The organism is Vallitalea okinawensis (assembly GCF_002964605.1).
GTDB classification, from domain to species: Bacteria; Bacillota; Clostridia; order Lachnospirales; family PQDH01; genus Vallitalea_A; species Vallitalea_A okinawensis.
Map to the genome: position 1 here is coordinate 1 of NZ_PQDH01000018.1, position 56420 is coordinate 56420.

The following is a 56420-nucleotide window of genomic DNA, read 5'->3' on the forward strand; positions in this document are numbered from 1 at the left end:
GATTCTAGAAACGTAGGATCTTGATATACCTAATTCTTGTGCTACTTCACGTTGGGTTTTCTCTACACCATTTTTTAAACCATAGCGCATTTCTAAAACCATTTGCTCCCTTGCTTTCAATACCTCTTTCATCTTTTCGTAAAGCTGTCTTATTTTCATCTTTATATCCACTTGATCTAATACAGATTCATTATCATATTTCAGAATATCATTTAAAGTAATGGCATTTCCTTCTTTATCAATACCTATTGGTTCTTGTAAAGAGACTTCGTTTTTTTGTTTCTTGTCGCTTCTTAGCATCATTAAAAGTTCATTTTCAATACATCTAGCTGCATAAGTAGCTAGTCTCGTCCCTTTATCTACATTATAGGTAGAGATGGCTTTAATGAGACCAATCGTTCCAATTGATATTAAATCATCCATATCTTTATTAACATTATTGTATTTTTTTACGATATGTGCAACAAGTCTTAGATTTCTTTCAATTAGAATATTCTTTGCTTCTTCATCTCCATCTTTATAACGTTCTAGATAGTGACGTTCTTCATCAGCAGATAAAGGTTTAGGAAATACCTGATTCCCTGAAATATAAAATATTGCAAAAATATATTGAATAATATAAAGCCACAAAAATAAAGCACCCCCAAAATAGCTCATATATAATCTTATGATTACTTTGATAAAAAAGTGCTTTTCCTTCAAAATTGACTTTGTACTATTTCTTTAAGAAAGAAGGACATGAAAAAAGGGATTCAAATATACTGAATCCCTTAAGTATTATAGTTAGTGAATGGTTGCGTTATTATCTTTGTTGATACAACGAATGATATCCAAGACTTCTACTTCTTCTTCAATTTTCAGTCGAAGAATTTGTTTCGGATGAGGTGCACTTTCAACTTCATTCCCCTCTTCATCCCATAAATTATCTACTTTCATGGTAATAATAGAACCTTTTTTAGGCATTATCTCGATGGTATCACCAACAGAAAACTTATTTCGTTGCTGAATAGTTGCCATCTTCGTTTCTTTATCATAATCTAAGACCATTGCAGTAAAATTATAATTTCGAATATAGGTATTACGATCATAGATTTGCTCTTCATGACCAGGCTTCCTATGAAAGAACCCCGTTGTATAATCCCTATAACTGCATTTCTGAAGTTCTGACATATAGTAATCCTTCTTACTTTCATATAAGCTTGGATCCTTTAAATAATCATCTATAGCTTCACGATAAGTTCGTGTTACTGTAGCCACATAAAAAGGTGTTTTCATTCGTCCTTCAATTTTAAAGCTATAGATACCAGAATCAATAAGCTCTGGAATGTACATAATCATACATAAATCCTTCGAATTATAGATATAAGTACCATGGTCATCTTCAATAATGGGGAAGTACTCACCAGGTCTTTTCTCTTCAACAAGATGGTAACGCCAACGGCATGGATGTGTACATGCACCTTTGTTAGCATCTTTAGCCGTCATAACATTACTTAATAGGCATCTTCCTGAATAAGAAATACACATAGCCCCATGAACAAATGCTTCGATATCTAATGTATCTGGTGTTTTTTCACTGATTTCTTTAATCTCATCAAAAGAAAGTTCTCTTGCTGCTACTACACGTTTAACACCTTGTTCATGCCAAAAATTAAAAGTTTTATAATTGGTATTATTAGCCTGTGTGCTTAAGTGAATCTCCATTTTAGGTACAACAGCTTTTGCAGTAGCAAATACGCCTGGGTCTGCTACTATAATAGCATCTGCCCCTACTTCTTCAAGCTTAAGTAGGTATTCTTCTAACCCTATTAAATCTTCATTATGTGGAATCATATTCACAGTAATAAACACACGTTTTCCATACTTATGAGCATATTCAATTCCTTCAATCAATTGTTCTTCAGTAAAATTTCTTGCTTTAGCACGTAGTCCAAAACGCATACCACCACAATAAACTGCATCAGCTCCATAAGCTACTGCTACTTTAAGTGCTTCTAGACTACCAGCTGGCGCTAATAGTTCAATTCTATTTTTCATGATCATTATCTCCTTTTATAGTATAGGAAAGTACTACGTTTTGCTTATAAAAGTAATAAGGCATCGAACCTCATTATCTTTGATACATATCGTTACACGAAATGATCAAGCAAGGAACCATACTTTCCTGCACACACTTGAAACGTGTCATTAACTTTTCTTGTAACAGATTGCGACGCCATCACCTATTGGTAATAAACTTGATTTATAGTCCTCATCATATAGCATATCCCATAAAAAATTTCGCATCCTCTTATGAATCGTTCTTTGGCGTCTTGGTATACTGTATCGATTTTTCGCAACCATACCTTTATGAAGAACGTTATCTGCCATAATTATGCCTTGTTCTGCAATTAACTTCTTACTGTATTCAAAGAAGAGATGATATTGTCCTTTAGCTGCATCAATAAAAATGAAATCATAAGGCCCTTCAAGTTGTGGTAGAATATCTTCAGCAGAACCTTCATGAATACGAATACATTGCTCGCGTCCTGCCTTTTTTATATTTTCTTCTGCCCGTACTAGCATCTTTGGGTTACGTTCAATCGTATCAATCTTTCCACTATCAGCTAAATATTGACTCATCACTATGGCTGAGTATCCGATTGCAGTACCAATTTCTAAAATTCGCTTGGGACGTTTGATTTCTAAAACTGTTGTTAAAAAGGATTTTACTTCCAATGGAATAATCGGAACGTCTGTTTCCTCAGCTTCAACTTCTAATTCTCTAATCAATCCTTCATCTTTCGGTTCCATTTCCCATAAAAATTCTCTTATATAGTCATGTGTAATATTACTATTCAATATTAAAATCTCCTTAATGATAACTCTTCTTTTCAAAACAAAGAGACTATCTACATAGTCTCTGTTTGCTCATTTTGTGTTTACTGATTTGCAAGGTGTTCTTCATAAGTCTTAGAAAAATGATGTTCACCGGTTGCTTCATCAATTAATACGAAGTAATAGTAATCTGTATCATCTGGGAACAATGCTGCTTCAATTGAAGAACTTCCTGGATTAGCGATAGGTCCAAAAGGCAACCCAGCATTGATATAGGTATTATATGGTGAATCAAACTTTGTCTCTTCGATGGTCAATTGCGTTACTGCTTCACCAATTCTCCCTTGAGCATAGAGTACTGTTGAACACATGCCAAGTGGCATATCTATTTCTTCACGATTATATATTACACTGGACATGAGGGCTCTTTCACTATCTAGTTTAGCTTCTTTCTCAATGACCGAAGCTATCGTAACGATCTCATCTAAACTGTATCCCGATTCCTCTACTTTAGCATAATAATCATCAATAAAAACTTTATCAAACTGAGCTAACATTGTGTTGACAATATCTTTTGCTGTTGCATCTAATGCGACAAAGTAGGTCTCTGGAAATAAATAACCTTCTAATGCTATTCCCTCTTCGCGATCTACTGGTATATACTCAATAAATTTATAATCATAATCTAGAGAATCTGCTTCAGCTAAAAACTCTTCAGCAGTACATATTTCTTTCTCTTCAAGCATATCAGCAATTTGATATACTGAATAACCTTCAGGTATAGTAATCTTAAACTGCTCTGCTTGGGCACCTTCTGTAGCAAGCATGGTCATTATATCTTCTTCATTCATTGTTGTATTAATGATATAACTACCATATTTGAACTGACCATCAAAACCATCAAGTTTTGCACTTAGAGTAAACATAAATGAGTTATCAATAATACCTTCAATTTCTAGTATATCAGCTATGTCAGACGTTGTAGCACCTGCCGGAATTTTAACAAGTACATCCTTAGGCTCTTTATCTGAATTATCTTCCTGGTCTGTTAGATTAAACCCAAAATTAAAAGCTGTCTGTGCAACGAACAATACGACTAAAACAATTGCTCCAGTTAAAACAATTTTACTTACAAATTTTATTAAACTTTTTAAAGTTTTATTAACCATAAAGTCACCTCTGTATTCTACTGCTATAAAAACACTATATAATGAATCTATTCTTTTAGTTTTTAAATTAAACTACCATGCTTTTCTTACTTAGAGTACTATATTCACTCGATTATGACAAACTTCTAAACAGTTAGTACTGCAACTTATATAAGTATACATTTTTTTGTACAATACTGCAAGGGGTAAACAAAGAAAAAGACCCGAGTGTACTCGAGTCTTGCACGGTCTTCATTAACAAACATTAAACTTCCATTATTATTGGTAAAATCATTGGACTTCTCTTCGTTTGTTGCCATAAGAATTCTTTCAGCGTATCCTTGACAACACTCTTGATGGCAGCCCACTCCACCATATTTTTCTCTTCGCATTGAATTAATGCATCCTGTACTACTTTTCTTGCATCTTCCATTAAGTTACCGGATTCTCTTACATAAACAAAACCTCTAGAAATGATGTCCGGACCAGCTAATACTTGACCTGTTCGACGTTGTAATGTTACAACTACAACTAAGAGGCCATCTTGAGATAAATGTTTACGATCGCGTAATACAATATTACCTACATCGCCAACACCTAAACCATCTACTAGTACTTGGTCAGCTGAGACATTTCCAACTATCCGCCCACTACGATTATCTAACTCTAAGACATTTCCAGTTGACATGATAAATATATTTCTTGGATTCATTCCAAGGTTCTTAGCAAGCTCAGCATGTTTTCTTAAATGTCTATATTCTCCGTGAACAGGTATAAAGTATTTAGGTTTGACTAAACTGTGGATAAGTTTAAGCTCTTCTTGACAAGCATGACCAGATACATGAGTATCTTGAAAGATAACTTCAGCACCTTTTCTAAAAAGATCATTAATTACACGAGACACGGTCTTCTCATTTCCTGGTATAGGCGTTGAACTAAAGATAACCTTATCCCCTGGTTTAATATCTACTTGACGATGATCAGATGAAGCCATTCTTGATAAAGCTGCCATAGGTTCACCTTGACTACCGGTCGTAATAATGACTAAATCTTCATCATTATATTTACTAATCTCACTTATATCAATCATTGTTTTATCTGGAACCTTCAAGTATCCAAGTTCTGTTGCAGTATTCACAACATTAACCATACTTCTTCCAACAACTGCAACTTTTCTTTTATATTTTCTTGCAGCGTTTATAATCTGTTGAACACGATCTACATTCGAAGCAAAAGTTGCAACCATTATACGATGATTTTTTGACTCTGCAAAAATATCATCAAATACTTTACCAACTGTCTTCTCAGACATTGTAAACCCAGGTCTCTCTGCATTTGTACTATCAGCAAGCAATGCTAGTACACCCTTCTTTCCAAGCTCCGCAAATCTCTGTAAGTCTATCATTTCTCCGTGAATAGGTGTATAATCAACTTTAAAGTCACCAGTATGAACGATCGTACCCGCTGGTGATGTTAAAGCTATCGCCACTGCATCTGCGATACTATGATTAGTACGAATAAACTCTGCTTTAAATGCCCCGAGCTGAACAGTCTGTCCAGGAACGATAACATTTAGATTATGTTTTTTAATACCATGTTCTTTTAGTTTATTTTCAACTAATCCTAGCGTCAGTTTTGTTCCGTACACTGGTACATTGAATTGTTTTAATAGATAAGGAAGAGCACCAATGTGATCTTCATGACCATGAGTTAAAACAACTCCTTTAATTTTATCTACATTCTTCTTTAAATAAGTAAAATCGGGTATTACTAGATCTACTCCTAGCATTTCATCTTCTGGAAACGCTATACCACAATCAAGAATTACAATTTGATGATTGTATTCAAATAATGTTATATTTTTTCCAATTTGGTCTAATCCACCTATTGGAATTATTTTTAGCTTAGATCTTTTGTATGCCATTTTACACCTCCGTATTAAATTGTCAATGTCCGTTTAATGAAAAACCGTTCTTTATAAAAGTGTTTTAACACAATTATTTACAAATTTAATGATTCAAACAATCTTCACATACACCATAAAACTTCAGTTTATGATCTGTGATTTTAAAATTAAATAGATCTTCAATTTTTGTTTCGAGTGGATCTAACAAATCTTCAGCAACTTCAATAACTTTACCACACTCTTCACAAATTAAATGGTGATGATGATGATCTTCATCTTCTAATCCTAATTCATAACGACAACATCCATCATCAAGGTTTAATTTTCTAACTAATTTAAGACTCTCTAATAACTGAACTGTACGATAAACAGTTGCTAAACCAATTTCTGGACATCTTTCCTTAACAAGTTCATAAATCTCTTCTGTTGTTAAATGTTCCCCTTTATGGTCCTGCATAATCTCTAAAACAGCTCTTCTTTGAGTAGTTAATTTAAATCCTTTTTCTTTTAATAATCCTTTAAACTCTATACCGTTTAGTGACATATTGACTTCCCCCAATCAGGTTTTAACTTTTCATCGGGTTTTAACTTGAATTGTAATCTATATGAATAAATTAGCCTGAATACTAATTCTGGTAATATACTATTTTAATTCATGCGGTAACTAACTAGTTCTAATAGCAATTTATAGAAACCATGACATTACCTAGTGTATTATAAGATTCAATATATTTTCAGAAATCCTAATTTTACTTCTCTATTAGAAAATACTTATTATCCATTTAGCTTTTTCTATTATATTAAAGTCGAATTGATTTGTCAATGTTATCGGTGTTGTAAAATTCGCAAAATCCATAAAAAGAGCATTAAATTATAGAGACGTTGTATTTACAACGCTCTTAATTAGTCTTCCTTCAAATAATCTAAATCATACTCATCTGCGTTTTCTCTAAATAACTCCAACACCATCATGTATTCTTGTTCATCATCAATAAGATCGTAAATCAGATCATCATCTTCTTCACCGATCTGTCTTAATATAACGCCTTCTGCCTCTTCATCATCTTCTAATCCAGCTTCAATAACGAGTAAATACTTATGTCCACCATATTCAATTTGATCATATACTTCAAAATCCACTGTTTCATTTGTTTCTTCAAGTTTAAACTGTATAATACGTTCGTCCATTTGAACACCTCTTTAAATTGAATCTAAATAACCTTGTAAAATATATACTGCAGCCATTTTATCAATAACTTTTTTTTGCTTTTTTCTACTAATGTCAGCTTCTAAAAGACTCCTTCTAGCTGCCATTGTACTCAATCGTTCATCCCAAAGAATGATTTGAATATCTAACTCTTTTTCTAATCTTTTTTTGAAGTTTTGGGTTTTTTCAGCCCTTGGACCTAATGTATTATTCATATTTTTAGGTAATCCTAATACAATTTTTTCCACTTTATATTCATCTACAATTTCAATTACTCTCTTAATGGAAGCCTTTAGGTTTTCAGGTTCTTTTCTATGAATAGTCTCAACCCCTTGAGCCGTCCAACCCATCATATCACTTACTGCTACACCAACTGTTTTGTCTCCAAAGTCTAATCCTAAGATTCTCATAGGTTCTCCTTATTTTAAGCTATTACTCTCAACAAAGTTTCTAACAAGTTCTTCTAAAATCTCATCTCTTTCAAGTTTACTAATCATTGTACGAGCATTATTATGACTTGTTATATAAGTTGGATCTCCAGATAAAATGTAACCAACTATTTGGTTAACAGGATTATACCCTTTTTCAACAAGAGCACTGTAAACGTCACTTATGATCTGAGAAACTTCGCGTTCTTCCTCATTTGCAACCTTAAAATACTGTGTATTGTATTTATCCATAACATCACTCTCCTAATAAATAATATCCATTTCCATCTTGTTTTATTGCCTTTAGAGTAATATTGATAATTTTATTTTTTATATCGTCCTCTTTGGACTGCAATTTTACTCGCATATAATTATCAGTATACCCCATATAAAGCCCTTCTTCTTCAACTTGTTCAATAAGTACATCTTTTGATGTACCTAGGAAACTTTGCAAATAGGCTTTTGACATTGATTTTCCAAGGAAAATCATTTTACTACTACGTTCCTCTTTTACATTACCATTAATTTGATCATTTCTAGCAGCGGCTTTAGTACCTTCTCGAGGTGAGTATTTAAAGACATGAATCTCACTAAACTCTACCCGTTGAACAAAATTATAAGATTCTAAAAAATCCTCTTCACTCTCACCAGGGAACCCTACTATAATATCCGTTGTCAATGCAATATTACCCAAGTGTTTTCTTAATATTTCTACCCCATTGTAATATTGTTCATTGGAATATTTCCTATTCATTTCTTCTAGCGTTTTATTACATCCACTCTGAAGAGAAAGATGATAATGAGGACATAACTTATCCAACGCTTTAATACCTTTAACAAATTCTTCAGTTATCATTGTAGGTTCAAGAGATCCTAATCGTATCCGTTCCAGACCATCGATATCATTTACTAATTTAATTATATCGAATAAGTTGATGTTTTTCAAATCTTTCCCATAACTCGCTAAGTGAATTCCTGTTAATACAACTTCCTTATAACCATTAGCGACCAATTGTTTAATTTCCTCTACAATGGCATCAGGCTGTCTGCTTCTAATTGGTCCACGAGTAAATGGTATAATGCAGTAGGAACAAAATTGATTACAACCGTCTTGAATCTTAATATATGAACGGGTTTTACCATAATTGTGATGTACCTTTAGTTCCTCGTAAGTCTTAACCCGTTTAATATCTTTTACATTTTTTATAAGTTCATTTTCCCTTTGGAAATCATTAATCATTTCTATAATCTGATTACGCTCGTCTGTACCAATGATTAAATTAACTCCTTCTAATCCAGCTACTTGATCTGGTTCATTCTGCACATAACATCCTACAACAATGACAAGTGCATTTTCATTCTTCTTTTTTGCTCTAGAAATAATTTGACGTGACTTTTTTGCAGCCACATTCGTTACGGTACAAGTATTTATAACATATATATCAGCTTTTTCATTAAATTCTTTTATCTCATACTCATGATCTATAAATAACTCTTTTAAAGCTTCTGTCTCATATTGGTTAACTTTACAGCCTAAAGTATGAAAAGCTACACTTTTCATTTTTTTATGCCACCTCTTATCAAGTTTTTATTCTTCAGTAAAGGATTCTCAATTATTATTTCTGATCTTTTATCATATGCCTAAAGTTTATACAAATTTTACTTTCTTTAAACTTTAGGTCTATAAATGATTTAGTAACAAAAAGTACATATAAGTCTATTATAGACGAACTCTTGTTTAAATACAATAAGCTCTAATTAATATTTATGCTGATTTATAATTTTTGTTAAACACCAAATTATTAAATTTCAATATTTTAGTAATTTTATTTATTGACATTAGCCAGCAATATGCTTAAACTATATTATAGCAGGAATACTAGCTTAGGAATTCTTATTGAATTGCCTCACGAAAGGAGAATGACAATGAAATCTGTGGAAATTACTTTAAACTCAATTGATAAAGTTAAATCCTTTGTAAACATTATCAGCAAATACGATACTGATTTCGATTTAGTTTCTGGAAGATATGTAATCGATGCTAAATCCATTATGGGTATTTTTAGCTTAGATTTAAGTAAACCAATTCGCTTAGATATTCATGATAACGAGGAAGCAGATGCTGTTATTAGAGATATCAAAGCATATGTTGTAGATTAATCGATCTAAGATTTAAGAAAATGGGCACATGACTTTTTAAGTCATGTGCTTTACTTATTTCACAACCTTGTTCTTATTCTAATGCTTCTTTTATAAGCGAATAACCTCGGTATCCTCAATAGCTTTTATAATCATTTCTTCCATGTTCTCAAGTTTACGTTCAGAGCGCTCAATGACATGTAATTTAGGTTTTGTTACTGGATGCTTGGCTACAAAAATGGTACAACAATCCTCATAAGGTAAGATCGATGTTTCATATGTTCCTATTTTTTCAGATATATCTACAATATCTTGTTTGTCAAAACCAATAAGTGGTCTAAATACAGGCAAATCCTTCACAGCTGCATTGGTACATGTTAAACTTTGGATCGTTTGACTTGCAACCTGACCAATGCTTTCGCCTGTAATCAGTCCAATTGCTCCACGCTTTTTGGCTATACGTTCAGCGATATCCATCATTATTCGTCTCATTATGATCGTTAATTGATCGTGAGGACATTTATCATAGATATCTAATTGAATGTCCGTAAATGGAACGATATGCAGCGTCATCCCCCCTGTATACTTAGCTACAATTTTTCCTAAGTCAATTACTTTTTGCTTAGCACGGTCAGTAGTATAAGGGTGACTATGATAATAAACTGCCTCTAATGAAACACCTCTTTTGGCAATCATCCATCCTGCTACAGGGCTATCGATACCGCCAGATAACATCAACATAGCTTTCCCATTAGATCCTACAGGCATACCACCTAGTCCTGGTATGATTTTAGAGAATAAATAGGTCTTATTACGAAGCTCTATCCTTAATCTAACTTCAGGCTGATGCACATCTACCTTTAAGTTGTTCATATTCTTTAAGAGATCTGCACCAACTTCCCTAGCAATCTCCATGGAATTCATAGGATATCTCTTATCAGCTCGTCTCACTTCAACCTTAAAAGTAACGTTCTTATCCCCATAATTTTCTTTCATATAGGTTAATGCTGCATCTTTAATGGCTTCAAAATCGTTTGTATCAAGTACTGTAACCGGACAAATACCAACGATTCCAAAGACCCGTCCTAATGTTTCTAGTACTACCTCTGTATCAACTTCATCTTTTGCTTCTACAAACAAGCGACCTTGTTCTTTTTTAACATCGAATTCACCAATATCCTTTAAAGCATAACGTATGCAATCAACTAATGCGTTTTCGAATTGGCCTCTATTTTTTCCTTTAATGGCTATCTCACCGTACTTAATTAAGAAAGCTTGATTCATTTAATTCTTCCTCCTATGTATATTGAACTACATTATATTTTTCACAAAGAAGTTCAATATATTTACCTTAGTATCTTTCTATTGCTCTATCTGTCCCTTATTTTCGAGTAAACATTCTAAGTCTTGGAATGAGTGCTTTTAAAGTGACAATAACTTTATCAGCTTCTTCCTTAGTATTAAATTTTGAAAAACTAAAACGAATAGTTTCATCAATCTCTTTTCTTCCTAAACCAATACCAGCTAAAGTAGGACTTTTTTCTTCAGGACGATTAGATGAACATGCTGAACCAGTTGAAACATAAATATTGTCACTCTCTAGAGAATGTAAAAGAACTTCTCCTCTAACATCATCAAAACGAATACTTAGTATGTGAGGCGCACCATCCTTAACTGAGGGGCCATTTAAATGAGCTCCTTCAATTTGATCTATCAATTGATCATAGAAATAAGTCTTAATAGCCTTCATGTGCTCCATATTTTCCTGAATCTGATTCATTGCTTCAACTGTAGCTTGCCCTAATCCAGCAATACCTGAAACATTCTCAGTACCCGAACGCATCCCCCTTTGATGTCCACCACCATGAAATAAGGATACTAAACGTACCTTTTTATCCATGTAGAGCGCACCAGCACCCTTGGGTCCGTGAAACTTATGACCACTTAAACTAAGTAAGTCAATCATAGATTTCTTTGGGTTAATCTTCAACTTGCCAAAGCTTTGAATGGCATCTACATGAAATAAAGTATTAGCATTTTTTTCCTTTATACATAATCCAATTTCATTTAGGTTCTGAATAGCTCCAATTTCATTATTTACATGCATGATAGTAACTAGCACTGTATCCTCTCTAATGGCGTCTCTTAACTCTTCTATATTAATCTGACCTGTCTCATTGATGCTTAAATAAGTGATTTCATAATCATAATTTTCTCTAAGATAAGTTATAGGACTAGCAACAGACTTATGCTCCATTTTTGTTGCAATAATGTGCTTACCACGACGCTTATAGGCTTCAGCTACCCCTTTAATGGCTAGATTATTGGATTCTGTTCCACCAGAGGTAAAATAGATAGTACTATGTTCGACACCTAAAGCTTTACTTATATTCTCTGCAGCTTCTTTTATATAGTCTTCCGCTTTCATGCCTTTATGATGTAACGAAGATGGATTTCCATAATCTTCAGTTAAAGTTCTCACCATAGCTTTAATGACACCATCCGAAGGTTTTGTTGTAGCACCGTTATCAAAATATATCTCTGACATTGTATCACCTCATACCACATTTTCTTTTCTAACTAGTACAAAAGTGGCTAACGCCACAATTAAACTGGAGATAGGAAAGTATGGTTCCTTACGAGCAAAACGCAATACTTTCCTATACCACAAGAAAAGGTAGGAAACTCCTACCTATCTATATAAATTACAATCAATCATCCCAATAACTATTACAGATTCTACATTTCATCAAAAGCGTACATGATGACAGATGTTAATGCTAGCCCAGCAGTCTCAGTACGTAAAATTCTTTTGCCCAAAGAGATAGAACGAAAACCTTGCTCTATAGCTTCTTTTACTTCGACCTCAGTCAGACCGCCTTCCGGCCCAATCAATATGCCAATATGTCGAACATCTCTATGTGCCTCTAGTACACTCTTCAAACTGTTTTTTTCATTCTCATAAGCCATTAAATTAAGCTGATTTGCTTGACTCAACTTAATAGCCTCTTGATAACTAACTGGTGATTTTATTACTGGAATAATACCACGGCGGCTTTGTTTAGCAGCAGCTTCACTTATTTTGTTCCACCGATCTACTTTCTTTTGTTCCTTCTTTTTATCTTTTAATTGAACGATGACACGCTCCATCATCACAGGGACAATCTCATGTACTCCTAGTTCCACAGCTTTTTGAATAATTAATTCCATCTTATCCTTTTTAGGCAATCCTTGATATAAGGTTACTTTTAACTGAGGTTCATTAACAGAATCTATGATCTGTCGAACTGCAATTTTAATGGATGTATTACTGATTATGTCTATTGTACCTTCATAATCTTTTCCAGTACCATCGCATAATGTTAAATCGTCTCCTACAGATATTCGTAGAACATTTTTTATATGATTAACATCATCACCGATAATTTCAATACTCCCCTGACTTACTTGATCAGGATTTATGAAAAAACGCGCCATAATATCACACTTTCTTTGTATAGACTAAAGCAGCCCATTCACCCTTTGTTTTCTCTTCTACAGGTATTAAGCCAACTTTAGCTAAAGCTTCTTTTACATCAGCCATTCTATCTAATATAATTCCTGAAGCTATAAATGTTCCATTCGTCTTAAGAAACTGTGGAATGACATCAGCTACACCAATTATAACATCAGCTATAATGTTTGCAACAATGATATCTGCTTCACCTTCAATGACATCAAGTAAATTGCCTTCGCTAATTGATACATAAGTAGAAACATTATTATGCATAACATTATCCTTCGCAACTCGAACAGCATTAGGGTCGATGTCTACACCAACCACATCCTTTACGCCTAGTTTAGCTGCACATATACCTAGAATTCCACTTCCACAACCAATATCTAATAATCGATCCGTTTCTTTTTTATAATTCTCAATAAGTTCCACACACATAGATGTTGTTTCATGGGTTCCTGTACCAAAGGCCATTCCTGGATCAATCTCAATAAGAATATCATTCTCCTTCAACTCATCAAAGGTCTCCCATGTTGGCTTAATGACAATGTGCTTACCAAGTCTAAAAGGTTTGTAATACTTCTTCCAATTATTGGCCCATTGCTCTTCTTTAACGCCTTTTACTTCAATCGTTCCTTTTCCTATCGGTAAATATGCAGACACTGACTCAAGTCGCTTTGAGATTTCTGATAGGTAGTTATCCATGTCTTCTTCCTCTGAAATATAGCATTTAATAATAACTTCTTCAGGATTATCACTTTGTACAAGGCTATCATCTACATAATCCCAAGCAGATTGATCTTTATCAGAAAAGAGAATATCTTTTGGATCAATAATCTCTACTCCTTTAATCCCTAGCTCCATTAATTCATAGTTGATGGCTTCCACAGCTTCTGTTACAGTTGTGATTCTGATTTGGTTCCAATTCATTAGTAGCTCTCCTTATTAGCCATGAATAGCATCATCAAAAGCATCTTTTACTTTATCAAAAAAAGTTTTCCTTTGTTGATGAACTTCATCGCCACTGATCTCTGCAAATTTTTTCAAATAGTCAACTTGTTCATTATTTAACTTCGTTGGTACTTCTACCTTCACTGTTACATACTGATCCCCACGATAGTTTTGATTTCGTAGATGTGGGATACCTTTACCTTTTAATCTGAAACGTGTATGGGTCTGAGTTCCTTCTTTAATAGAATACTTCACTGCTCCATCTAGTGTTGGTACTTCTAGTTCTGCACCTAACGCTGCTTGTACAAAGGTAATAGGAATCGTGCAATGAACGTCATATCCTTGTCTTTCAAACAATTGATGTGGTTTCACATAAACTGTTATAAGCAGATCTCCGCGTGGACCACCTAGTTCACCAGGTTCACCTTTACCTTGAAGGCGTATACTCTGACCATGATCAATACCTGCCGGTATATCCACTTCGATTTTTTTCTTATTCTTAACTTTCCCTGAACCATGACAAGTATTACATGGATCACTGATAATTTTTCCTCGACCGTGGCAGACACTACAAGTTCTTACTTGAGTCATAGCTCCAAATAAAGTGTTTTGTTGGATTCGCTCTTGCCCAGTACCATGACAACGAGAACACGTATCTGGCTTTGTACCTGGCTTAGCTCCTGAACCTTGGCAGGTTTCACAATCCTCTGTGATCATCACTTCGATAACTTTTGAAGTGCCAAAAGCAGCTTCATCAAATTCTATTTGAACTGATGTTCGAACGTCTCCACCACGACGCGGTCCATTTCTTCTTCCTCGATTACCGCCCATACCAAAGAAATCACCAAAAATATCACCGAATATATCACCCATGTCAAAATCATAGGTTCCACCTGCTCCACCATTACTAAATGCAGCATGACCAAATTGGTCGTATTTTGCTCTTTTATCAGCATTACTTAAAACATCATAAGCTTCAGAGGCTTCTTTAAACTTATGCTCTGCATCTTCATCATCTGGATTCATATCTGGATGGTACTGTTTTGCTAACTTACGATAAGCTTTTTTTAACTCTGCTTCCGTCGCATTCTTATCGACATCTAATACCTCATAATAATCTCTTTTTTGCTCCACTTACTCATTCACCACCGTTATTATTTATAGTTATTTCATAGGGAATAAAATCACCTGATTATTTTGTGTCTAAGTATTTCTTTTTCTATGCTTTCAAAGAAGCCAAAGATATGATCTTTGGCTTCTGTATTATTCCATCTATTTATTTTACACTTCTTTGAAGTCTGCGTCAACTACATCATCATCATTTCCTTGCTGTGGACCTTGGTTAGGATCTCCTTGGAAACCCGCTCCATCAAATCCAGCACCTTCTGGAGCACCTTGCTGTTGATATAATTTAGTTGATAACTCTTGGAAAAGTTGCATAAGCTTTTCTTTTTCAGCATTAATGTTATCAATATCCGCATCTGTCATAGTCTCAGGTGTAGTCTTTTCAAGAATATCTTTTAAGTTTTTCATTGATGCTTCAACGTTCGCCTTTTCGTTGTCATCAATCTTATCACCTAAATCTTTAAGTGTTTTCTCTAATTGGAATACAAGTGAATCTGCTTCATTTCTTGTATCAATAGCTGCTTTACGTTTTTCATCTGCTTCAGCAAATTGCTCAGCTTCTTTTACAGCTTTATCAATTTCATCGTCAGATAGATTAGTAGAAGCAGTAATAGTAATTTTTTGCTCTTTACCAGTTCCTAAGTCTTTAGCAGCAACATTAACAATACCATTAGCATCGATATCAAATGTTACTTCAACTTGAGGAATACCTCTTTGTGCTGGTGGAATACCATCTAATCTAAATCTTCCAAGGGTTTTATTATCTTTAGCCATTGGTCTTTCACCTTGTACAACGTGTATATCAACGGCTGTTTGATTGTCTTCTGCAGTAGAGAAAACTTGACTCTTCTTCGTTGGAATCGTCGTATTTCTTTCAATAAGATGAGTTGCTACACCACCAAGTGTTTCAATACCAAGTGATAATGGTGTTACATCAAGTAATAAGATATCGCCAGCACCTGCATCACCAGCTAATTTACCACCTTGTATAGCAGCACCAATAGCTACACATTCATCAGGGTTAATACCTTTGAAAGCATCTTTTCCAGTAATTTTCTTAACCGCATCTTGAACAGCTGGGATTCTAGTTGAACCACCAACTAATAAAATTTTGTCAAGCTCAGAAGCTTCTAAGCCAGCATCACTTAATGCCGCACGAACAGGTCCCATAGTTCTTTCAACTAGATCTGCAGTTAATTCATCAAATTTAGCTCTTGAAAGCGTAACATCTAAATGTTTTGGTCCTTCAGCTGTAGCAGTGATAAAAGGTAAATTAATATTTGTTGTTGTCACTGTTGATACTTCTTTTTTAGCTTTTTCAGCAGCTTCTTTTAAACGTTGCATTGCCATTTTATCTTGGCTCAAATCAACGCCTTCTGTTCTTTTGAATTCATCTACTAAGAAGCGGATAACACGATCATCAAAATCGTCACCACCAAGACGGTTATCACCGCTAGTCGCTAATACTTCGATAACCCCTTCACCAATCTCGATAAGAGATACGTCGAATGTACCACCACCAAGGTCATATACCATGATTGTTTGCTCATGCTCATTATCTAAACCATATGCCAAAGCTGCAGCTGTTGGCTCATTAATGATTCTTTTTACATCTAAACCAGCAATTTTACCAGCATCTTTTGTAGCTTGTCTTTGGCTGTCAGAGAAGTACGCAGGTACTGTAATAACAGCTTCTGTAACATCTTCACCTAAATAATCTTCAGCATCTTTTTTTAGTTTTTGCAATGTCATAGCTGAAATTTCTTGAGGTGTATATTTTTTATCGTCGATTGTAACTTTAAAATCTGTACCCATATGTCTTTTAATAGAGATAATCGTTTTATCTGGGTTTGTAATTGCTTGACGCTTTGCAGGTTCACCTACTAATCTTTCATCTGTTTTTGAAAAAGCCACTACGGATGGTGTAGTTCTAGCACCTTCTGAGTTAGCAATAACTACAGGCTTTCCACCTTCCATAACAGATACACATGAGTTCGTTGTTCCCAAGTCTATTCCAATAATTTTTCCCATTTCGCATCCTCCTAAACTTATATAAACGGGCTGAATACCCTTCTATTATTAAATTAATTTGCTACCTTTACCATACTATATCTAAGTACTGATTCCTTATACATATAGCCTCTTTGAAACTCTTCAACAACTTCATTATCACCAAATTGCTCATCTTCAACGTGTGTTACTGCACTGTGATAATTAGGATCAAACTCATTACCAACTGCTTCAATAGCTTTTACACCTAACTCTTCAAGAACAGAAGTAAATTGCTTATAGATCATATCAATGCCTTTAACAAAGGAATCTTCTTTTTGATCTTCTTCCAGAGTACCAAGGGCTCTTTCAAAGTTATCCACTATTTGTAATATTGGTTCTAAGGCATCCTTTGCACCACTTTCATACATTGAAGACTTTTCCTTGACAGTTCTTTTTCTAAAGTTTTCAAATTCAGCCATAGTTCTTTGTAAGCGATCAAGATAGTCAGTAGCTTCCTCTTCTTTAGACTTTAACTGTTCTTCTAAATCAGTCACCGCAGTATCAGAAACTTCTTCATTTGTCTCTTGATCAACTTCTTCAATCACTTCTTCTAATATTTCTTCACTGCATTCTTTTTCATTGTGGTTCATGTAGTAAACCGCCTTTCTATTACCTAAATCCTCGCTTTTAGCTAACATATCTAGGATCTAGGTATGTTTACTGGTTATTCACGTTTATGAAAATACTTAATATTCAACAAGGGATCTACTTGTCTAACCAAATATTCTAATGTGGATACAACTTTACCATAATCCATTCGTGTAGGACCAATAATACCTATAGCACCTACTGTCTCACCACCTAATTTATACGTCGTGGTAATAATACTACATTCCTTGAGCTCTTTCATACTATTTTCTCCACCAATGGTGATATTTATAACCTCATTACGATTTTCAAAATCAGTATTATTCAACATTGTTAGTACGGTATCTTTTTGCTCTAATAAATGAATAAGGTTTTTAGCTTTAATAATATCATTAAACTCAGGAAAGTTAAGTATGTTTGTAGTTCCACTTGTATAAATATCAAAATCTTCGCTATGCTGTAAAGTTTCTGAAACAGCATCAAGAACATTATTGAGAATCTCTCCATGAATACCCATTTCTCTCTTAATCGTTTGTATGAGAGGTAGATTAATATCTTCAATAGTTAATCCTTGTAAATAGGCATTTAGAAGATTGGTTAAGGTTGTTAATTGATTATCTTGAATCGGATTGTTGATATTAATAACATGATTCTTTACGATATTTCCATCAGTGACAATGACCAAAACAATGGATTTCTCATCCAATGGGATGAGTTGCATATGTTTTAGCTTAATTTTTTTGTATTGTGGCGTGGTGACGATGGAGGTATAATTGGTCATTACCGCTAATAAATCCGAAATTTCTTTTAATAGAAAATCTAAGCGCCCAACACGCTCCAGTAGAATTTTTTGCATGATATATACCTGTTCATCACTTAATGCAGGATGTTGCATTAAATGATCCACATATAATCGATACCCTTTATCAGAAGGCACTCTTCCAGCTGAAGTATGGGGCTGTACAATAAATCCTAAATCTTCTAAATCAGACATCTCATTACGAATTGTTGCGGAACTAACACCTAAATCATATTTTCTTGAAATAGTTCTTGATCCTACAGGCTCTGCAGTATCTAGGTAATTCTTAATAATAGCTTGTAAGATCCTTATCTTTCTGTCATTTAGTTCCATCCAATCACCTCTTTGTTAGCACTCCTCTCTATCGAGTGCTAACACTCATGTTTTAAAAATATCACTTGACTATTAATTTGTCAAGTGATTTTTGTATAAAGTATAAAAAAATTTATATTTAAGCTTTTTTTCTTGCATATCTACTTAACTTCAATCAACTATACTGTCACAATTCTATTCGTATTTCTTTTAGATTTATTCTTTTTACCCATTATTATTCATCAATCAAAAACTTACTAAATACTCTATTGGCTAAATCCATCCCTCTACGAGTTAATAAGAGTGAATTTTTCACTTCTTGTATGAGACCTTCCTTTAATAGATCATCTATTTGCTTACCATATACTTGATCTATTAGAATACCAAACCTCTTCTCAAAATCTGCTATAGCTATACCGTCCATTTTCCTTAATCCAAGAAACATAAATTCTTCCATCATTTCTTTAGTAGTAAGCGTAAAGATATTCTCTTTGTGAAACTGTCCCTGTTTTGCCTTTTGAATATACACTTCTAAGTCTTTAGTATGTTCATAACGCTGACCTTTGTAATAGGAATGAGATGCTAATCCTAATCCAACATAGGGTTTTAGATCCCAATAAACTAAATTATGTCTACAAGCATAACCTGGTTTTGAAAAATTGGATATCTCATAATGCTCATAATCATAATCTTTTAACATCTGAAGGCATGAATCGTACATATCCCTCTCACTTTGTTCATCTGGTAGATGTAACTGATTATTATGATACAAACCATAAAAAGGCGTTCCTTCTTCAATAATTAACCCATAAGAGGAAATATGTTCTGGTTTCATATGAGCTATTTGACTAAGCCCATTAATATAACCCTTCGTCGTTTGATCAGGAAGGCCAAACATCATATCTATGTTGATGTTCTTAATCCCGACCTTTCTCAAGCTTTCATAGTTCTGTTTAAATTCCTCAAAAGTATGAATTCGTCCTATCTTCTTTAATAAGTCATTCTCCGTTGATTGAAGACCCATACTTATACGATTGATGATTCCATTGCCAATAACATCTATTTTATCCTGATCCAGCGTTCCCGGGTTAGCTTCCATTGTAATCTCTGCATCTTTTGCAATTGAAAAAGATTTCTTCAGCCAACTTTGAATAGTATCCAGCTGATTCACAGATAAAATTGAAGGCGTTCCACCACCTATAAAGATGGTATCTATAATGCATTGCTGTAAACTTTCTCCAACTTGCTCTATTTCTAGACAAAGTGCATCTACATAATCTTGATAGAAAGCATTCTTTTTTGGATAAGAAGCAAAGTCACAGTAATAACATTTTGATTCACAAAAAGGTATATGGAGGTATAAACTAACTTTGTTCATTAGCTATCTAGTTTAAGGACACTCATGAATGCTGACTGCGGTACTTCTACATTACCAACTTGTCGCATTCTCTTCTTACCTTCTTTTTGCTTTTCAAGAAGTTTTCTTTTACGACTTATGTCACCACCATAACATTTTGCTAATACATCTTTTCTTAAAGCTTTCACAGTTTCTCTAGCAATAACCTTATTACCAACAGCAGCCTGGATAGGTATTTCAAATAGTTGACGAGGTATTTCTTGTTTCAATTTCTCAGCCATTTTTCTTCCGCGATCATAAGCCTTTTCTTCATGTACAATGAAGGATAATGCATCAACTACTTCCCTGTTAATAAGTATATCAAGTTTCACTAATTGGGATTCTTGATAACCTATGAGTTCATAATCAAAAGAAGCATAACCTCTTGTACGAGATTTTAAGGCATCAAAGAAATCATAAATAATCTCATTTAGCGGTAAGTTATAATGAACTAGCGCTCTTGTATCTTCAATATAGTCAATACTTAAGTATTGCCCTCTACGGTCTTGACATAACTCCATGATAGTCCCTATATACTCTGTAGGAGACATAATCTCTGCTTTAACCATAGGTTCTTCCATTAGCTTAATCTCTGATGGATCAGGCATGTCAGTAGGATTAGACATATCAATAATGGAACCATCACTCCTATGAATTTTATAAATAACACTAGGTGCTGTTGTAACAATATCTAAATTAAACTCTCTTTCAATTCTTTCTTGAATAATTTCCATATGCAGTAATCCTAAGAAACCACATCTAAAACCAAACCCTAAAGCAATAGATGTTTCAGGTTCAAACTGTAAAGACGCATCATTCAATTTTAACTTTTCTAATGCATCACGAAGATCACCGTACTTTGAACCATCAGCTGGATACATACCACAATAAACCATAGGGTTAACATCCTTATAACCTGGTAACTGTTCTGTAGCTGGATTTTCTACAGAAGTAACCGTATCACCTACTCTAGTATCTTGTACATTTTTAATACTTGCTGTAACATAACCAACACTTCCAGACTTCAATTCATCTGTTGGCATAAATCGACCAGCACCAAAGTAACCTACTTCAACAACTTCAAAATCCTTTTCAGTTGCCATCATACGGATTTTCATACCTTTTTTTATATGACCATCCTTAACACGACAAAATACAATAACGCCTTTATAAGGGTCATATACAGAGTCAAAAATAAGAGCTTTTAATGGATCATCGTCATTCCCCTCTGGTGATGGTACCATTTTTACAATCTGCTCCAGTACATCTTCGATGTTTAATCCTTCTTTTGCTGAGATTAAAGGTGCGTCTTCAGCATCCAAGCCAATTATATCTTCAATTTCATGCTTAACTCTTTCTGGATCAGCTGAAGGTAAATCAATCTTATTAATAACTGGTACAACCTCCAAATCGTGTTCTAAAGCTAAATACACATTGGCTAAGGTTTGTGCTTCAATACCTTGCGCTGCATCGACTACAAGAATAGCGCCTTCACAAGCTGCTAAACTTCTAGAAACTTCATAGTTAAAATCAACGTGCCCTGGTGTGTCTATAAGGTTAAAGATATACTCTTCACCATCTTTTGCTTGATACACTAGACGTACAGCTTGGGCTTTAATGGTTATACCTCTTTCACGTTCTAAGTCCATATTATCTAATACTTGCTCTTGCATTTCTCGTTCTGTCAATAAACCAGTTTTTTGAATAATACGATCTGCTAATGTTGATTTACCATGATCTATATGAGCGATAATGCTAAAATTTCTAATGTTTTTTTGATTACTCATTAAGGAATCCTCCATTTGCTGCTTATTTGTTCACTAACTAAAACTTCGCACCTTGAATAGAATTATTCACAGTTAACATGCAAAGTTCAAGTTCACTTATCAAAAGTGGAAAAGCTGTCATTCACAACCTTCCCACTTCATAATCATTACTTTTCATTCTACCAAAAAAATTCTTAGATTTAAAGCCTAAATTAAAAAAATTGTTGACTTACACTTATATCTAACTAATTTGATTATAAATCCATCTTAAATTTTGCTTGTTTTTACGTAAAGATTGATTGAAGATTGAATAGCTTATGATCTTAATAACAATCTTTTCATCAATCTCATGAATTAGAATGGCAATCTTTTCTCCACAAGTACATAAGCCACAATTTGTTTTGGCAACTATTTTGCCAATTTCATGATCACTATATATTATTTCACAATTTTTCATTTTTGATAAGTTATATTGACATAAATTATAAGCCTCTTCTTTGCTATGTTCTTCCTTAACAATTGTTCTTGTAAGTTTTTTCTTTATTTTTCTAAATTCTACATAGGTACTTACTTCATTATATTTTTTTATTACAACATAAGTATACAAAATACCTATAAGTAAGGCTATACTCACTCCTAAACCTAATTGATGCTGAAATGCTATTTTTTTCATGACTAATAAATTAAATATGTAAAAAGAAATAGTATTGAAGAATGCTAAAAAAACTATATTGGGTACTGCAACTCTTATAAAATGTTTCAATCCTTATTCACTCCTTACTTTAAGACCGATAAACTTTCTACTCAATGACAGCTATTGCAAAAAAGCCTCCTTTTATTATTTCGTCAGATTTACAACAAAAATCTATTATTTTTTACATCCTTATATATTATAGATACCTTATATACGGATTTTGTTCCTTTTTGTTGGATTTTTATAATGGCTGTTAGCTTTTTCCTTCTATTGATATCATGTATCTTCCGGACTTGTCCTATCATATATATATATTGAACTATCGTGTTCAGCTTTTCTCCTACTAAACCTTTGAGGAGGTACCATATGAACAATCATTTAATTGTATTATGTAACCCCAAAGAAAACAGTTTTAGCCAATCCATATGTGATGAAATCATCACTACATGTAATAAAAAAAATATTCAATGCCAAGTAAGAGATCTTTATGATCTTGATTTTGATCCTATATTAACTGAAGATGACTTGGAAAGATTAGATTCAAAGGATTATTCATTTGATATAGCAATGGAACATTCTTTCATAAAATGGGCAGATATCATCACATTTATCTATCCTATATGGTGGGCTGGCATGCCTTCACTTATGAAAGGCTACATCGATAGAATTATTTGTAAAAACTTTGCTTATTGCTATACCCCTGAAGGGATTAAAGGCTTACTAACAAATAAGAAAATAATCATCTTTAACCCATTTGGAAATACTTTAGCTCATTATCAATCTACTGATATGCTAAAGGCTTTTACTAGAACCATTGATGAAGGTATTTTTCAATTCTGTGGTGCTAAAGTATTAGCTCATGAGTACTTTGAAAATATTCATCGAGTAGATGAAGAAATTAGAAAAAACTATTTAGAGAAGGTTAATACAACCATTCAGACATTATTATAGGGATGATCAATAATCATCCCTTTTACCTAAATCATCCACAATAATTCATTCATGCCATGCACCGCTTTTGCTCCTCTAATCATTTACTATTTCAAATAAACCCATGTGCAATCCTAAACTATACGAACACTTATAAATCCAAAATTAGCTCATATCTTCAATGTTTATCATGAGCAATTCGGGTTATCTTTACTGTCCAGATAAAACATCATAAAGTATCTTAGCTAATGGTTCCACGGCATTCTTTGCTTCTTCAACCGTATTATTCTGTGCTCCTACCTCAACCAATAGCGATAAAGGCTTCAAATATGTACTGTAGCGGTATGGTTTGATGTATATTTTTCTTGTTAGACTAGGCGATATTGTTGGATAAAGTTCCATACTTTTCATCTGCATTTGTAAACTGAAGGCCATATTATCTTTTAGGTTTTCATTAGGTAAGCTTGTAATAGCTCTTGTGACACCATCTTGATCTTTTCGCTTAGATAAGCCATTCACAAACATTAATTGAGCTGTAGGCTTACCATCAACCTCTGTTAACAAATGATACTGTTCTGGAATACCATCTCTGTGGAGATCTAAAACTACCTCAACTGACGGGTATTGTTCCAATAATATAGGCATCTGCTGATCTACACGGTCATAAGAGTTTCCACTATCAAATTCACCATTTTTCATATCGTATTGAGTTTTATTATGAATGACGTTGATACCGTACTCATTTCTTAAAATATTAGCCAATTCTTCACCGACTCCTACAATCGTATCGCTTTCTTCCCCTGGTCGACTATCTATAAATGCTTCTTGTGAATGAGTATGCATAATCATTATCTTGGGGTCCTTAGAATGTACATCAATAGTAGTATCTTTAGATAAAAAATAATCTACATCAAAATCATCAATAGTAACATCTAATTTGGGCTCTATACTGTAAAAGTTCTTTAGTAAGAAATCAATGTCATGAAGCTGCTCTTCAGTATAAGCAAAGGGGTCTATATGAACCATATCTTCTTCTTGTATATTAACGATCTCGTCTTGCTTGATACTACTATCATAATATTGAGGATTGTCCTCATAGTTGGTTGCTGCACTGCCCCCTATAACCGGCACCACTTCATTATTATAGCCTTGCTGCAGTGCATATTGTTTTTCGATATAACCGATAAATGGAATGGTTGATGTCAACATGGACGGTGCGTTACTAAAATTAAAATCATATAACATTTCTGTCATCACATCGAATAAACCCAAGTTATTTTGATCACTCTTAGCTTGCTGAAATCCAGGTATGGTGCTTTCAATTGCTATTTTATATAATGATAAATTAGCATTACTACCATGATAAATCATGGGTTCCTCTACTTGTATATTTAGTGTTACAATCATACTTTGAAGTAGTTTAATTAATATTGCAGTAACTAAAATGATTAGAACTAATTTTTGGATAATAGCATTTTGATTTTTTCCTTTTCGTATGTAGTTTACTCTCAATTATAACCACCTCTTTAAACTCTTTTGTACGTCAACTTTTCTACTCCATAACAATATATTCTCATTGCATAACTTTTATACATGAATAAAAAGACACATCTTATGATTTCATTAATGAAATTATAAATGTGCCTTTTTTTTATATCAGAAGAGAGTTTATTTTTTAGTTTTAATATAAAAATCGATTAATATCATCTCGTTCTAATCCTTCATGTAACATGAGATTTAATGCATTTGATACAACACCAGATATACGATCAATAACTGCGTCTACGTCTTTCGGTGTAACAAAGAGCTCACCTACATATGGCGTTAATACCTCTTTGATTAACATAAACTTTTCCTGATCATTAAAATCATGATATGCACCAAATAATAATGGACTTTCAGCATTTTGTGCTTTTATAGCCTTCACTAAATATTCTATAGTGTCATTAACTACTGTCGCAGCATCAACTACTGTCGGTATACCTATTGCAATAACAGGTACGCCTAGAGTCTCTTGATTAATTCCTGCTCTCCTATTTCCAACTCCAGCACCTGGTTGGACTCCTGTATCAGCAATTTGAATAGTAGCATTTACTCGACTTGTTCTTCTAGATGCTAAGGCATCAATACATATAACTAAGTCTGGTTTCACCTTTGCAACTACCCCTTCTACAATTTCTACTGTCTCGACCCCTGTTTGTCCCATTACACCGGGTGCCAAAGCACTTACAGATGACACTGCATCATTGATTTCATCTGGTAGATAATCATGTAAATGGCGGGTAACAAGTAAATCCTCAACGACTTTAGGACCTAAAGCATCAGGTGTAACCTGACGATTACCTAAACCAACTACTAGAACTTTAGAGTCTTTGTTGACTTTTATAAGCTTTTTAAGCATTTCAGCCGTAGCCATTATAAGTTCTTCATGAGCATCTATATCATTTTCCTTCATTTGGGGACTTTCTATGGTAATATAATTACCTTTGGGTTTCTGCATGATCTCTGCACCTTCATCGTTGAACACTTCCACCCAAGTAACAGTTATATCCCACTCCTTATCTTCCTGAACAGTTACCTTGACACCTGGTACTTCAACATCTTTATCCTCACTAACCATCTCTCTAGCTTCTAATGCTAAATCTGTTCTAACACTGTATTTCCACATTTCTTCATTAATATTCATGATTACCCTCCTTGAATTCAATATTTTATACGGTTATCCTTAAGTAAAATCAATTAACTACTTGGTATGATTAATTCTCTCTACTTATTAGATATTTTTTTCAACTTTTTTTAATCTATTCATTGACTTTCTTACTATTTTCGATTACAATAAAGCTTGTGCAAATCCCGTGTCTAGTTTCAATATATAAATATATTGAATACTTAGGAGGTTTATTTAATGGCTAACATTAAATCAGCAAAGAAAAGAATTAAAGTTATCGAAAAGAAAACTTTAAGAAACAAAATGATTAAATCTAGAGTAAAGACTGCTGTTAAGAAAGTAGTTTTAGCTGTTGAAGCTGGCGATAAAGATTCTGCTTCAAAACTTTTACCTTTAGCAATTGCTGAAATTGATAAAGCAAAATCAAAAGGTATTTTCCACAAGAATACAGCATCTAGAAAAGTTGCTCGTTTAACTAAATTAGTTAACAGCTTAGCATAACTCTCAGAGTTATGCTTTTTTAATTTTATATGAAAGCACCTAATCTCCTTTTAAAGTAGATCAGGTGCTTCAATATTATCTCTGACTGTATTTAGTTAATAATAATTCAACTGCAAGTCTATCTTTGATTTGACCTGATTTTATTGCCATGTCAATAAATAAGCATTCTTCTAAAGCTTCTTCTAGAACCTCTCGTTTGAATGATTTACCTTGGGTCATGCATTTCTTAGCTACAAAAGGAGGAACACCTATTTTCTTAGCAGCCATGTTGATGTTATATCCTTCCTCAAGCAATGTCTTAATTTGATAAATCAAACGAAACTGTCTAGTAAGCATGATAAGTATCCGAATAGGTGGTTCGTTTGAGTTTAATAAATTGTTATAAACAATTAAAGCTTCTTCGCATTTTTTCATCCCCATGGCATCTACCAATTGAAAAATTTTAAACTCAATAGTTTTAGTGGCTATTTCATTGACATCTTCAATAGAAATCATGCTTTCTTCTATTTTATAGGCACAGAGTTTATCTAATTCCATCTTAATCTGATCCATATTGGTTCCAACAGTTCGTATAAAATGAACTAGAGTAGCATACTCAGCCTTTTTCCCTAATCTTTTTAGCTCAATAGCTACCCATTTAGCTAAGTCATTTTCAGAAAGATAATTGAATTCCACTACATAACCATTGCTTTTTACTGCTTTAAAAAACTTATTTCTACGATCTATCTTATCTTCAATAAAGATGACAATCGTCTGAGTAGGGAAATCTTTTATGACTTTGATCAATTGATCAGATGCAGTAGATTTGGCACCAAAATAACTTGAATTTTTTATGATTACTAGTCTTCGATCAGATAAAAAGGGTAAAGTCTCTAGAGAATTAATAATGTACCCCTCATCTACATCCTTCTCAATGACTTCACAATTCATCAACTCGCTATCTTTATGAATAACCTTTTCTTTAATTTTTTCTACATAGTGATTTTTTAAATAATTTTCTTCTCCATAAAAAAGATAAATGTTCTTAAAATCACTGTCCTTAATCTGCTTTTTTAGTCCAACCATTATTCATCCCTCAGCCAATTTCTTAGTTTTATTGTTTCTTCATCTATTTCTATCAAAATAGCACCATCTGTTGATGTATTATAAAGGACAACGCCTTCTTTTTCAAGTCTTTTTACCACATCTTTATGAGGATGCCCGTAAACATTATCCAGTCCACAGCTAATTATACCTATTATTGGTTTTACTTTTTCTATAAACTCTTGCCCGGATGAGGTATTAGAACCATGATGAGCAACCTTCAAAATCTCATATCTACCAATTCCATTCTGTAGTAGTAAATCTTCTCCATTGTTTTCGATATCGCCTGTAAACAGAATAGATATTTCATCTAAGTTGATACTCAAAACCATTGAGCTGTCATTGTTTGAAGGATAATTCGTATCCACATCTGGCGCTAAAACGTTGACATCTAAATCCTTACAATTCAAATTATCACCAGTTTCCATATATAAAGTTGTGACATTATTGACTTCAGCTTGGACAATAAGATCTCTCAGTAATTGATTCTCTTGAATTGGTTGCTTTGCTAAGAATAGATAATCCAGTTGTATTTCAGGAAGTAAAGCAATTATCCCTTGAATATGATCTTGATCTGTATGACTGACAAAAATACCATCCACTTTTTTAACTCCCATATAATCTAAATAACTTTTTAAGATTTGTGCTCCCTTTTCTTTGCCGCCATCAATTATAAACGTATCACCATCGACAGTCCTTATAACAGCACTATCCCCTTGACCTACATCCAAAATAGTCACTTGGTGTCTTTTTGGTATCATTAATAAGCTAACACCTATCAATAAGCACATAAGGGCTCCTATTTGAGCATACTTATGAAAATTTTTCTTCAACAAACTTATTAAAATAAAAGCTAATAAAGCATAATAAGCAAAAACCATAATGACGTGTGGTTGCCCAAGTAAAAGGTAGCCAAAAGGCAAACCAGCTAGATAATTCCCAACTATCCCTATGCATTTAATGATATAATAAACGCCTCCGATTAAGAACCTCCCTAAACCAATCCATATGCTTCCTATACCTCCAGCAATAAAACTGATTATAATTAATACACTCATGATAGGGACGATGAATAGGTTCATGAATAAACCATAGATAGATACATGGTAAAAATGATAGGCAATTATTGGCCAAGTTAAAAGAAATGCCCCTAGGCTTGCACTGCATAGAGATAATAATTTAGACTGTATGTTAACAAACTTGCTTAGAACTTGACTGGATAAGACTATACCTAGTAAAGCAATGAAGGATAGCTGAAATCCAATTTGATACAAACTAAAGGGATTTAATATCAGCATACAACAAGCTGCAACAGCAAGAGAGGTATATATATCACCACGACGTCCCAATAAGTTACCCATAACAATGACAGTAAACATAATAAAGGCTCTTTGGGTTGATACACTAAAACCTGTCATAACACCATAAAAAAAGATAACTACAAGCGTCAAAACGTAACCGTACGAGTCTTTTAGTCCAGTCTTTTTTAAAATCAAAAAAAAGCTATAGAAAATTAGCGTTATATGTAATCCTGATATAGCCAATACATGAATAATTCCTAACTCTCTAAATATGTCATAATAGCCTGAACCACTCTCATATGAGCTCCCCATGATCATAGTTTTAACAACTGCCGCTTCCTCCTGAGGCAGCATAAGGTCAAAGGTATTGGCTAACGACGTTTTCATAACATTGAGTATATTGACTATCTTCCACTTCGTCTCAATAAATTCAAAACGTTCTGCATAAACCTTAAAAGAATGTCCTACAGATTTATAATAGGCCTGTTCATTGAATTCCCCTGGATTCCTAGATGGAGCAGGTAATTTTAATGTTCCATATACTTTATAACGATTACCTGGTCTTATTGCTTCTTCATCTTGAAGATAACAAATAAAATACCTTGTTTTACCGGGTATTACTTTCCCCCTCAGTTGGTTAAGCTCCATGGTGCATTTAACCTTATCATCTTCATAAAATTTCTCAACATTGATGACAGTAGCTTCAAGATGGGTTTCTCCTTCTTCTAGAATAGTTGCTACCTGACTATAGTCATACTCCATCACTAAGGTATAAAAAACACCTACAATAAACAGGATAGGCATAAGAAAAAAACCTCGCCAAATATAACGTCGGTATAGACAATACATAGCAAGGTATAATAAAACTGTCATGATCACTATAAGATTTTTGGCTTGCGAAGCCATCCAAATACCCAAAATAAAAAATACTAAACTCCATAATAACGGACGCTTTACTTCCATAATAACTACCTACTAGTCAGAAAATCTCTTACCTATTTTTCTATAATATCTAAATTTCTAGAAAAAACTTTATCAAAATTCTCGATGCTGTTATATTTAGGTATCATAACACCGTCCACTAAAAACTGAACTTGGTTAACAGTAGCTAAATCAGTTAAGGAGTTAACAATGGAGAATATAATTAATTCGTCACTAACCCTACTGGTTAATTGTCCTTGAACAAAGTTTTTATTGAAGTCAATATAACATATACCATCACTTGTAAAAACTTCGTTAACTATAGATTCCTGTGGAATTGTTGCCTGTAACTCTGGGTCTGTTGGTCCTTTTATGAGTTCTTCTAGTATAACTTGTGGAAGTGTTTGACCAAGCTCAAGTTGTACTTCACGGGTTTCTAGAACCAATGCTGTCCTATTTTTATTCGTAAAATATAGATTAATACTATGAGTTTCTGAATTAAGTAGATAATCATCACCCGTTATGATGATATCATTTTGATCTAAGTAACCGATAGGTTGACCGTTAGAATCCAATAACGGTTGACCATCTACAGTAATCTTAGCTGCATTAACATACTCAAATTGGATTAGACTCAAAACCACCGATGCTCGTAATAAAAGTGCTTCATTTGAATCCAGTTCATTAAAGTTAGAATTGTAATCAATAATAACGGATTTATTATCTTTGTTAAAATCCACTTTATTCATTTCAACGGTATCTGGAATACTTGGAAGTAAATTTGAATCAGCTAGATCAGTACTTAATAATTCTAGTACATTACTAATATTCGTTATGCTTCCATATCGATCTCTATCATACACAATCTCTTCTTCAACTAATTTAGTCTTTTCACTATTAATATAATATAAGATGATTGTTGATTCATCAACTATAGCTTCATTCTCAGCATCTTCCCCTACTATTTCATCTTGCTCAGCCTTAAACCTTAAATCTTCTTTGCACCCCATAAGGAACATCAAACTACACACTAATACCGAACTTAAAGTTAGTGTAAAAAATAACTTATGTTTCAAATTTAACACCGCCTCTCTCTAGCTATGACATGGTACAATCTGATAAATTTTTTCATTTCCCTTACTTTGATTATACCTTTTGACGTCGCAATGGTATGGTTACATAAAAACGTGTACCTATACCTTCTTCACTGTCTAAAGAAATGCTCCCCTTATGCAAAAGTATAGATCGATGGGCTATTGATAAACCTAGCCCTGTTCCACCTGTAGCTCGATCTCTTGTTTTATCAACCCGATAAAAACGCTGAAAGAGTTTATCAAAATGATCTTCCGGTATCCCAATACCTGTATCTGTAACAGTTATAAAGGCTTCATCATGGCCTGCATCCAGGGTTACAATAACTTTTCCTCTGTCCCTATTGTACTTAATACCATTTTCAATTAAGTTAGAAATTGCGAGTGTTATTTTCATTTCGTCAATATCAGCTTCAACTTGACGATTTGTTTCGAAAATTAAATCAATGTTTCTATTTTCGGCCAAAGGTTGTAAACGTTTAAGTATTTTCTCAACAAGTTCATTTAAGTTTAATTTGGTTATGTTAAGTACCTTTTCTTTTTCGTCTAAACGTACAAGGGTCAGTAAATCATTTATAATTGCAGTTTGTCTATCTATCTCGTTATTGATGTCATTTAAAAACTCTTTATATAACTCTTCTGGCACATTATCTTGTAACAATAAAGATTCAGTTAAGACTTTAATAGAACTTAAAGGAGTCTTCAACTCATGAGAAACATTAGAAACAAATTCAGATCGAGATTGATCAATATCGTATAACCTGTCCGTCATTTGATTGAAGGCTTTTCCTAACTCAGCAAATTCATCATTTTTCTTAATGTCCACCTTTTCATCTAAATGTCCTTTAGAAATATTCTTTATAGCTTTTAGCAGTTCGTGCAAAGGTTTTACAAATACACCAGTAAAATAGATATATAAAATAGCCACAATAATACCAATAATAATTAATAGATTAAATATAATATCTTGAATAACAGTTATCATTGCATATATGTCCTTCAATGAAGAGGATACGATGACAACCCCATCAACTGCCCCAGTCTTGTTTGAAATAGGTGTAAAGACATTAACTACATCTTGAACATACTTAATACTCTCTTTATCTGAAAGAGCTTTAACAATTTCTTCATTAACAAGCAGCTTATTATTCTCAACCCGTTGAGTATCATAGATGACAGAACCTTGATAATCTAATACCATAACCCGGATGTTATAAATATCACTGATATTATCAAGATCATCTTTTAATTCTCCTGAACCATTATGGAGATACCCATTTGCTTCTATATCTCTAGAAATATAGTTAGAATACCGCTTCAACTCTACTTCTTTTTCTTCACTAAAATAGATTTCTAAACTGGTATAAAGGATATTTGAAAATACAAGTATGGAACTAAAATAAATGAAAATATAAACTAAAGTCATTTTGAACCTAAAAGAGCTGTACCACTTTACACCATCAGTCTTTAAAATAATAACCAACTCCCCATTTTGTGTAAATGTACATTGGATCACTTGGATTAGGTTCTATCTTCTCTCTTAGTCGACGAACATGAACATCAACTGTTCTAACATCTCCTGGGTAATCATAACCCCAGACAACATCTAGAAGTTTTTCACGGCTGTATACCTTTCCAGGGTTCATTGCTAATAATTCCAATAAATCAAATTCTTTTGCTGTTAGATTAATTTCTTTTTCTTCAACAAAAACTCTACGACTATCAAAATCTAGTTTCAAGCTACCTATTTGTAATCCATGGTTATCTTTTTCTGTTTCTTTAGCATGAGTTCTTCTTAATACAGCCTTTATACGTGCCTTTAATTCTAAAATATTAAATGGCTTCGTCATGTAATCATCTGCACCATATTCAAGACCCATAATTTTATCCATATCCTCACCTTTTGCAGTAAGCATAATAATTGGTAAGGTTGAAAATTCTCTAATCTGCTGACAAACGTTTAAACCATCTATCTTTGGAAGCATTAGATCAAGAACTAATAAATCATAGCTATTCTCTTTTACTAATTCTAATGCTGTTTCACCATCATATGCTACATCAACTTCCATACTATCTTGTTCAAGGCTGAATTTAATTCCTTTTACTATCAGCTTTTCATCATCTACAACTAAAACTTTCTTTGCCATTTGATAGCCCCCTAACTTTATACTAAATTCTAAGAACTACTTAGTAATTTCATTTTTAATACTTTCAAATGTAGCTTCACCAATACCATTGACATACTTTAATTCTTCAAGAGTTTGGAAAGCTCCATTTTCTTCACGATAATTAATAATCTTTGTTGCTGTGGATTCACCAATGCCTTTTAATGTCATTAATTCTATTTTACTTGCTGTATTAATATTAATCAACCCATCAATGGTATCAATTTTAATATTATCTGCAATTAAATTCATTATTTCATTAGGATCATCACTTTTTGATGGAATATATATCTTCTGTCCATCTTTAATTTTTGCTGCTAGATTAATGTATTTCAAGTCTGCTTCATCTGATAAATCACCTGCAGCTTTAATAGCATCTTCAACTCGACTATCTTTTTCCAATGTATACACAACATCTGGATGCGCAACTGCTCCTGAAACATGTACTTTAATTAATTCAATCTCTGATTCTTCTATTGGACTTATTTCTTGTATCTGAGATATATCTTCTCTATTATTGGCTTCCATAGAATTTGAAGAACCTTCCTTTTCATCATTTGTATAAATCTTAATGTTTTTATCTATACTTATGATGTATGCAAAACAGCTAATGACAAAACCTATAACAAATACTGTAGTAATAATAACAGATTTGTTTGTATACTTCAAAAAAATCCCCTCCATTTACATAAAAATTAAAATCCAATTAATACTTTTAACAATTTTGTCACATCTGAAGCTTTTATTTAAAGCGAATTTTTGATATACTGATTAAAGCAGAAAGGAGTTTTTACATGAAAAAAAGGATAGCTGCTATTTTTTTTGTCTTCATATGTTTTTTTAATTTCTCATTTTCTATAAGCTATGCTGCTGCACCAGGTATTTCTGCTGGAGCTGCGATTTTAATGGATGCTGAAACCGGGGAGGTATTATATTCTAGAAATGCAGACAAAGTTCTTTATCCCGCCAGTATAACAAAGGTTATGACCGCTTTACTGGCTGCTGAAAAAGGTAATCTGGATGATGTTGTAACGATGAGTTTTGAGGCTGTATTTAGTATAGAACGAGGTAGTAGTCATATTGCTTTAGATGTTGACGAAGAAATTACTTTAGAACAAGCTTTAAATGGCTTATTATTAATGTCTGCTAACGATGCTGCAAATGGTATCGCTGAGTACATAGGTGGATCCATAGAAGGCTTTGCAGAAATAATGACGAGTAAAGCTAAAGAATTAGGCGCTATGAATACTAACTTTGTTAATCCCCATGGCTTATATGATGAAAACCATTATACAACTGCTTATGATATGGCTTTAATTGCTCGGGAAGCCTTAAAGTATAATACCTTTAGAAATATAATTAGCACAACGTCTTTTGAAATACCACCTACTAATAAACAAGAAGAAACCCGTTATCTTTATAATCAGCATAAGATGCTAGAAAATCCTGTACATCGCTCAACCTATTTTTTTGATGGTGTAATCGGCGGTAAAACTGGTTATACAGATCAATCTCAACATACACTTGTCACTTATGCAGAACAGGATGGTACAACATTAATATGTGTTATTATGAATGCAGATACCCAAACCGTCATGTATACAGATACTGTCAATCTCTTTAATTACGGTTTTAATGAAGTTTCTAAATTGCAGTTAAATAAAGCGCATCAAGTAGTTGACACACTTCCCATATATAATGACGTTGATGGCGAAGGTAAAGGTATGAATAAATTGGGTTATGTAGATGTTATTGCATTAGAAGAATTTATCTATTACGGAAATACTGAAATGTCAGAAGAAGATGTCATCAAAAAGTTATCTTTCGGTGATCCATTATTATCTCCTGTTTACAAAGATGAGCCAATCGGTGACTTGCAGTATATTTACCAAGGAACTGTTATCGGTTCAGTTCCATTGGTTGCTGGACAAACTTATGAAAAAGTAGATACTTCTTTAATATCAACGCTGCAACAAGATATTTCTGTAACTCCCGATAATGGATATGTTGATATTATTTATTTAGGTGTAATTATAATTGCGTTATTCTTTGCATTAATTTTATTATGGCGTATTATTAGACATGTGAGAAGGGGCTAAAATTCCCTTCTTATTCTATTTCCATAATCAATTATTTCACGTTCATATTCTTCTTTCATTAATTCGGATGTGAATAAGAAGTCTGCGGTGGCTATGTTCATAGCACATGGAATATCATATAATACTGCTATACGAAGAAGTGCCTTAACATCAGGGTCATGTGGTTGAGCTTCTAATGGATCCCAGAAGAATACAATGAAATCTATATCACCTTCAATAATTCTAGAACCAATTTGTTGGTCACCCCCAAGAGGTCCTGATTTAAATGTTGCTACAGGTAAGTTTGTTTCACCTGAGATCATAGTACCCGTTGTTCCTGTTCCAAATAAAAAATGTGTTCCTAAAACTTCTCTATTTCTTTTAACCCAATCAAGCAGGTCTTTTTTCCTTTTGTCATGAGCAACTAAAGCAATTTTCTTTTGCTGTCCCATTCTAACTTTTATTGACATATAAATTCTCCTTTCCTGAGAATATGCTGTTCAAAATAATTTTTTGTGACACAATAACATTGTAACGAAAAAAAAACAAAAAAACAACACAAAATTGTGAAGTTTAAGTTATGACCACTTTTTAATAGAACCTTATAGAGGATTTCCAGCGTCTCAAATAGATAAGAGTTCAATTAAGTCATTTTTGTGTTATAATCATTTATAATAGAGCTAAGGCATATTAATCAATAAATCATTAACTCGCTATATTTATGTCTTATGCCTTAAATTTATACACATCTGGTAAATTCATAATTACACTAAAAGTTGTTATATGAATTTACCTCACATAAATTGAGGAGTGAATGTAAATGCATCAATATGGATTTGTTCGAGTAGGTTGTGCTGTTCCTACACTTAAAGTTGGAGACTGTATCAATAATGGGAATATTGTTATCGAATTAATCAACGAAGCCCATAACTTAGATATTGAAGTGTTAGTCTTTCCTGAATTAGCTATAAGCGGTTATACCTGCGGTGATCTTTTTATGCAGAGTAAAATACTTGATGAATCAGAAAAGCAATTAGACCGAATTGTTAAACATAGTGTTAACAAAAATATGTTGATTGTCATTGGTGTTGCTGTTAAAAGTGATAATCAGGTCTTTAATGCATCAGCCATCATCAATAATGGTCGTCTTTTAGGGCTCATCCCAAAAACTTACTTACCCAATTATAATGAATACTATGAAAAACGTTGGTTTTCTTCAGATATTACACGGGCATCTGATACCATTGATATATGTAATGCAAAAGTGCCTTTTGGTACAGACCTTCTTTTTAAACATAAAGCTATGAAAGAACTGGTGGTAGCTGTTGAGATATGTGAGGACTTATGGGTACCTATTCCACCAAGTAGTTATGCTGCGTTAAGCGGAGCAATACTACTTTTGAATACCTCCGCTAGTAATGAACTGGTTGGTAAGAGTGAATTCAGAAGAAATCTAGTTCGTTCACAATCTTCAAGTTGTATTGCTGCCTATGCTTATTGTTCTTCAGGCTTTGGTGAATCAACAACAGATGTCGTCTATAGTGGTCATAGCCTCATAGCTGAAAACGGTAGGATATTAGCTGAAACTGAACGTTTTCAAATCAATAGCCAAATCACCTATACGGATATTGATATTGAAAAAATGAGTCTGGACCGCTTTAAATCCCCAGGATTCACAGAGCATATTGCAGCAGTTGGACGTGTAAAAGAATTTCGTGAAATTGAGTTCTCAACAAAAAGCTTTGTAGATGAGCTCGTTCGCCCTATCAGCCCGACACCATTTATACCAACAGATAATCAAGTCCGCGATCATCGTTTAGAAGAAATTTTTTCTATTCAAACCCTTGGACTTGCTAAACGCATTAAGCATGTGGGTAATGATAAGGTTGTAATTGGTATCTCAGGTGGTCTTGACTCAACACTTGCTTTACTCGTTTGTGTTAAGACCTATGATTTATTGGGTATGGATCGAAAAAATATAATTGGTATAACCATGCCTGGTTTCGGTACAACAGACCGAACTTATTATAATGCATTAACTATGATGAAGGAACTAGGCATTACTCAACTTGAGATTTCTATCAAAGATGCTTGTTTGCAACACTTTAAAGATATTGACCATGATCCTGATGTACACAATATCACTTATGAAAATGTACAAGCTAGAGAAAGAACTCAAATATTGATGGATTATGCTAATAAAGTAAATGGATTTGTTATAGGAACAGGTGATTTATCTGAATTAGCATTAGGTTGGGCAACCTACAATGGTGATCATATGTCCATGTATGCTGTCAATACTTCTATTCCTAAAACTCTTATCAAATACCTTGTTGCTTGGGTGGCAGATCATGAAGTGAATGAAAATGTTAAGCGAACATTAATAGACGTGGTGGATACTCCTGTAAGTCCAGAATTATTACCACCTGATGAAGAAGGTAATATCAAACAGAAAACTGAGGAATCAGTCGGTCCTTATGAATTACATGATTTCTTCTTATTTAATATTGTGCGACAAGGTTTTGGACCAAGAAAAATTTTCTTTTTAGCCCAGAGTGCATTTGAAGATATCTATGATGATTCTACTATTTATAAATGGCTAAGAACCTTTTATTGGCGATTCTTCTCGCAGCAATTTAAGCGTTCATGCCTACCTGATGGTCCAAAAGTAGGAACCCTATCGCTATCCCCTCGTGGTGATTGGCGCATGCCTAGTGATGCCTCAGTAAACATGTGGCTTAGAGAAATGGATGAGATTAAAGAAGAGCTTTTATAAAAGATAAAAAGGCAGCACTCAAACATTTTGTTTGTGCTGCTTTTTGCTTTCTGTAGTAAGTACTAGGCTTAGCTTTATTATTTCATATATTGACTTAATGATTCCCTCTGTATACCCTTACGATCTACCATAGCATCAGAAGTTACAAGTGCATTTAAAACACTTTCTTCAGTCGCTTCCTTCACACCTCTGAATACATAGTCCATGTAGTTTTCATGCAACATATCCAAAGGCATTAATGGATCATTCGTGTAATGGTTCATTCTATTCTTCGTCGTGAAACCAAGTACAACATCTCCACTACCATTGCTGATATAAGAACCTGTTCTACTGAGACCTACGACTGCTCGTTTACACATACGTTTAAGCTGCCTATGAGTCATTGGTAAATCTGTAGCAATGATGATGATAACAGACCCTCTATCCTCTTCATTTATTAAAGCTTGATCCATACAGATGATTTCTCGTCCTATAGGTTCACCATCTACTAACAAATCCTTCTTTTCTCCAAAATTAGTTAAGGCTAATACACCCACAGTAAAATTGCCATTATCTAATTCAATGTCTCTAGATGAAGTACCAATTCCTCCTTTAAGTCCATAACAGCACATACCAGTGCCTGCTCCAACGGCACCTTCCTCAAAATCAACATCTGCTGAAAGAATAGCTTTAAAAATGTGCTCCTTTTTTATATGTTTACCCCTTATATCGTTAATTCTTCCATCATTACATTCGCAAATAACGGGATTAACTGTTCCTGTTGTATCCCCAATGTCTTCATTCGTTTCTAGCATATAATCTACTAAGCTGTCAAAAGCCATTCCAACACTAAGTGTATTTGTTAAAATGATGGGAGTTTCAAGAGTACCTAACTCTTCAATTTGAACTAACCCCGTTGACTTTCCAAAACCATTAATAACATGGCTTGCTGCAAATACTTTTTCTTTAAATATATTTCCCTCATGAGGTAAAACTGCTGTCACACCAGTTTTCTTTGCTTCATCTAGTAAAGTAACATGCCCAACCTTAACACCTTGTACATCAGTTATAGCATTTCTAACACCAGTTTTTAATTCCCCTATTTTAATACCATAATCTCTTATTCGTCTCCTTGATTGCATACTACAATCTTCCTTTCGAACTTTTTTTACCTGGTTTATTATGATTTATAAAAGAGTCCGTACTCATCATTATATTTTTCCAAAACATTAAGATTTTCCTCTACTTGTTCATGATGAGTTGCCGCATATTCCATAATAATAGTTTGTAGAATAGTCATGACCCCTACTGATACATCTAGGTTGAAAGTATATTCTTCATGAACAGGAATAATCACGTTGTAGTCACTAAATGGTCTTATTGGTGATAGGATGCTATCCGTTATTCCAAAAACTTTACTACCATTTTCTTTAAACATTTTAGTTAGTTGAACAACATGTTTTGAATATCGCGGAAAGCTTAAGGCAATAACAAAACTATCTTCATCACAATTTTTGACGACATTAAGAATATTACCATGATTATGAGTAACAATGTTGACATTTGGTATAATACGTGTCAAATTATATCCAAAATATTCTGCCATACCCGCTGAACTTTCAAAACCAGTAATAATGATCTTATTATGCGATTCAATATCTGATATAACTTTGTTGATGATCTCATCAGGAAGTACACTACTAACCGATTTAATGATCTTAATATTATTCGCCATAACAATGGATTTAGTTGATTCATCATTTAAACGCATACCGAATCTTTCAAGCTTATCAATGGTTGTAATCTCTTCTTTTACATACTCTCGTATTTCTTTAACCATTTCCAAATAACCTGAATAACCTAAAGCATTTGCTAATCGAATAACTGTTGCTTCGCTGGTTCCTACTTTTTTCCCTAGTTCTATGCTGGACAAAAAAACGGCTGTTTTATAATTCTTTGCTACATATTCTGCTAGTTGCTTTTGTTTCTTCGTTAATTGTCTACCATATTGTTCATATCGTTGAAAGAATGATCCACCCATAGCACTTCTCCTTTTTACATTTTATTCAAACCTATTATAACAGAGATCTTCCTATATTAGAAGGATATAAGCGAGGCACTATTAATGTATTTACTAATGAAACCGATAAATAATATATGGAACCTAAACACAAAGTACACCTGAGGGGAGGAATTAATAATGGATATTGCCGCGTTGAGTACTGCTATGAGCCAAATGTCTTTAGCTCAAGAAGTTAGTGTTGCAGTTACTAGTAAAGCAATGGATATGACAGAGCAAACTGGTGACGCAATGCGACACATGCTAGAACAAAGTGTAACACCTCATATAGGTGGAAATATTGATATACAAGTTTAGGAATATTATTGCACAAAGGAGTACTAATTTCTCTTAGTACTCCTTTACATAAATATGCTAACTATGCTTCTATATACAGCTTCTTAACAATCTCTTCAATATCAGTCTCGCTTATGCTAAAGTCTATAACATTTACTTTCTTAAGCATGTATCCCATAATTTCTGACACTGATATCTTTTCACGATTAAAAGTAATCTTAATAACATTCTCTTCTTTAGATGCGTTTAAATTCTCTTCGCTGAGATTAAAAACTTGATTGAGATTAGCCAATACCTCTTCATCACCAATTGATTCTCTAATTTCAATGGTGACAGTTCGTGTATAGCCATACTCCTTTTTAATTTTTTCGATTTCACCATCGTATATGATTTTACCTTTGTCAATGATAATGATTCGATTACATAATTCTTCAATATCACTCATATCATGAGTTGTTAATATAATAGTTGTCTTATATTTTTGATTCATATCCTTAATAGCTGTTCTAATACGCTCTTTCACTACTACATCTAGACCTATTGTTGGTTCATCGAGATACAGAACTTTAGGATTATGTAACATGGCTGCCGCTAAATCAGCTCTCATTCTCTGACCAAGAGATAATGTTCTAACAGTCTTATCCATAAATTGGTCTATTTCTAAAACCTCTTTGAAGTAATTCAAACGCTCCTGATAATCCTCGTCAGATACTTCATAAATCTCCTTCAAAATAGAATATGTTTCTCCTAAAGGCAAATCCCACCAAAGCTGTGTTTTTTGCCCGAATACGACCCCAATATTTTTAGCATTATCAATCCTATTATCATAGGGGACTTTTCCATTGACAATACACGCTCCTGATGAAGGCACTAAGATACCTGTCATCATTTTGATTGTTGTTGATTTCCCTGCTCCATTGGCACCTATATACCCTATGATCTCACCTTCATCGATGTCAAAGGATACTTGATCAACTGCTTTTGTTAAGGTGTAATCACGATGAAATAAAGATTTAACCGTTCCTTTTAAACCTTTTCCTCTCGTATAATTTTTAAATTCTTTTGTTAGATTTTCTACTCTTATCATACAATGTCCCCCTAATTTCCTACACTTTCATATGCTTTAATACCTTTTAGCCAAGTCATATATGCAATAACTGTTGTAATCGTACCAATCCCACATGTCATGAGCAGACAATACATCAAAGAGTTCTTGCCTAGAAAATAAGATGCTGGAATATACGCAGTTAAGGCGAATGGTATGATGTACGTAATAAATAACCGGATACTTTTATGATATATTTCAATAGGGTATTTAGCAAAACTACTTGTATTATAAAACATAAATAAAATGGATTGACTCCTTTTAATCCAGAACGCTAATGATGCAAAAAATAGTTTGATAGACGTATAAATTAAAGTTGCAAAAAGTACCATAATGATTAATGCCATCATATTGACAAAGTTTAATGTTACGTCACAGTTCTTGACACCTATGCTAAATAGAATGATACCTATGATTACCTCACCAGCACCATCTGCTTGAAAACGTTCCGATATTAACTGAAATAATGGGTTCATTGGTCTAAGTAAATACTTATCAAATTCCCCTCTTACAATGACATGACCAGCTAAAAGCCATATGTAGTCCATAAACATATGATCTATGCCTCTAGGTATTTGGGCAAATCCATAAATTAATATTAATTCATAAAATGACCACCCCTTTAGATCAGGAATCTGACTGAACAACAGGTAAATAAAAGCAATCCCTGATGCTTGTATTAAAAAGAAGGCTAAAAAACCAATGATGAAATCTGCTTTAGATTGCATAATAATCTTTATATATTGACTTATAAACATACCGTATAACTTCAAATAACGTCTCATGGCTTACCCCCCTAATATTGTCAATCTTTTAATAGCTTTTTTCCATAACACATGACTTAATGCAAACAAAATAATTACCCATACAAATTGGATTAACAGTGCTTTATACATCTCATCACCTTGATACTTACCTAAATAAATCATGACAGGTGTATAAACCAAAGCACCAAAGGGTAGCCAATTAAAAACAGCTAGTAACTTAGGTGGAAAAAATGCTAGAGGTATGACTTCTCCTGAGAAAAATTTCATAATGGCTTCTTTAGCCATGACAAAACCAAATAAATACTCCACATAGAAAGCTGCCAAACCAAAGCAATAATTGATTGTATAGGATATTAATATGCTCATTACACAACTTAGTAAAAAGAATAACAGTCGATCCATATGAATCACATTACCATTACCAAAATAGTCGTAAAGCGTATAAACAATCCATATTGGAAAGGATACAAATATAAAATTGCTAATTGTTTCTCCAACACCTTTAGCATATTGTCGCATTTGATAGCTAACTGGCTTGATGAGATTCATGGCGATATCACCAGATCTCACCTCAGAGCCAATTCTCCAATGGATATCATTGACGATGAGTATCCCAGTAATCGTACTAAGAAATACATATGTAATCATTTCATTATAAGCAAATCCATTTATAACCGAGCTCGTTGAACTTTCAAAGACCGCCCTCCAAATATAGAGCAAGACAACCGTTTGCAAAGACTCGCCAAAAACATAGATATAAAAGTTAATTCTGTATGCCATAAATTCTTGAATGACACCTTTTACAAAGGGCCAATAAATTTTTATCTTTCTCATTCTTCTCCCCCCATTTCCATAATCTCTTTCTCTCTAACACCTCATACCACTCTTTATGTTTGCTAGAGAACATTAATTGTTCTCTGTTAGCTGCGCAAAAATAATATTACCATACTTTAACTATTTGTCAACTGATAATTTAATTAAAACCATTCCCTGCATAAGTCTGTAAAATAGAAAATAACCACAGTTCTCATTTCATTTGAACCGTGGTCATTTTATTCACTCTATTAGCTTAAAGCCTCTTTCACAAACTGAGATACAAGCTTACCGTCAGCTCTTCCTTTAGTTCTAGCAATAACCTTTGGCATTACTTTACCCATTTCTTTCATTGAAGAAGCACCTGTTTCTTCAACAACAGCTTTAACTATCTCTTGAACTTCGTCTTCAGTTAATTGCTGTGGAAGGTATTCCATTAGTATTGCTAATTCTTTTTCTGACTGTTCAACTAAATCTTGACGATCACCTTTTTTGAATTCTTCAATAGCATCTCTTCTTTGCTTTACTTGCCTTGCAATGATTTCAATGACTTGTTCATCATTAAGTTCTTCTCTTGTATCTACTTCAACCTGTTTGATAGCCGATCTTACTAATGTTACTGTAGATTTTTTTACAGTATCCTTTTCTTTCATTGCAGTCTTTAAATCATCCATTAATTTTGCTTTTAATGACATAATAGCCTCCTTATTTCAAAACCTAAAACAGTTTCCTCATTTTACTAATGTTTAAGTTATGTACTAATATAACATAATTCATACCTATGCACAATAAGAGAATATAATAAAATTAGGTATTCTAAGAGCTAGCTTTAAAATATAAATTTTCTCGATTCATATTTACAATATCATCCATCTTATAATATAATAAGGTTTATAGCCATAATTTTTCACATTTCTAGATGTGTGCACTAAAAAACAAGGGAGGGATTTCATTGATTAGACGAACTTTAGTATTGATGACCACAATAGTACTATCACTTTATTGTATTGCTTTTACATCTTCAGCCAAAGAAGAAAATCGTATGCTAGGAATGCCTATCGGTTTTACTTTTAGTGAAGGTGTTGATTGGAATTTAGATATTGAGGGTATAACAGCAGTAAAAATCAATGATGATATTGAGTTTAGTATTTATTATGAAAATAGTGAAATATCTTTTTACAGCTTCTTTAATCCACCAGAAGGTGACAAAATAAAAATTATGGGTAACCCATCTGAATTAGAGAATGAGAATGGGCTTTTAAAAATAAGATATTCCTTGGAGGAGTTTAAGAAATTTGGAAGTATAACTATAAGTATTATAGATGGCTATTCTAACCATGGCTACATATTCCTTGAAAGTCCAAAAAAAATTAATTACGACCAATTAGAAGAGATTTTTGAATTTGAGAATGAAATCTTAAATCAACTAGTAAAAGAGAAGCTTAACAAGGATAAAATCTCTAAAGACGACTTAGAAGCAATAGAAACATTAACGGCTAATGATAAAGGTATTTACTACCTAAATGGTTTAGAATACTTACCACAGTTAAAATATCTGGATTTAAGAAATAATAACATTAGTGATTTGAGTTTATTGTCTGAACTTGATCAATTAGAAGTATTATATCTTGAGGGTAATCCTGTACAAGATTATACACCTATATATTCTTTATTCGATAATCTAATTGTGAATGATTTTCCTAATGAAGAAGTTAACTATTTAATCAATGAAGGAAAACTGCAAGATTTAAATGTTGTTAAAGAACATAGCAATCTCCTGATAGCCTATACAGCTTCTAAATTCTCAGATCTTTCAGAAAGTGAATGGTATACAAAAAATATTTCATACCTTTATGTGATGAAAGTAATTAGCGGCTATTCAGATGGTACATTCAAACCTGATAGTGAAATAAGTATTGATGAGTTTGTTAAGATGATTATTACTATTTTAGGCTATGATATGGAACCTGGAAAGGAATATTGGGCGTCTCCTTTTATAGAAAAAGCTCATGAACTTGGATTAATACAAGAGAGTGAATTTACTAATTATAGAAGACAAATCACAAGAGGTGAAATGGCAAGAATCGTTGCAAGAGCAGTAAGCTCAGATTCAATTAAGGATGAGACGCTTGAAGTTTATAAAGACTCTATAATGGATTATGATTCAATTCCCGATGAATATAAAGAATCTATTCTGATAGCTTTTTCAGAAGGTATCATAAGTGGATATACTGATAATACCTTTAGATATGATCAATTAGCAACAAGAGCTGAAGCTGCATCAATTATTATTAGACTGATTGATATAGATGCACGTGCAAAACCAGAGCAATAACATTAAAGTTACTACAATTACTTAGTACAAAATGATATCAGCAGATATATAACTAGTTGTTTAAAGTTATAATATCTGCTGAACTACATCGTGCAGTATTGATAAGTATGAACGGTGAATATTAATCCAAAATAAGTACTTCTTTTAGATCTATAATGTCACCCTGCCCTTCTATCTCAATGGTAATATAGCGATACTCATAGGGTAATATATACATAGATGTATAAAGTTCATCCTCTTCTATCTCAAACCAATCAGTAGTCTCATCAAAATCATTAAATGAGTCTGTATTACTAAAAGCAAGTCGTACTCTTCTAGCTTGCTCCTCTCCCCAAGAGAAAGCAACTCGTCTTATTATGTATGGTTCTTTTAAATCTACCTGAAAACTTACAGAATTACTATCATCAAAATTCAATTCACATACTGTGGCTAAGTCCCCATCTATGATCTTTTCAATATCACTCTGAAGTACTCCATTAACTTGAGTATCAATGGATGCTACTGTATCAACTCGATCACCATGAGATACAATTCTTTGACAGCCAAATCTTAAACCATATCCTTTCATAAGCTTATTATTACGATAATCTCTAATCCAACGGTCATTAACCTTATCACCATAATTGCCTTCAAGTATATGTAGATCATTGTTGACTACTTCCCATACAAAAGCAACATGTTCAGGTAAATAAATAAAGTCTCCAGGTACAGGTTGGACTTGCTGAGGTAATTCTTCAGGATAATACCAAGATTTATACTTTCTAAAGTAACGCACAGAATAGGCACCACCCTTAACCATCCAATCTGTAGAACTGCATTCAATACCTGGTACAGTAGCACCACCACCCTTCATTGGGCAACCAGCATAGTTATAACACCATGAGACGAAATCAGTGCACCATTGCTCTGGACCAAATATAGTGAACTTATGAACATCTCCTGTATCTTCACCTGTAAGAGGATTTTCCCTAATTGGATCTCTGTTGATATCTTTATCAGGTTCCCAGTAGGAATAATACCCTTCATTATAGTCATCAGGATAATAATAAAGTTGACTTAAGCCCATGGTAACAATTTTATTCCCTTCGATTAAGCTTCTACTTGAAGTAAAAGGTCCTTCACCAATAAGGAAATCTAGCAACTCAATGAACTCTTCTTCTGTCTCTTTTATTTTTGTGTTTGCATTTTGAATGATGGAGGGTTCAAAAGAAGGCTCAATCATAATCCCATCTTCATCATAGTTAAAATCGTACATCGTTAAATCAACTTCATATTCTGTTTCAAGGCTTTTATACCAAATAGTCATTGATACTAGGCTAGCTAATATTATAACAATATATAGAATTTTTTTCTTCATCCCCATCCCCCTCAGACATCTAAACTATATAATTATATATTTTGAATAAACATAACTGCAAATTATTTTGATTTATCAGGTATCTGAAATTGATCTGTTAGTCCCATTTTATAGGCTAACTTGATTATTGATTTTTCATCTTCTGTCATTTTTCTATTATACATTTTCTCAAATTGTTGGATTAAGCCATGATAATCGATTTTCCTTTTCTGTTTTTGGATCCGCTTCCCTCTGTTGATAAAAGCTTGGCGAGGATCATATTTTTCTATTTGATAAGGCTCTGATGATAGTCTTCTAAAAACTTCAGCAGTATAAAAAGCATCATGAAACGCATCATGAAACGACTTCTCAATGGGTATATCCATAAATTCAATAGCGCTTCTTAATCCAATACTACTGTTATTTGGTGTCCTAAATTTCTTAGAAGCGATCTCCTGTATGTTAATGAACCTTCTAGGAATGTCATTACTACTTAATTTATGAAATACTACATTTCTAAACAATTCCTTCATATCTGCTAAGCCCCAAATACCAAAGATATTATCTTTCCCATCAATAAAATCAGTAAATTGCTCAAAAACATATTTAAAAGATCGAGCTAACTTTAATTGATCATCGGTAATGTTAGTTAATTCTTCTATAAAAGGGTGCACTTTCGGATATATAATTGGCTTAACTAGAGCCTTAAAGGTTGCGACTTCATTAAGCTCTGTATCAAGCTTAACTGCACCAATTTGTATAATTTCGAAAGGGCATTTCTGATTCATTCGCTTAGAGTGTTTTTGATCTTCAATAAGGGCTTGATTAAATTCTAAATCAAATACGATATAACTCATTTAATTAACTCCTTTTAAAGCTAGTTCCTTTAGTATGTATCAACGACTTCCCTTTTAATCAGAAAAAACACTTATCTTTTCAGACAAGTGTTTTCAAGAAAAGCTAATTTACTATTTGTTAAATGCTCATACTGATCGTTAGTGATAATCCCCGTTTCTTTTAATTCACTGGCATAGCCAATAAAATCCATTATCAACTCTCTTAAGCATTTAGCATTTTTCATCATCAAACTCCTTTATTAGAATTCAATATTTGATATGTATAATTATACCATAAAAAGATATGTTTTTCAACAATATTTTGTCAAGTCAGTTGTCATAACAATTTATACCGAAATAAGTTATTAACATATTTTTCCACAACTTGTTGATAATTTACAAATTATGTAACCCACTATTCACAGGTACGGTGTGGATAATTCTCCTCGCCATCCAGAGCACATAATAATTATAATTAAACTCTCTCTTGAAAATCATTATAATTAACATAAAATGATATATGTAGACTAAAATAAGCAGACGAAAGGAGATTTTTTATGAGTAATCTATTATGTGTGATAACACTTAGTAAGCGAGGCTACTGGTTATAGCATATTGTTTGCTTGGTAAGCCTTGTTTATTAAGTTATCATAATTTAATAACTAGGAGGCTTATAGGATTATTACAAAAATAAAACAAAACACTAATTATATAAGTGATAACAAACAACATTTAATAAAATTGATTGCTAAGAAGGTAAAAATCCAAGAAGGTGAAGATGCAATCGAAAACTTCTTGAGATTACTATATTTAAATAACCCTCAGTCCAATAAACGCTTAGCACGTCAGTTATTATTACCCATTCCGTTAGTATCAGCAATAAAAAAGGAATTTATTAAAATTGGTATTGTAGTTCAGAAAAAGGGAATCATGTTAACTACTAATGGAAAAACATTTGTTGAAGATGAATTAGGCTATAAAGGAATTGATTTAGCTTTTCTTCATTCTATTATGGAAGATAATTTATCTATGGAGGTAATCTTTAAAGAAGATTGGATTCTATTAGAAAATATTTATGGGTTAAGACCTGATGCAAATATGGCCTTGGACCAAGCACACTGCACTATGAAAACAAGTCTAAAGAGGGCTATACTAGCTTTACGCATGAATAGCCTTATCCATAAAAAAATTCTATGTATAGGTGATGATGATTTTGTTAGTATCGCTCTAGGTTTTCTTTTAAAACGACTATATCCAGATACCAGTCATAATAGGACCGAAATTCACGTTGCAGATTTGGATCAAAGATACTTAAATCAGCTCAGTGATATTGCCAACAAGTATCATTTACCCATTACATGTTTTCAAATGGATTTTAAAGATTCAGTTAAAGACGATTTCCTTAATAACTACGATGCTTTTTTTACAGATCCACCATATACATTACAAGGTATGAGTTTGTTTATTTCAAGAGGCTTAGCAATGTTAAAAAAGAAAAAAGGAACATTAATATTTTTTTCATTTGCTCATAAGTCTTTTGATGAAACCTATAAAATGCAGAAAATAATCTCTGATATGGGTTTAACCATTCAGCAACTTCACAAACATTTCAATGAGTATTACGGTGGCTCTATTATCGGTAATACTAGTCAACTAATCGTATTAAAAACAACTGAATGGACAAAGCCTATTATAGCTCCAAATGATTCCTTCAAAGAGTTTCTCTATACAAAAGAAGTGAATCAAAAAAATTCCTCAAGCAAATAAAATTTAATATTCATAAAGGATGAAATACATGATACCTATTTATTTCATCCTTTTTAAATCGCCAGAATATATTAAGCACCCATGACTCGCGCTTAAGAAATTAATTAGTAAGTTCATATGTAATGGATATATCCTTTAATTTTCGGCACCAAATTAAATGGTCAGCACCTTCTCCCCAATAATCTTTTAGTACGTATTTGGGTTCCCCCAGCTTCTTACCCCATATCTTTTTTGCTATCGTATAACCGCTATCCAGACAGAATTCATCAATCCCCTTCCCAATTAAAGCGATATACATAGCATTTAACAATAACGTACCTATTCCTTTTCGTTGGTATTCAGGTAATATATACACAGATCCAATTTCTCCAACATCCTTAAGTTGACCTTGAGTACATTTATTGATTAGTTCACTACTTACACCATATGAAATTGTTCCAACAATCTTTCCCTCTAAACACGCAAGTAGAAAGAAGTGATTAAAACCATTAGATGCTATATCTTCTTTCAATCTCTGCTTTTTTTCCTCTACCTCCCCATTAATCGATTCAAGGTCGTCGCCAACTCCCTCTTCTTCAAATGCCGTGGTAATGGTTACTGCAAATAATTGATGAAGTTCTTCAATATCTTTTTTATTTGGTCTTCGAATACTAACATTTTTCATCATAAATTTATTTACCTTTCTAGTCGAATGCTATCAACAACTATTCATATGTGTAAAATTATACCACAATAGAGAGCTAAATGAAACTTCATGATTTACAGTGTCAGACAGCAATACCTACTTAAGAATTTTATATCCAAAACTAAGCCTACTCTCATTGGATTAGTTATTGTGATTATGATTCTTTTTATAAATTATTTAATCAACAATGATTATTCATTACTTACTATGTATACAATATTAATACGCATCTGTAATGTACTGACTATGCTCTTTTCCAGACATAACAGAAAAAGGTAAGCACTTGAGGCACTCATTTTATAAAGAAAACCAATCAACCATTTATTACCAAGGAAATATTATCCATACTTTTCATTGCTCTTTTTATTACTTTTTACTCAGTTTAAGACCATCAATATCATTTTTCTATTGCTCTTTTAAGTTCGCTTAAAGCTATTTGATGGTACTTAAGGGATTCTTTATCATTGTTTTTTTTATCTTGCTGAATGGCATATTCAAGACCTTCTATCTGTCTTCTTAATACTATATCATCAGCATTTCTTGGTTTCATATAAGACATAATACTGACCTCCCATATTCAGTCAATCAAATTATCAACATTAAACTGCTTATCATTGTTTTATAGTTATATTATTAACTTCATTAGACGAAATATGTGTATAATGGTTTAAACTCTTGACTAAATAACCTCTTGGTAGTAAATATAGATTATTTTCACTGCAAAATAATTGTTTTTATGATATAATTCTACTTGGATGTATATATTGGGTACTTATTGTTTCTCTAATCCCTCATAGGTTATAGACAACATCTCATCGATTTGTCTATTAAAGTACACCTGAGAGCAATATCTCAACAAACTGTATTCCTTTATTTACATCCATTCGGATATAAAAGTATGATTTTACTTTCTCCATTTTATAAGAATAGCTTAATTCTCAAATTCCTATCTTATTAATCATTGAACTTCACTATTTACTCCCTGATACTGTTATCACAAAAAATTCTTAAGTAACTTTATAAACTCTCATAGTATTCATAATAATACGTTCATTTGTTTCTGTATCAGTGAATAAGAGTGCATATGACCTAATCAATAAAAACCTTACGGCTTTGTCGTTTTGTGGTACCTAAGTGTCCTCAAGAATTTCAAATACATATGATAATCTTAACATAGAATTAACATAAGCTTAACTTGTACTTAACTGCTAATAACTATAATAATTTAGTAAGGCTTTTTATTTATTCTCAAGAAGTTGATCGTCACAGGATAAGCTTCTTGGGTCTTTTTTGTATCTGATCTAATAAAATTTTTTTTACTTACTAAACGTTTGAATCTTCACTACTCTTTATGAACTCAAGGTTGATTTAATCTTATAAAATAATCTTTTTCATATTAAAGTATGTATATCTCTTTTCTATGATCATGATAGCCAGCTGTATCAACAATTTTAATCTCTTTAATCCTCTCGATCATGCAAGCTGATGGAACATTACTCATATTCTCACTTCAAATTCCAATTTAAGCTATTTTGTGATATAATTTACTCAATTAACTAGTGGGACATCAAGCACTTTGTTAGAATACTTATTTTAAAGGAGGTTAGACTAACATGAAAATATTTGAGACAAAAAGGTTATACCTTAGAGAACTAATAATTGATGATAAAAAAGAATTAATGAGAGTTCTGTCTGATCCAGAATCTATGGAATTTTACCCTCACCCATTTTCTGAGGAAATGGTAGAACAGTGGATTAGATGGAATATAGAAAACTATAAAAAATATAGACATGGACTTTGGGCGGTAATATTGAAAGAGGGTGATGTTTTTATAGGAGATTGTGGTATAACCATGCAAAGCATAGATAATGAAATGGTACCAGAAATTGGTTTCCATATCATAAAAAAATATTGTAACAAAGGTTATGCAACAGAGGCTGCTCTTGCTTGTAAAAAATATGCTTTTAATGTTTTAAATTACTCCAGAATATTTTCATATACCACAGTTCGGAACATACCATCACAAAAAGTTGCAGAGAAAATCGGTATGAGGGCATATAAAGAGTTTGAAAAGAACAATGAAAAACAAATTGCTCAAGTTGCTATCAAGGGCTAGCTATAATGAGTACATACTTGTAAAATCATGATAAAAATGAGTGTATTTTAGTTAGGAGATGATACGATGAAGAAAAGAGAAATTTTTATGTTATCAACATTAACATTTTTCATGGGTATAGTTTTCGGATTTTTGATTTCGCCAGCGAAAAATGGCATTGGTAATAATGCTGGCAATAACATAACATATCATGGCAAACAGGACTCAACAATTGAAGAAGCCGAATAGCACAATCAACAATACTATAACTTCATTAGTTTTTATTTTTAGTCAAAGATACATCACACATATACTATTATGTATGATGTATCTAAGTTTTTTTAATTGAATAAATATATTGGTTATTTAAGTTTTTAATATCAATTTCTTCATAAGACTCTATATACTTAAAGGAGTTGATTCTTTTTAATAGATTATCAAGTTTTATGAAACACATATTACTGACTTGGTTAAAAGCTTTAGGTTACGCTTATCTGTTGCTACACTTACTTGCTACCATTACCAATTTCTTAGTCTACATAAGCTAAACTGTCCTATAATATTCTTGATTTTTTTGGTATAATAACCTCATAATTGAAATTAGGTGATGATTATGTGGATCAAGTTCTATAGGGTTATATGTGCGTTATTAAGTCTTTTATATGCATACCTTTTTGCTTATGAATTAATTAGTCTAAAACATTTTAATATCGTTCTGCTACTATGTGCTATACTCTTTTTCTGGTTAATTTTTAAGGGCTCATTGGAGAGTTATAGGTCATCATTTACGTTTTACCTTCTACTAGTGTTAGTTCATTTTCTAATTAAATTATTTTGATGCACTAAATACAATTTTGTGCTTATTAATATATGTCACACCTATTTTTTTGCTATAATGATTAAGAGGAGGTTGTAACTATGAGTATTCTTTCAATTAGTCTTATTGTTCTTGTGCTTATCCTAGGTGGTGGTCTACTTGCTGCTTTCATGAATAGAAAGTAAATACATAATTATCATCTGCCCTAGGTTATTTATCTAGGGTAATTAAAACTTCTTTATCTTGCATACTGAAATCGTTCATACTAATATTTAACTAGTATAACGCTATACATTTTCAGGCTATTTATGTATCTCTTCTTCATCCCCTTTGACTATAGCATATACTCCATAAAGGTATACTGTCATACCCCATCTTTTCATAGTATCCCATATCAAAGTCTTGAATTGTTACTATCATCTAAGCCTCATATATTAATTTATATTGCCGTTCTTTGAAAATTAATGTAGAATACAATATGTGATACATACTTTCCATTTAATGTTTAAGGAGGTTTTTTATGAGTTATGCAGGTATTTTGGGGATGGTATTATATTTTGCATTAATTTTACCGCTTTTTGGACTATATATTTATGTATTAGTACTTTTAATAAAGTTCCTTCGAAGAGGTATTAAAGCTTGTGATAAATACTTATCTGAAGATAAAAATAATAATGATAATTTAAACTCTTTTTAAAAGATCTACCAGGTATCTCCCATATTATTATCTAATAATATGGGAGATACATATCTTACGATAAGCACGATAGTTACTGATTGTAATCTTAACTCCCTCACTTCCCTATTTAGTTCTTTTATAAATATTTTATTAATTCATCTACTACCAAGTATTACATTATCTTTGCGTTAAAAACTATGATATAATCCGTTTGATAGATTTTCGAAGGAGTATACATATGTTAATTAAATTTTTCTCATTTGCAGGTAGATTAAATCGTTTAAGCTTTTTACTAAGAATATTATTGATTCAAGTTATATTTATAATTATTTATCTAATTATCGAAATTATTAATAACGCTCCCGGATTGGCAACCGTTTCTTATTTCACTATTGTTATCCATTCTGTATCGAATCTTAGTTTGATAACAAGGCGATTACATGATCTAAATGTTACAGGTTGGGTTATTATACCTCTATCCCTGTTCAAATACACCCCACCACTCAAGCCTCTTTTTTATATTGCCGCATTATTGCTTGTTATACTCAAAGGCACAGATGGGACAAATGATTATGATATTTATTCTGTTAACATACCTGAGAATAATTATCCAGATATCTGTTAATTGCTGTCTAAACATAGTTTTAATTTATGCTATCATCTTTCTAGTTAATCATTTCATTTATATACCATCTCTCTGTTAAACACATTTTTTGTACTTATTTTAATACTTAACTCCTCTTTTTTTGTTATAATCATTAGGAGGAGGTGTTACTATGGTTTTTACTTTCATTGGTCTTATTGTTCTCGTACTTATACTAGGTGGTGGTCTTCTTGCCGCTTTCATGAATAGAAAGTAAACATATGATTATCATATACCCTAGGTTATTTATCTAGGGTATTTTAATCTTTTGTCCTTAATTACTAGTATGACATAATTTTATAAATTACTGCTTAGGAATGATAGATTATGGAAGCATAATTGCTAGCAGTATCTTATATTTACTAACTCAAAAGTAAGTTCCTCAAAGTAAGTGGTATCTATCTTACTCTGCTCTTTAATCCAAGTAACAATTTCTTCTTTAGAAATTTGTTGATCACTATACGATTCAACAGAGAGATGCCTTAAAATAAGTATTCCTATGATTATAAATAAAAAGGTAAGGATTTTAGCAATACGAGGTTTAAATAGTATTATTTTCATTATCTCAATCCTTTTAGATGTTTTCCTTCTATTTATATTCAGTCTAATGTTAAGTTATTAAATTGAGCTTTTACTACCATATAACTATTGAGATATGTCAATCGTATAAGTTAAACTTTCTTTTGAACCGTCAACATATTCTCTTGTATAAATGACATTATTGTTACCGTCAATTTTTAAATCTTCGCATACATAATCCTCAGTACCTGGATCCACTACCAATAATTCTTCCTTAATAACATTATAGATACATACAGATTGAATGTGATCATAATTCTTTATATTACTTTTAATAGTTTCATTGGCTCCTATAAAAGCTAAGTAACTAGAATCATTAGCCCAATGTACTTTAACATGGAAAAAAATATTATCTAAAATAATTTTATTATCTTCAACTGAAACAATTTTTCCTTTACTCCATGTATATGTACCGGATCGAACAACAACATAGTTACTATCTGGTGACCACATTAAGATGATTCCAGATCCCTTTAAATCCAAGTCTAACGGTCTGTTATGTCCTTTCGGCCATATGAAAACATCTCCCATATTATCCCCATCTGTTGACCAGTATCCTTCAAAATTACCGTCAGGTGAAGAATCTAAAACTTCTGTATTTGGTGAGTATTTTATGATTGAGTATACATCTTCATCATCTAGAGTATCATAATAGCTTTTTAAAGCTATATAATATAGCTCATCGATTTGATTTTCATGTTCGGTAAGTTTTTCATTGATTTCGTTAATATTTACTTCTGAGTAGAGTGTGTTATTGTCTTGAGATTTTGATTCCTTCGCATCCAGCGACTCATAGTTGAGGTTATTTTTGATCTCTTCTTGTAAAATAGAAAATTGAGTCTCTAATTCATTCAATTGTTCTTGTAAAGTATTATTTTGAACTCTTAACTCTTCGACTTTAATTATGTCAACTGTTTCAGAATTTGTCTGAGTTACTTCTGATTGACAACCAGTTAAGATTATTATTACTATAAATTGTAAGCATAAATATAATTTTATTCTCATTATCTTCCTCCTAAAAGTTCTTCCTTAAATTAAACTTTAATGAATTGGTTACTAACGTCCCGTGCTCCTAACGTTCCTAAACCATAGAAGGAGCCGCTCATGCCCTGATAAGGGCTGTCCCGACGGGCTTAGGTTGAGGAATGTGTGAGGGCGCGCATGCCCAAAAGAAAGGCATTGTGACCCTTAACCGAGCCTTGTGGAAATGTATTGTTGGTATTATAAGTATATAACAACCAGTTAATTCTGGATTGATTTATAGCTTTTATTCTATAATAAAGCTATAT

Annotated in this window: 54 protein-coding genes; 12 read left to right on the plus strand and 42 right to left on the minus strand. The window is 32.8% G+C overall.

What is annotated here, in order from left to right; translation table 11 throughout:
• The 10 genes from sigK to mtaB form a co-directional block, all read right to left on the minus strand.
• The coding region (gene sigK, locus C1Y58_RS24470; protein WP_242985466.1) for an RNA polymerase sporulation sigma factor SigK at positions 1 to 630 on the minus strand (630 nt) is incomplete at its 3' end.
• A 153-nt stretch (positions 631 to 783) separates the two neighbouring features.
• Positions 784 to 2037, minus strand: coding sequence for a peptidase U32 family protein (locus C1Y58_RS24475; protein ID WP_105619771.1), 1254 nt, complete (start codon positions 2035 to 2037; stop codon positions 784 to 786).
• 150 nt (positions 2038 to 2187) lie between these two features.
• Positions 2188 to 2841 carry an O-methyltransferase gene (locus C1Y58_RS24480; protein ID WP_242985467.1) on the minus strand — a complete coding sequence of 218 codons (654 nt, stop codon included), beginning with the start codon at positions 2839 to 2841 and terminating at the stop codon, positions 2188 to 2190.
• 80 nt (positions 2842 to 2921) lie between these two features.
• Complete coding sequence (gene mltG, locus C1Y58_RS24485) at positions 2922 to 3986, minus strand: endolytic transglycosylase MltG (protein WP_105619773.1); 1065 nt, start codon at positions 3984 to 3986, stop codon at positions 2922 to 2924.
• A 244-nt stretch (positions 3987 to 4230) separates the two neighbouring features.
• Complete coding sequence (locus tag C1Y58_RS24490) at positions 4231 to 5889, minus strand: ribonuclease J (RefSeq protein ID WP_105619775.1); 1659 nt, start codon at positions 5887 to 5889, stop codon at positions 4231 to 4233.
• An 85-nt stretch (positions 5890 to 5974) separates the two neighbouring features.
• Complete coding sequence (locus C1Y58_RS24495; RefSeq protein WP_105619777.1) at positions 5975 to 6415, minus strand: Fur family transcriptional regulator; 441 nt, start codon at positions 6413 to 6415, stop codon at positions 5975 to 5977.
• A 359-nt stretch (positions 6416 to 6774) separates the two neighbouring features.
• A complete protein-coding gene (locus C1Y58_RS24500; RefSeq protein WP_105619779.1) occupies positions 6775 to 7059 on the minus strand; it encodes a DUF1292 domain-containing protein in 285 nt (94 codons plus the stop codon).
• Positions 7060 to 7071: 12 nt separating this feature from the next.
• Positions 7072 to 7488, minus strand: coding sequence for a Holliday junction resolvase RuvX (gene ruvX / locus C1Y58_RS24505; RefSeq protein WP_105619781.1), 417 nt, complete (start codon positions 7486 to 7488; stop codon positions 7072 to 7074).
• Positions 7489 to 7497: 9 nt separating this feature from the next.
• Positions 7498 to 7758: an IreB family regulatory phosphoprotein gene (locus C1Y58_RS24510; RefSeq protein ID WP_105619783.1), complete on the minus strand. Its 261-nt coding sequence runs from the start codon at positions 7756 to 7758 to the stop codon at positions 7498 to 7500.
• Positions 7759 to 7762: 4 nt separating this feature from the next.
• Positions 7763 to 9067, minus strand: coding sequence for a tRNA (N(6)-L-threonylcarbamoyladenosine(37)-C(2))-methylthiotransferase MtaB (gene mtaB / locus C1Y58_RS24515; RefSeq protein WP_105619785.1), 1305 nt, complete (start codon positions 9065 to 9067; stop codon positions 7763 to 7765).
• 365 nt (positions 9068 to 9432) lie between these two features.
• On the opposite strand from mtaB, the gene C1Y58_RS24520 reads away from it, so the two are divergent.
• The gene (locus C1Y58_RS24520; protein ID WP_105619787.1) at positions 9433 to 9666 is read left to right on the plus strand and encodes an HPr family phosphocarrier protein; all 234 of its coding nucleotides are present in this window, start codon (positions 9433 to 9435) and stop codon (positions 9664 to 9666) included.
• Between the two features lie 90 nt (positions 9667 to 9756).
• Here C1Y58_RS24520 and thiI read toward each other — a convergent pair whose 3' ends face one another.
• The 11 genes from thiI to C1Y58_RS24575 form a co-directional block, all read right to left on the minus strand.
• Positions 9757 to 10929, minus strand: a complete 1173-nt coding sequence (thiI, locus tag C1Y58_RS24525) for a tRNA uracil 4-sulfurtransferase ThiI (protein ID WP_105619789.1) — start codon at positions 10927 to 10929, stop codon at positions 9757 to 9759.
• A 97-nt stretch (positions 10930 to 11026) separates the two neighbouring features.
• A complete protein-coding gene (locus C1Y58_RS24530) occupies positions 11027 to 12193 on the minus strand; it encodes a cysteine desulfurase family protein (protein WP_105619790.1) in 1167 nt (388 codons plus the stop codon).
• Positions 12194 to 12384: 191 nt separating this feature from the next.
• Complete coding sequence (locus C1Y58_RS24535; RefSeq protein WP_105619792.1) at positions 12385 to 13122, minus strand: 16S rRNA (uracil(1498)-N(3))-methyltransferase; 738 nt, start codon at positions 13120 to 13122, stop codon at positions 12385 to 12387.
• A gap of 4 nt (positions 13123 to 13126) precedes the next feature.
• A complete protein-coding gene (prmA, locus tag C1Y58_RS24540; RefSeq protein ID WP_105619794.1) occupies positions 13127 to 14071 on the minus strand; it encodes a 50S ribosomal protein L11 methyltransferase in 945 nt (314 codons plus the stop codon).
• Between the two features lie 15 nt (positions 14072 to 14086).
• Positions 14087 to 15226, minus strand: a complete 1140-nt coding sequence (gene dnaJ / locus C1Y58_RS24545; RefSeq protein ID WP_105619796.1) for a molecular chaperone DnaJ — start codon at positions 15224 to 15226, stop codon at positions 14087 to 14089.
• 147 nt (positions 15227 to 15373) lie between these two features.
• Positions 15374 to 17248 carry a molecular chaperone DnaK gene (gene dnaK / locus C1Y58_RS24550; RefSeq protein WP_105619798.1) on the minus strand — a complete coding sequence of 625 codons (1875 nt, stop codon included), beginning with the start codon at positions 17246 to 17248 and terminating at the stop codon, positions 15374 to 15376.
• Positions 17249 to 17301: 53 nt separating this feature from the next.
• Positions 17302 to 17859, minus strand: a complete 558-nt coding sequence (gene grpE / locus C1Y58_RS24555) for a nucleotide exchange factor GrpE (protein WP_105619800.1) — start codon at positions 17857 to 17859, stop codon at positions 17302 to 17304.
• Between the two features lie 74 nt (positions 17860 to 17933).
• A complete protein-coding gene (gene hrcA / locus C1Y58_RS24560) occupies positions 17934 to 18989 on the minus strand; it encodes a heat-inducible transcriptional repressor HrcA (RefSeq protein WP_105619802.1) in 1056 nt (351 codons plus the stop codon).
• A gap of 214 nt (positions 18990 to 19203) precedes the next feature.
• Positions 19204 to 20346: a radical SAM family heme chaperone HemW gene (gene hemW / locus C1Y58_RS24565; protein ID WP_105619804.1), complete on the minus strand. Its 1143-nt coding sequence runs from the start codon at positions 20344 to 20346 to the stop codon at positions 19204 to 19206.
• Entirely contained in the window at positions 20346 to 22151 is a 1806-nt protein-coding gene (gene lepA / locus C1Y58_RS24570) for a translation elongation factor 4 (RefSeq protein WP_105619805.1), read from the minus strand. Before lepA ends, hemW begins: the two co-directional genes overlap by 1 nt.
• A 220-nt stretch (positions 22152 to 22371) precedes the next feature.
• Entirely contained in the window at positions 22372 to 22893 is a 522-nt protein-coding gene (locus C1Y58_RS24575; protein WP_105619807.1) for a hypothetical protein, read from the minus strand.
• A 297-nt stretch (positions 22894 to 23190) separates the two neighbouring features.
• On the opposite strand from C1Y58_RS24575, the gene C1Y58_RS24580 reads away from it, so the two are divergent.
• The gene (locus tag C1Y58_RS24580; RefSeq protein WP_105619809.1) at positions 23191 to 23775 is read left to right on the plus strand and encodes an NAD(P)H-dependent oxidoreductase; all 585 of its coding nucleotides are present in this window, start codon (positions 23191 to 23193) and stop codon (positions 23773 to 23775) included.
• Positions 23776 to 23964: 189 nt separating this feature from the next.
• On the opposite strand, the gene C1Y58_RS24585 is transcribed toward C1Y58_RS24580, so the two are convergent.
• Entirely contained in the window at positions 23965 to 25266 is a 1302-nt protein-coding gene (locus tag C1Y58_RS24585; RefSeq protein WP_105619810.1) for a stage II sporulation protein P, read from the minus strand.
• A gap of 169 nt (positions 25267 to 25435) precedes the next feature.
• On the minus strand, positions 25436 to 26440 hold the full coding sequence (gene gpr, locus C1Y58_RS24590) for a GPR endopeptidase (RefSeq protein WP_242985468.1): 1005 nt from the start codon (positions 26438 to 26440) through the stop codon (positions 25436 to 25438).
• 219 nt (positions 26441 to 26659) lie between these two features.
• On the opposite strand from gpr, the gene rpsT reads away from it, so the two are divergent.
• Entirely contained in the window at positions 26660 to 26923 is a 264-nt protein-coding gene (gene rpsT, locus C1Y58_RS24595) for a 30S ribosomal protein S20 (protein WP_105619812.1), read from the plus strand.
• Positions 26924 to 26998: 75 nt separating this feature from the next.
• On the opposite strand, the gene holA is transcribed toward rpsT, so the two are convergent.
• The 6 genes from holA to C1Y58_RS24625 form a co-directional block, all read right to left on the minus strand.
• Positions 26999 to 27988, minus strand: coding sequence for a DNA polymerase III subunit delta (gene holA, locus C1Y58_RS24600; protein ID WP_105619814.1), 990 nt, complete (start codon positions 27986 to 27988; stop codon positions 26999 to 27001).
• Positions 27988 to 30270 (minus strand): DNA internalization-related competence protein ComEC/Rec2, encoded by a 2283-nt coding sequence (locus tag C1Y58_RS24605; protein WP_105619816.1) that lies wholly within the window; start codon positions 30268 to 30270, stop codon positions 27988 to 27990. Before C1Y58_RS24605 ends, holA begins: the two co-directional genes overlap by 1 nt.
• A gap of 32 nt (positions 30271 to 30302) precedes the next feature.
• Complete coding sequence (locus C1Y58_RS24610) at positions 30303 to 31304, minus strand: GerMN domain-containing protein (protein WP_157950274.1); 1002 nt, start codon at positions 31302 to 31304, stop codon at positions 30303 to 30305.
• A 70-nt stretch (positions 31305 to 31374) separates the two neighbouring features.
• The gene (locus C1Y58_RS24615; protein WP_157950275.1) at positions 31375 to 32745 is read right to left on the minus strand and encodes a sensor histidine kinase; all 1371 of its coding nucleotides are present in this window, start codon (positions 32743 to 32745) and stop codon (positions 31375 to 31377) included.
• Between the two features lie 34 nt (positions 32746 to 32779).
• Positions 32780 to 33466 carry a response regulator transcription factor gene (locus C1Y58_RS24620; protein ID WP_105619821.1) on the minus strand — a complete coding sequence of 229 codons (687 nt, stop codon included), beginning with the start codon at positions 33464 to 33466 and terminating at the stop codon, positions 32780 to 32782.
• A 36-nt stretch (positions 33467 to 33502) separates the two neighbouring features.
• Positions 33503 to 34153 (minus strand): helix-hairpin-helix domain-containing protein, encoded by a 651-nt coding sequence (locus tag C1Y58_RS24625; RefSeq protein WP_170311685.1) that lies wholly within the window; start codon positions 34151 to 34153, stop codon positions 33503 to 33505.
• Positions 34154 to 34278: 125 nt separating this feature from the next.
• Between C1Y58_RS24625 and C1Y58_RS24630 the strand changes: the two genes are divergently transcribed.
• The gene (locus C1Y58_RS24630; protein WP_105619823.1) at positions 34279 to 35583 is read left to right on the plus strand and encodes a D-alanyl-D-alanine carboxypeptidase family protein; all 1305 of its coding nucleotides are present in this window, start codon (positions 34279 to 34281) and stop codon (positions 35581 to 35583) included.
• On the opposite strand, the gene C1Y58_RS24635 is transcribed toward C1Y58_RS24630, so the two are convergent.
• The gene (locus C1Y58_RS24635; protein ID WP_105619824.1) at positions 35580 to 36032 is read right to left on the minus strand and encodes a methylglyoxal synthase; all 453 of its coding nucleotides are present in this window, start codon (positions 36030 to 36032) and stop codon (positions 35580 to 35582) included. The genes C1Y58_RS24630 and C1Y58_RS24635 overlap by 4 nt on opposite strands.
• Positions 36033 to 36382: 350 nt before the next feature.
• Between C1Y58_RS24635 and C1Y58_RS24640 the strand changes: the two genes are divergently transcribed.
• Positions 36383 to 38338 (plus strand): NAD(+) synthase, encoded by a 1956-nt coding sequence (locus C1Y58_RS24640; RefSeq protein ID WP_105619825.1) that lies wholly within the window; start codon positions 36383 to 36385, stop codon positions 38336 to 38338.
• 77 nt (positions 38339 to 38415) lie between these two features.
• Here the strand turns inward: C1Y58_RS24640 and C1Y58_RS24645 are convergent, their stop codons facing one another.
• Together C1Y58_RS24645 and C1Y58_RS24650 are read right to left on the minus strand one after the other, a co-directional pair.
• Entirely contained in the window at positions 38416 to 39459 is a 1044-nt protein-coding gene (locus tag C1Y58_RS24645) for a DmpA family aminopeptidase (protein WP_105619826.1), read from the minus strand.
• A 38-nt stretch (positions 39460 to 39497) separates the two neighbouring features.
• Positions 39498 to 40358 carry a MurR/RpiR family transcriptional regulator gene (locus tag C1Y58_RS24650; protein WP_105619827.1) on the minus strand — a complete coding sequence of 287 codons (861 nt, stop codon included), beginning with the start codon at positions 40356 to 40358 and terminating at the stop codon, positions 39498 to 39500.
• Between the two features lie 159 nt (positions 40359 to 40517).
• Between C1Y58_RS24650 and C1Y58_RS24655 the strand changes: the two genes are divergently transcribed.
• Entirely contained in the window at positions 40518 to 40694 is a 177-nt protein-coding gene (locus tag C1Y58_RS24655) for a YjfB family protein (protein ID WP_105619828.1), read from the plus strand.
• 61 nt (positions 40695 to 40755) lie between these two features.
• Here C1Y58_RS24655 and C1Y58_RS27350 read toward each other — a convergent pair whose 3' ends face one another.
• From C1Y58_RS27350 to C1Y58_RS24675, 4 genes are all read right to left on the minus strand, one after another.
• Complete coding sequence (locus tag C1Y58_RS27350) at positions 40756 to 41760, minus strand: ABC transporter ATP-binding protein (RefSeq protein ID WP_105619829.1); 1005 nt, start codon at positions 41758 to 41760, stop codon at positions 40756 to 40758.
• A gap of 11 nt (positions 41761 to 41771) precedes the next feature.
• Positions 41772 to 42563, minus strand: a complete 792-nt coding sequence (locus C1Y58_RS24665; RefSeq protein WP_105619830.1) for an ABC transporter permease — start codon at positions 42561 to 42563, stop codon at positions 41772 to 41774.
• 3 nt (positions 42564 to 42566) lie between these two features.
• On the minus strand, positions 42567 to 43379 hold the full coding sequence (locus C1Y58_RS24670; protein WP_105619831.1) for an ABC transporter permease: 813 nt from the start codon (positions 43377 to 43379) through the stop codon (positions 42567 to 42569).
• 230 nt (positions 43380 to 43609) lie between these two features.
• Positions 43610 to 44053 (minus strand): GatB/YqeY domain-containing protein, encoded by a 444-nt coding sequence (locus tag C1Y58_RS24675; protein ID WP_105619832.1) that lies wholly within the window; start codon positions 44051 to 44053, stop codon positions 43610 to 43612.
• Positions 44054 to 44310: 257 nt separating this feature from the next.
• Here C1Y58_RS24675 and C1Y58_RS24680 point away from each other — a divergent pair, with 257 nt between their 5' ends.
• Entirely contained in the window at positions 44311 to 45693 is a 1383-nt protein-coding gene (locus C1Y58_RS24680) for an S-layer homology domain-containing protein (RefSeq protein ID WP_170311686.1), read from the plus strand.
• 121 nt (positions 45694 to 45814) lie between these two features.
• Here the strand turns inward: C1Y58_RS24680 and C1Y58_RS24685 are convergent, their stop codons facing one another.
• The 3 genes from C1Y58_RS24685 to C1Y58_RS26610 all read right to left on the minus strand — a co-directional run bounded on the left by C1Y58_RS24685 (position 45815) and on the right by C1Y58_RS26610 (position 48110).
• A complete protein-coding gene (locus tag C1Y58_RS24685; RefSeq protein WP_105619834.1) occupies positions 45815 to 47050 on the minus strand; it encodes a CHAP domain-containing protein in 1236 nt (411 codons plus the stop codon).
• Positions 47051 to 47112: 62 nt separating this feature from the next.
• Positions 47113 to 47886 (minus strand): 3'-5' exonuclease, encoded by a 774-nt coding sequence (locus C1Y58_RS24690; RefSeq protein ID WP_105619835.1) that lies wholly within the window; start codon positions 47884 to 47886, stop codon positions 47113 to 47115.
• A 71-nt stretch (positions 47887 to 47957) separates the two neighbouring features.
• Complete coding sequence (locus C1Y58_RS26610) at positions 47958 to 48110, minus strand: hypothetical protein (RefSeq protein WP_157950276.1); 153 nt, start codon at positions 48108 to 48110, stop codon at positions 47958 to 47960.
• A gap of 496 nt (positions 48111 to 48606) precedes the next feature.
• Between C1Y58_RS26610 and C1Y58_RS24695 the strand changes: the two genes are divergently transcribed.
• Complete coding sequence (locus tag C1Y58_RS24695) at positions 48607 to 49632, plus strand: bis-aminopropyl spermidine synthase family protein (RefSeq protein WP_105619836.1); 1026 nt, start codon at positions 48607 to 48609, stop codon at positions 49630 to 49632.
• Positions 49633 to 49732: 100 nt separating this feature from the next.
• Here C1Y58_RS24695 and C1Y58_RS24700 read toward each other — a convergent pair whose 3' ends face one another.
• Both C1Y58_RS24700 and C1Y58_RS26615 read right to left on the minus strand, forming a co-directional pair.
• Entirely contained in the window at positions 49733 to 50299 is a 567-nt protein-coding gene (locus C1Y58_RS24700) for a GNAT family N-acetyltransferase (protein ID WP_242985469.1), read from the minus strand.
• A 415-nt stretch (positions 50300 to 50714) separates the two neighbouring features.
• Positions 50715 to 50876, minus strand: coding sequence for a hypothetical protein (locus C1Y58_RS26615; RefSeq protein ID WP_157950277.1), 162 nt, complete (start codon positions 50874 to 50876; stop codon positions 50715 to 50717).
• Positions 50877 to 51930: 1054 nt separating this feature from the next.
• On the opposite strand from C1Y58_RS26615, the gene C1Y58_RS24705 reads away from it, so the two are divergent.
• The 4 genes from C1Y58_RS24705 (at position 51931) to C1Y58_RS24710 (ending at position 54534) form a co-directional block, all read left to right on the plus strand.
• Entirely contained in the window at positions 51931 to 52434 is a 504-nt protein-coding gene (locus C1Y58_RS24705; protein ID WP_105619837.1) for a GNAT family N-acetyltransferase, read from the plus strand.
• Positions 52435 to 52500: 66 nt separating this feature from the next.
• A complete protein-coding gene (locus tag C1Y58_RS26755; RefSeq protein WP_170311687.1) occupies positions 52501 to 52662 on the plus strand; it encodes a hypothetical protein in 162 nt (53 codons plus the stop codon).
• A gap of 1088 nt (positions 52663 to 53750) precedes the next feature.
• Positions 53751 to 53927, plus strand: a complete 177-nt coding sequence (locus C1Y58_RS26760; protein WP_170311688.1) for a hypothetical protein — start codon at positions 53751 to 53753, stop codon at positions 53925 to 53927.
• 220 nt (positions 53928 to 54147) lie between these two features.
• Positions 54148 to 54534: a DUF805 domain-containing protein gene (locus C1Y58_RS24710; protein WP_105619838.1), complete on the plus strand. Its 387-nt coding sequence runs from the start codon at positions 54148 to 54150 to the stop codon at positions 54532 to 54534.
• Positions 54535 to 55197: 663 nt separating this feature from the next.
• Here the strand turns inward: C1Y58_RS24710 and C1Y58_RS24720 are convergent.
• On the minus strand, positions 55198 to 56136 hold the full coding sequence (locus C1Y58_RS24720; protein ID WP_105619840.1) for a hypothetical protein: 939 nt from the start codon (positions 56134 to 56136) through the stop codon (positions 55198 to 55200).
• Positions 56137 to 56420 lie beyond the last annotated feature (284 nt).

What these genes read in the sequence shown, in the direction of transcription:
- C1Y58_RS24475 (WP_105619771.1), bottom strand. Translation starts at nt 2,037, where the DNA reads ATGAAAAATAGAATTGAACTATTAGCGCCAGCTGGTAGTCTAGAAGCA.
- mltG (WP_105619773.1), bottom strand. Translation starts at nt 3,986, where the DNA reads ATGGTTAATAAAACTTTAAAAAGTTTAATAAAATTTGTAAGTAAAATT.
- C1Y58_RS24490 (WP_105619775.1), bottom strand. Translation starts at nt 5,889, where the DNA reads ATGGCATACAAAAGATCTAAGCTAAAAATAATTCCAATAGGTGGATTA.
- C1Y58_RS24495 (WP_105619777.1), bottom strand. Translation starts at nt 6,415, where the DNA reads ATGTCACTAAACGGTATAGAGTTTAAAGGATTATTAAAAGAAAAAGGA.
- C1Y58_RS24500 (WP_105619779.1), bottom strand. Translation starts at nt 7,059, where the DNA reads ATGGACGAACGTATTATACAGTTTAAACTTGAAGAAACAAATGAAACA.
- ruvX (WP_105619781.1), bottom strand. Translation starts at nt 7,488, where the DNA reads ATGAGAATCTTAGGATTAGACTTTGGAGACAAAACAGTTGGTGTAGCA.
- C1Y58_RS24510 (WP_105619783.1), bottom strand. Translation starts at nt 7,758, where the DNA reads ATGGATAAATACAATACACAGTATTTTAAGGTTGCAAATGAGGAAGAA.
- mtaB (WP_105619785.1), bottom strand. Translation starts at nt 9,067, where the DNA reads ATGAAAAGTGTAGCTTTTCATACTTTAGGCTGTAAAGTTAACCAATAT.
- C1Y58_RS24520 (WP_105619787.1), top strand. Translation starts at nt 9,433, where the DNA reads ATGAAATCTGTGGAAATTACTTTAAACTCAATTGATAAAGTTAAATCC.
- thiI (WP_105619789.1), bottom strand. Translation starts at nt 10,929, where the DNA reads ATGAATCAAGCTTTCTTAATTAAGTACGGTGAGATAGCCATTAAAGGA.
- C1Y58_RS24530 (WP_105619790.1), bottom strand. Translation starts at nt 12,193, where the DNA reads ATGTCAGAGATATATTTTGATAACGGTGCTACAACAAAACCTTCGGAT.
- C1Y58_RS24535 (WP_105619792.1), bottom strand. Translation starts at nt 13,122, where the DNA reads ATGGCGCGTTTTTTCATAAATCCTGATCAAGTAAGTCAGGGGAGTATT.
- prmA (WP_105619794.1), bottom strand. Translation starts at nt 14,071, where the DNA reads ATGAATTGGAACCAAATCAGAATCACAACTGTAACAGAAGCTGTGGAA.
- dnaK (WP_105619798.1), bottom strand. Translation starts at nt 17,248, where the DNA reads ATGGGAAAAATTATTGGAATAGACTTGGGAACAACGAACTCATGTGTA.
- grpE (WP_105619800.1), bottom strand. Translation starts at nt 17,859, where the DNA reads ATGAACCACAATGAAAAAGAATGCAGTGAAGAAATATTAGAAGAAGTG.
- hrcA (WP_105619802.1), bottom strand. Translation starts at nt 18,989, where the DNA reads ATGGAACTAAATGACAGAAAGATAAGGATCTTACAAGCTATTATTAAG.
- hemW (WP_105619804.1), bottom strand. Translation starts at nt 20,346, where the DNA reads ATGAACAAAGTTAGTTTATACCTCCATATACCTTTTTGTGAATCAAAA.
- lepA (WP_105619805.1), bottom strand. Translation starts at nt 22,151, where the DNA reads ATGAGTAATCAAAAAAACATTAGAAATTTTAGCATTATCGCTCATATA.
- C1Y58_RS24580 (WP_105619809.1), top strand. Translation starts at nt 23,191, where the DNA reads ATGAACAATCATTTAATTGTATTATGTAACCCCAAAGAAAACAGTTTT.
- gpr (WP_242985468.1), bottom strand. Translation starts at nt 26,440, where the DNA reads ATGAATATTAATGAAGAAATGTGGAAATACAGTGTTAGAACAGATTTA.
- rpsT (WP_105619812.1), top strand. Translation starts at nt 26,660, where the DNA reads ATGGCTAACATTAAATCAGCAAAGAAAAGAATTAAAGTTATCGAAAAG.
- holA (WP_105619814.1), bottom strand. Translation starts at nt 27,988, where the DNA reads ATGGTTGGACTAAAAAAGCAGATTAAGGACAGTGATTTTAAGAACATT.
- C1Y58_RS24605 (WP_105619816.1), bottom strand. Translation starts at nt 30,270, where the DNA reads ATGGAAGTAAAGCGTCCGTTATTATGGAGTTTAGTATTTTTTATTTTG.
- C1Y58_RS24615 (WP_157950275.1), bottom strand. Translation starts at nt 32,745, where the DNA reads ATGACTTTAGTTTATATTTTCATTTATTTTAGTTCCATACTTGTATTT.
- C1Y58_RS24620 (WP_105619821.1), bottom strand. Translation starts at nt 33,466, where the DNA reads ATGGCAAAGAAAGTTTTAGTTGTAGATGATGAAAAGCTGATAGTAAAA.
- C1Y58_RS24630 (WP_105619823.1), top strand. Translation starts at nt 34,279, where the DNA reads ATGAAAAAAAGGATAGCTGCTATTTTTTTTGTCTTCATATGTTTTTTT.
- C1Y58_RS24635 (WP_105619824.1), bottom strand. Translation starts at nt 36,032, where the DNA reads ATGTCAATAAAAGTTAGAATGGGACAGCAAAAGAAAATTGCTTTAGTT.
- C1Y58_RS24640 (WP_105619825.1), top strand. Translation starts at nt 36,383, where the DNA reads ATGCATCAATATGGATTTGTTCGAGTAGGTTGTGCTGTTCCTACACTT.
- C1Y58_RS24645 (WP_105619826.1), bottom strand. Translation starts at nt 39,459, where the DNA reads ATGCAATCAAGGAGACGAATAAGAGATTATGGTATTAAAATAGGGGAA.
- C1Y58_RS24650 (WP_105619827.1), bottom strand. Translation starts at nt 40,358, where the DNA reads ATGGGTGGATCATTCTTTCAACGATATGAACAATATGGTAGACAATTA.
- C1Y58_RS24655 (WP_105619828.1), top strand. Translation starts at nt 40,518, where the DNA reads ATGGATATTGCCGCGTTGAGTACTGCTATGAGCCAAATGTCTTTAGCT.
- C1Y58_RS27350 (WP_105619829.1), bottom strand. Translation starts at nt 41,760, where the DNA reads ATGATAAGAGTAGAAAATCTAACAAAAGAATTTAAAAATTATACGAGA.
- C1Y58_RS24665 (WP_105619830.1), bottom strand. Translation starts at nt 42,563, where the DNA reads ATGAGACGTTATTTGAAGTTATACGGTATGTTTATAAGTCAATATATA.
- C1Y58_RS24670 (WP_105619831.1), bottom strand. Translation starts at nt 43,379, where the DNA reads ATGAGAAAGATAAAAATTTATTGGCCCTTTGTAAAAGGTGTCATTCAA.
- C1Y58_RS24675 (WP_105619832.1), bottom strand. Translation starts at nt 44,053, where the DNA reads ATGTCATTAAAAGCAAAATTAATGGATGATTTAAAGACTGCAATGAAA.
- C1Y58_RS24685 (WP_105619834.1), bottom strand. Translation starts at nt 47,050, where the DNA reads ATGAAGAAAAAAATTCTATATATTGTTATAATATTAGCTAGCCTAGTA.
- C1Y58_RS24690 (WP_105619835.1), bottom strand. Translation starts at nt 47,886, where the DNA reads ATGAGTTATATCGTATTTGATTTAGAATTTAATCAAGCCCTTATTGAA.
- C1Y58_RS26610 (WP_157950276.1), bottom strand. Translation starts at nt 48,110, where the DNA reads ATGAAAAATGCTAAATGCTTAAGAGAGTTGATAATGGATTTTATTGGC.
- C1Y58_RS24700 (WP_242985469.1), bottom strand. Translation starts at nt 50,299, where the DNA reads ATGATGAAAAATGTTAGTATTCGAAGACCAAATAAAAAAGATATTGAA.
- C1Y58_RS26615 (WP_157950277.1), bottom strand. Translation starts at nt 50,876, where the DNA reads ATGTCTTATATGAAACCAAGAAATGCTGATGATATAGTATTAAGAAGA.
- C1Y58_RS24705 (WP_105619837.1), top strand. Translation starts at nt 51,931, where the DNA reads ATGAAAATATTTGAGACAAAAAGGTTATACCTTAGAGAACTAATAATT.
- C1Y58_RS26755 (WP_170311687.1), top strand. Translation starts at nt 52,501, where the DNA reads ATGAAGAAAAGAGAAATTTTTATGTTATCAACATTAACATTTTTCATG.
- C1Y58_RS26760 (WP_170311688.1), top strand. Translation starts at nt 53,751, where the DNA reads ATGAGTTATGCAGGTATTTTGGGGATGGTATTATATTTTGCATTAATT.
- C1Y58_RS24710 (WP_105619838.1), top strand. Translation starts at nt 54,148, where the DNA reads ATGTTAATTAAATTTTTCTCATTTGCAGGTAGATTAAATCGTTTAAGC.
- C1Y58_RS24720 (WP_105619840.1), bottom strand. Translation starts at nt 56,136, where the DNA reads ATGAGAATAAAATTATATTTATGCTTACAATTTATAGTAATAATAATC.